The organism is Saccharothrix lopnurensis (assembly GCF_042658445.1).
Lineage (GTDB): Bacteria > Actinomycetota > Actinomycetes > Mycobacteriales > Pseudonocardiaceae > Actinosynnema > Actinosynnema lopnurensis.
This window is the reverse complement of the sequence record NZ_JBHSQO010000012.1, coordinates 1-55,711: the sequence shown is the minus strand read 5'-3', so window position 1 is coordinate 55,711 and position 55,711 is coordinate 1. Positions and strand designations below refer to the sequence as shown.

At 72.7% G+C, this 55,711-nt stretch carries 55 protein-coding genes, 1 tRNA gene, 1 pseudogene and 1 riboswitch (1 of these 58 cut by a window edge); of the genes and pseudogenes, 33 read left to right on the top strand and 24 right to left on the bottom strand.

The genetic code is table 11. The features are described from left to right. The 3 genes from ACFP3R_RS14040 to ACFP3R_RS14030 all read right to left on the bottom strand — a co-directional run. On the bottom strand, positions 1 to 985 hold the 5' portion of the coding sequence (locus tag ACFP3R_RS14040) for a hypothetical protein (protein WP_380636235.1). Its footprint begins 293 nt before the window's first position; 985 of the gene's 1,278 nt are visible here — the first part of the coding sequence; its start codon is at positions 983 to 985; the stop codon falls past the left edge of the window. A 62-nt stretch (positions 986 to 1,047) separates the two neighbouring features. Next, the gene (locus ACFP3R_RS14035; protein ID WP_380636233.1) at positions 1,048 to 2,088 is read right to left on the bottom strand and encodes a C40 family peptidase; all 1,041 of its coding nucleotides are present in this window, start codon (positions 2,086 to 2,088) and stop codon (positions 1,048 to 1,050) included. A 296-nt stretch (positions 2,089 to 2,384) separates the two neighbouring features. Continuing rightward, positions 2,385 to 3,734 (bottom strand): NYN domain-containing protein, encoded by a 1,350-nt coding sequence (locus ACFP3R_RS14030; protein ID WP_380636231.1) that lies wholly within the window; start codon positions 3,732 to 3,734, stop codon positions 2,385 to 2,387. Positions 3,735 to 3,944: 210 nt separating this feature from the next. Between ACFP3R_RS14030 and ACFP3R_RS14025 the strand changes: the two genes are divergently transcribed. Further along, a complete protein-coding gene (locus ACFP3R_RS14025) occupies positions 3,945 to 5,648 on the top strand; it encodes a DEDD exonuclease domain-containing protein (RefSeq protein ID WP_380636230.1) in 1,704 nt (567 codons plus the stop codon). A gap of 39 nt (positions 5,649 to 5,687) precedes the next feature. Further along, on the top strand, positions 5,688 to 5,972 hold the full coding sequence (locus tag ACFP3R_RS14020) for an Lrp/AsnC family transcriptional regulator (protein ID WP_380636229.1): 285 nt from the start codon (positions 5,688 to 5,690) through the stop codon (positions 5,970 to 5,972). Positions 5,973 to 6,305: 333 nt separating this feature from the next. On the opposite strand, the gene qcrB is transcribed toward ACFP3R_RS14020, so the two are convergent. From qcrB to ctaE, 4 genes are read right to left on the bottom strand one after another with little or no spacing between them, the layout of a single operon-like run. Beyond that, positions 6,306 to 7,979, bottom strand: a complete 1,674-nt coding sequence (gene qcrB / locus ACFP3R_RS14015; protein WP_380636228.1) for a cytochrome bc1 complex cytochrome b subunit — start codon at positions 7,977 to 7,979, stop codon at positions 6,306 to 6,308. Then, entirely contained in the window at positions 7,976 to 9,100 is a 1,125-nt protein-coding gene (gene qcrA, locus ACFP3R_RS14010; RefSeq protein ID WP_380636227.1) for a cytochrome bc1 complex Rieske iron-sulfur subunit, read from the bottom strand. Before qcrA ends, qcrB begins: the two co-directional genes overlap by 4 nt. Then, on the bottom strand, positions 9,097 to 9,906 hold the full coding sequence (gene qcrC, locus ACFP3R_RS14005; protein ID WP_380636225.1) for a cytochrome bc1 complex diheme cytochrome c subunit: 810 nt from the start codon (positions 9,904 to 9,906) through the stop codon (positions 9,097 to 9,099). Before qcrC ends, qcrA begins: the two co-directional genes overlap by 4 nt. Positions 9,907 to 9,950: 44 nt before the next feature. Further along, the gene (gene ctaE, locus ACFP3R_RS14000) at positions 9,951 to 10,559 is read right to left on the bottom strand and encodes an aa3-type cytochrome oxidase subunit III (protein ID WP_380636223.1); all 609 of its coding nucleotides are present in this window, start codon (positions 10,557 to 10,559) and stop codon (positions 9,951 to 9,953) included. Between the two features lie 82 nt (positions 10,560 to 10,641). On the opposite strand from ctaE, the gene ACFP3R_RS13995 reads away from it, so the two are divergent. The 4 genes from ACFP3R_RS13995 (at position 10,642) to ACFP3R_RS13980 (ending at position 13,437) form a co-directional block, all read left to right on the top strand. After that, positions 10,642 to 11,049: a hypothetical protein gene (locus tag ACFP3R_RS13995; RefSeq protein ID WP_380636221.1), complete on the top strand. Its 408-nt coding sequence runs from the start codon at positions 10,642 to 10,644 to the stop codon at positions 11,047 to 11,049. Positions 11,050 to 11,083: 34 nt separating this feature from the next. Then, a complete protein-coding gene (locus ACFP3R_RS13990) occupies positions 11,084 to 11,494 on the top strand; it encodes a hypothetical protein (protein ID WP_380636219.1) in 411 nt (136 codons plus the stop codon). Further along, on the top strand, positions 11,491 to 12,546 hold the full coding sequence (trpD, locus tag ACFP3R_RS13985) for an anthranilate phosphoribosyltransferase (protein ID WP_380636218.1): 1,056 nt from the start codon (positions 11,491 to 11,493) through the stop codon (positions 12,544 to 12,546). Before ACFP3R_RS13990 ends, trpD begins: the two co-directional genes overlap by 4 nt. A gap of 225 nt (positions 12,547 to 12,771) precedes the next feature. Further along, positions 12,772 to 13,437, top strand: a complete 666-nt coding sequence (locus ACFP3R_RS13980; RefSeq protein WP_380636216.1) for a lysophospholipid acyltransferase family protein — start codon at positions 12,772 to 12,774, stop codon at positions 13,435 to 13,437. A 75-nt stretch (positions 13,438 to 13,512) separates the two neighbouring features. Here the strand turns inward: ACFP3R_RS13980 and ACFP3R_RS13975 are convergent, their stop codons facing one another. Beyond that, a complete protein-coding gene (locus tag ACFP3R_RS13975) occupies positions 13,513 to 13,929 on the bottom strand; it encodes a cytochrome c oxidase subunit 4 (RefSeq protein ID WP_380636215.1) in 417 nt (138 codons plus the stop codon). 12 nt (positions 13,930 to 13,941) lie between these two features. Continuing rightward, positions 13,942 to 14,877, bottom strand: coding sequence for an aa3-type cytochrome oxidase subunit II (ctaC, locus tag ACFP3R_RS13970; protein ID WP_380636213.1), 936 nt, complete (start codon positions 14,875 to 14,877; stop codon positions 13,942 to 13,944). A 193-nt stretch (positions 14,878 to 15,070) separates the two neighbouring features. Between ctaC and asnB the strand changes: the two genes are divergently transcribed. Both asnB and ACFP3R_RS13960 read left to right on the top strand, forming a co-directional pair. Then, positions 15,071 to 16,999 (top strand): asparagine synthase (glutamine-hydrolyzing), encoded by a 1,929-nt coding sequence (gene asnB, locus ACFP3R_RS13965; RefSeq protein ID WP_380636211.1) that lies wholly within the window; start codon positions 15,071 to 15,073, stop codon positions 16,997 to 16,999. Positions 17,000 to 17,116: 117 nt separating this feature from the next. Further along, a complete protein-coding gene (locus tag ACFP3R_RS13960) occupies positions 17,117 to 17,287 on the top strand; it encodes a hypothetical protein (protein WP_380636209.1) in 171 nt (56 codons plus the stop codon). An 85-nt stretch (positions 17,288 to 17,372) separates the two neighbouring features. On the opposite strand, the gene ACFP3R_RS13955 is transcribed toward ACFP3R_RS13960, so the two are convergent. Both ACFP3R_RS13955 and ACFP3R_RS13950 read right to left on the bottom strand, forming a co-directional pair. Further along, positions 17,373 to 17,744 carry a HesB/IscA family protein gene (locus ACFP3R_RS13955; protein WP_380636206.1) on the bottom strand — a complete coding sequence of 124 codons (372 nt, stop codon included), beginning with the start codon at positions 17,742 to 17,744 and terminating at the stop codon, positions 17,373 to 17,375. Positions 17,745 to 17,813: 69 nt separating this feature from the next. After that, on the bottom strand, positions 17,814 to 18,848 hold the full coding sequence (locus tag ACFP3R_RS13950) for a glycerate kinase family protein (protein WP_380636204.1): 1,035 nt from the start codon (positions 18,846 to 18,848) through the stop codon (positions 17,814 to 17,816). A 42-nt stretch (positions 18,849 to 18,890) separates the two neighbouring features. Between ACFP3R_RS13950 and ACFP3R_RS13945 the strand changes: the two genes are divergently transcribed. The 3 genes from ACFP3R_RS13945 to cutA all read left to right on the top strand — a co-directional run bounded on the left by ACFP3R_RS13945 (position 18,891) and on the right by cutA (position 21,157). Next, positions 18,891 to 19,532: a DUF3043 domain-containing protein gene (locus ACFP3R_RS13945; protein ID WP_380636201.1), complete on the top strand. Its 642-nt coding sequence runs from the start codon at positions 18,891 to 18,893 to the stop codon at positions 19,530 to 19,532. A 211-nt stretch (positions 19,533 to 19,743) separates the two neighbouring features. Then, positions 19,744 to 20,730 (top strand): aldo/keto reductase family protein, encoded by a 987-nt coding sequence (locus ACFP3R_RS13940; RefSeq protein WP_380636199.1) that lies wholly within the window; start codon positions 19,744 to 19,746, stop codon positions 20,728 to 20,730. A gap of 103 nt (positions 20,731 to 20,833) precedes the next feature. Then, positions 20,834 to 21,157 carry a divalent-cation tolerance protein CutA gene (gene cutA, locus ACFP3R_RS13935; RefSeq protein ID WP_380636198.1) on the top strand — a complete coding sequence of 108 codons (324 nt, stop codon included), beginning with the start codon at positions 20,834 to 20,836 and terminating at the stop codon, positions 21,155 to 21,157. A gap of 40 nt (positions 21,158 to 21,197) precedes the next feature. On the opposite strand, the gene ACFP3R_RS13930 is transcribed toward cutA, so the two are convergent. Next, a complete protein-coding gene (locus ACFP3R_RS13930) occupies positions 21,198 to 21,719 on the bottom strand; it encodes an XRE family transcriptional regulator (RefSeq protein WP_380636480.1) in 522 nt (173 codons plus the stop codon). A 12-nt stretch (positions 21,720 to 21,731) separates the two neighbouring features. Further along, positions 21,732 to 21,935, bottom strand: a pseudogene (locus tag ACFP3R_RS13925) (helix-turn-helix domain-containing protein); the annotation flags it as partial. 221 nt (positions 21,936 to 22,156) lie between these two features. Here ACFP3R_RS13925 and ACFP3R_RS13920 point away from each other — a divergent pair. Then, the gene (locus ACFP3R_RS13920) at positions 22,157 to 22,372 is read left to right on the top strand and encodes a hypothetical protein (RefSeq protein ID WP_380636197.1); all 216 of its coding nucleotides are present in this window, start codon (positions 22,157 to 22,159) and stop codon (positions 22,370 to 22,372) included. Positions 22,373 to 22,425: 53 nt separating this feature from the next. Beyond that, positions 22,426 to 23,079 carry a hypothetical protein gene (locus ACFP3R_RS13915; protein ID WP_380636196.1) on the top strand — a complete coding sequence of 218 codons (654 nt, stop codon included), beginning with the start codon at positions 22,426 to 22,428 and terminating at the stop codon, positions 23,077 to 23,079. Here ACFP3R_RS13915 and ACFP3R_RS13910 read toward each other — a convergent pair. Next, positions 23,046 to 23,246: a hypothetical protein gene (locus ACFP3R_RS13910; RefSeq protein ID WP_380636194.1), complete on the bottom strand. Its 201-nt coding sequence runs from the start codon at positions 23,244 to 23,246 to the stop codon at positions 23,046 to 23,048. The genes ACFP3R_RS13915 and ACFP3R_RS13910 overlap by 34 nt on opposite strands. A 77-nt stretch (positions 23,247 to 23,323) precedes the next feature. Between ACFP3R_RS13910 and cobU the strand changes: the two genes are divergently transcribed. The 3 genes from cobU to ACFP3R_RS13895 all read left to right on the top strand — a co-directional run bounded on the left by cobU (position 23,324) and on the right by ACFP3R_RS13895 (position 25,696). Next, complete coding sequence (cobU, locus tag ACFP3R_RS13905) at positions 23,324 to 23,881, top strand: bifunctional adenosylcobinamide kinase/adenosylcobinamide-phosphate guanylyltransferase (protein ID WP_380636193.1); 558 nt, start codon at positions 23,324 to 23,326, stop codon at positions 23,879 to 23,881. Then, positions 23,878 to 24,915 carry a nicotinate-nucleotide--dimethylbenzimidazole phosphoribosyltransferase gene (gene cobT, locus ACFP3R_RS13900; protein WP_380636191.1) on the top strand — a complete coding sequence of 346 codons (1,038 nt, stop codon included), beginning with the start codon at positions 23,878 to 23,880 and terminating at the stop codon, positions 24,913 to 24,915. The genes cobU and cobT overlap by 4 nt, the downstream gene beginning before the upstream one ends. Before the next feature lie 70 nt (positions 24,916 to 24,985). Continuing rightward, entirely contained in the window at positions 24,986 to 25,696 is a 711-nt protein-coding gene (locus tag ACFP3R_RS13895; protein WP_380636189.1) for an adenosylcobinamide-GDP ribazoletransferase, read from the top strand. Here the strand turns inward: ACFP3R_RS13895 and ACFP3R_RS13890 are convergent. Together ACFP3R_RS13890 and ACFP3R_RS13885 are read right to left on the bottom strand one after the other, a co-directional pair. Continuing rightward, positions 25,689 to 26,792 (bottom strand): branched-chain amino acid aminotransferase, encoded by a 1,104-nt coding sequence (locus ACFP3R_RS13890; RefSeq protein ID WP_380636188.1) that lies wholly within the window; start codon positions 26,790 to 26,792, stop codon positions 25,689 to 25,691. The two genes, ACFP3R_RS13895 and ACFP3R_RS13890, sit on opposite strands and share 8 nt — an antisense overlap. Before the next feature lie 75 nt (positions 26,793 to 26,867). Then, entirely contained in the window at positions 26,868 to 28,073 is a 1,206-nt protein-coding gene (locus ACFP3R_RS13885; RefSeq protein ID WP_380636187.1) for an APC family permease, read from the bottom strand. Between the two features lie 194 nt (positions 28,074 to 28,267). Here ACFP3R_RS13885 and ACFP3R_RS13880 point away from each other — a divergent pair, with 194 nt between their 5' ends. Beyond that, a complete protein-coding gene (locus ACFP3R_RS13880; RefSeq protein WP_380636186.1) occupies positions 28,268 to 29,764 on the top strand; it encodes a leucyl aminopeptidase in 1,497 nt (498 codons plus the stop codon). Positions 29,765 to 29,806: 42 nt separating this feature from the next. Here the strand turns inward: ACFP3R_RS13880 and ACFP3R_RS13875 are convergent, their stop codons facing one another. Beyond that, on the bottom strand, positions 29,807 to 30,127 hold the full coding sequence (locus ACFP3R_RS13875; protein WP_380636185.1) for an oxidoreductase: 321 nt from the start codon (positions 30,125 to 30,127) through the stop codon (positions 29,807 to 29,809). A 175-nt stretch (positions 30,128 to 30,302) separates the two neighbouring features. Between ACFP3R_RS13875 and lpdA the strand changes: the two genes are divergently transcribed. The 7 genes from lpdA (at position 30,303) to ACFP3R_RS13840 (ending at position 38,103) form a co-directional block, all read left to right on the top strand. Continuing rightward, a complete protein-coding gene (gene lpdA / locus ACFP3R_RS13870; protein ID WP_380636183.1) occupies positions 30,303 to 31,673 on the top strand; it encodes a dihydrolipoyl dehydrogenase in 1,371 nt (456 codons plus the stop codon). Positions 31,674 to 31,727: 54 nt separating this feature from the next. Further along, complete coding sequence (gene sucB / locus ACFP3R_RS13865; protein WP_380636181.1) at positions 31,728 to 33,473, top strand: 2-oxoglutarate dehydrogenase, E2 component, dihydrolipoamide succinyltransferase; 1,746 nt, start codon at positions 31,728 to 31,730, stop codon at positions 33,471 to 33,473. A 544-nt stretch (positions 33,474 to 34,017) separates the two neighbouring features. Continuing rightward, the gene (locus ACFP3R_RS13860; protein ID WP_380636179.1) at positions 34,018 to 34,914 is read left to right on the top strand and encodes a TIGR01777 family oxidoreductase; all 897 of its coding nucleotides are present in this window, start codon (positions 34,018 to 34,020) and stop codon (positions 34,912 to 34,914) included. A gap of 79 nt (positions 34,915 to 34,993) precedes the next feature. Next, on the top strand, positions 34,994 to 35,653 hold the full coding sequence (locus tag ACFP3R_RS13855) for a phosphatase PAP2 family protein (protein WP_380636177.1): 660 nt from the start codon (positions 34,994 to 34,996) through the stop codon (positions 35,651 to 35,653). Then, positions 35,650 to 36,393: a lipoyl(octanoyl) transferase LipB gene (gene lipB, locus ACFP3R_RS13850; protein ID WP_380636176.1), complete on the top strand. Its 744-nt coding sequence runs from the start codon at positions 35,650 to 35,652 to the stop codon at positions 36,391 to 36,393. Before ACFP3R_RS13855 ends, lipB begins: the two co-directional genes overlap by 4 nt. 161 nt (positions 36,394 to 36,554) lie before the next feature. After that, positions 36,555 to 37,574: a serine hydrolase gene (locus ACFP3R_RS13845; protein ID WP_380636175.1), complete on the top strand. Its 1,020-nt coding sequence runs from the start codon at positions 36,555 to 36,557 to the stop codon at positions 37,572 to 37,574. 1 nt (position 37,575) lies between these two features. Further along, on the top strand, positions 37,576 to 38,103 hold the full coding sequence (locus tag ACFP3R_RS13840; protein WP_380636174.1) for an ArsR/SmtB family transcription factor: 528 nt from the start codon (positions 37,576 to 37,578) through the stop codon (positions 38,101 to 38,103). 78 nt (positions 38,104 to 38,181) lie between these two features. On the opposite strand, the gene ACFP3R_RS13835 is transcribed toward ACFP3R_RS13840, so the two are convergent. Both ACFP3R_RS13835 and ACFP3R_RS13830 read right to left on the bottom strand, forming a co-directional pair. Next, positions 38,182 to 39,114 carry an LLM class F420-dependent oxidoreductase gene (locus ACFP3R_RS13835; protein ID WP_380636173.1) on the bottom strand — a complete coding sequence of 311 codons (933 nt, stop codon included), beginning with the start codon at positions 39,112 to 39,114 and terminating at the stop codon, positions 38,182 to 38,184. Positions 39,115 to 39,226: 112 nt separating this feature from the next. Next, the gene (locus tag ACFP3R_RS13830; RefSeq protein WP_380636475.1) at positions 39,227 to 39,922 is read right to left on the bottom strand and encodes a TetR/AcrR family transcriptional regulator; all 696 of its coding nucleotides are present in this window, start codon (positions 39,920 to 39,922) and stop codon (positions 39,227 to 39,229) included. A gap of 131 nt (positions 39,923 to 40,053) precedes the next feature. Between ACFP3R_RS13830 and ACFP3R_RS13825 the strand changes: the two genes are divergently transcribed. The 3 genes from ACFP3R_RS13825 to lipA are packed head-to-tail and all read left to right on the top strand — an operon-like array spanning position 40,054 to position 42,510. Beyond that, entirely contained in the window at positions 40,054 to 40,545 is a 492-nt protein-coding gene (locus ACFP3R_RS13825; protein WP_380636171.1) for a hypothetical protein, read from the top strand. An 18-nt stretch (positions 40,546 to 40,563) separates the two neighbouring features. Further along, positions 40,564 to 41,490: an oxidoreductase gene (locus ACFP3R_RS13820; RefSeq protein ID WP_380636169.1), complete on the top strand. Its 927-nt coding sequence runs from the start codon at positions 40,564 to 40,566 to the stop codon at positions 41,488 to 41,490. Between the two features lie 15 nt (positions 41,491 to 41,505). Then, on the top strand, positions 41,506 to 42,510 hold the full coding sequence (gene lipA / locus ACFP3R_RS13815; protein WP_380636167.1) for a lipoyl synthase: 1,005 nt from the start codon (positions 41,506 to 41,508) through the stop codon (positions 42,508 to 42,510). Between the two features lie 56 nt (positions 42,511 to 42,566). Here lipA and ACFP3R_RS13810 read toward each other — a convergent pair whose 3' ends face one another. Further along, on the bottom strand, positions 42,567 to 43,598 hold the full coding sequence (locus ACFP3R_RS13810; protein ID WP_380636165.1) for a saccharopine dehydrogenase family protein: 1,032 nt from the start codon (positions 43,596 to 43,598) through the stop codon (positions 42,567 to 42,569). Between the two features lie 1,138 nt (positions 43,599 to 44,736). Here ACFP3R_RS13810 and ACFP3R_RS13805 point away from each other — a divergent pair. After that, positions 44,737 to 44,871 (top strand): hypothetical protein, encoded by a 135-nt coding sequence (locus tag ACFP3R_RS13805; protein ID WP_380636164.1) that lies wholly within the window; start codon positions 44,737 to 44,739, stop codon positions 44,869 to 44,871. Between the two features lie 108 nt (positions 44,872 to 44,979). Further along, entirely contained in the window at positions 44,980 to 46,626 is a 1,647-nt protein-coding gene (locus ACFP3R_RS13800; protein ID WP_380636162.1) for a TIGR04141 family sporadically distributed protein, read from the top strand. A 344-nt stretch (positions 46,627 to 46,970) separates the two neighbouring features. Here the strand turns inward: ACFP3R_RS13800 and ACFP3R_RS13795 are convergent. The 3 genes from ACFP3R_RS13795 to ACFP3R_RS13785 all read right to left on the bottom strand — a co-directional run bounded on the left by ACFP3R_RS13795 (position 46,971) and on the right by ACFP3R_RS13785 (position 48,036). Further along, a tRNA-Val gene (locus tag ACFP3R_RS13795) sits at positions 46,971 to 47,042 on the bottom strand. Positions 47,043 to 47,058: 16 nt separating this feature from the next. Continuing rightward, positions 47,059 to 47,535 (bottom strand): peroxiredoxin, encoded by a 477-nt coding sequence (locus ACFP3R_RS13790; protein ID WP_380636160.1) that lies wholly within the window; start codon positions 47,533 to 47,535, stop codon positions 47,059 to 47,061. A gap of 69 nt (positions 47,536 to 47,604) precedes the next feature. Further along, positions 47,605 to 48,036: a DUF3052 domain-containing protein gene (locus ACFP3R_RS13785; RefSeq protein ID WP_380636158.1), complete on the bottom strand. Its 432-nt coding sequence runs from the start codon at positions 48,034 to 48,036 to the stop codon at positions 47,605 to 47,607. 261 nt (positions 48,037 to 48,297) lie between these two features. On the opposite strand from ACFP3R_RS13785, the gene aceE reads away from it, so the two are divergent. The 3 genes from aceE (at position 48,298) to ACFP3R_RS13770 (ending at position 54,482) form a co-directional block, all read left to right on the top strand. Next, entirely contained in the window at positions 48,298 to 51,084 is a 2,787-nt protein-coding gene (gene aceE, locus ACFP3R_RS13780; RefSeq protein ID WP_380636156.1) for a pyruvate dehydrogenase (acetyl-transferring), homodimeric type, read from the top strand. 159 nt (positions 51,085 to 51,243) lie between these two features. Next, the gene (locus ACFP3R_RS13775) at positions 51,244 to 53,247 is read left to right on the top strand and encodes a substrate-binding domain-containing protein (protein ID WP_380636155.1); all 2,004 of its coding nucleotides are present in this window, start codon (positions 51,244 to 51,246) and stop codon (positions 53,245 to 53,247) included. Beyond that, complete coding sequence (locus ACFP3R_RS13770; RefSeq protein ID WP_380636153.1) at positions 53,244 to 54,482, top strand: extracellular solute-binding protein; 1,239 nt, start codon at positions 53,244 to 53,246, stop codon at positions 54,480 to 54,482. Before ACFP3R_RS13775 ends, ACFP3R_RS13770 begins: the two co-directional genes overlap by 4 nt. Here ACFP3R_RS13770 and pnuC read toward each other — a convergent pair. Continuing rightward, positions 54,479 to 55,108 (bottom strand): nicotinamide riboside transporter PnuC, encoded by a 630-nt coding sequence (pnuC, locus tag ACFP3R_RS13765; RefSeq protein ID WP_380636151.1) that lies wholly within the window; start codon positions 55,106 to 55,108, stop codon positions 54,479 to 54,481. The genes ACFP3R_RS13770 and pnuC overlap by 4 nt on opposite strands. A 50-nt stretch (positions 55,109 to 55,158) precedes the next feature. After that, positions 55,159 to 55,282: riboswitch (FMN riboswitch) on the bottom strand. 110 nt (positions 55,283 to 55,392) lie between these two features. On the opposite strand from pnuC, the gene ACFP3R_RS13760 reads away from it, so the two are divergent. After that, a partial coding sequence (locus ACFP3R_RS13760) for a phytase (protein ID WP_380636149.1) occupies positions 55,393 to 55,711 on the top strand: 319 nt, incomplete at its 3' end.

Genomic DNA, 55,711 nt, shown 5'->3' with positions numbered 1-55,711 from the left:
GTGGCACGTCGCTGTTCCGGTAGCCCACGTAGTCCGCGAACCCCTCCAGCAGCCACATCGGCGCGCCGTCCACGGTCTCGCCGCGCACCGCGACGTGGGTGATCTCGTGCCGCAGCAGCACCCGCAGCGCGATCGGCGACAGCGCGCCCGCGCTGTCCGGGTTGAGCACGACCCGCTGGCCGCGCGCGGTGCGCGTGGCGGGGTCCACCCGGTCGGCCACCGCGACGCCCGCGATCGCCCCGGTGGCGAACCCGGGTCCGACCAGCGCGCGCATCTCCTCGACGCCGGAGGGCACCAGCACGGCCACCTGCCGCGCCCACGCCTGCCCCCACACCTCGGTGACCGCGCGCACCGCGCCGTCCAGCTCGGCCAGCGCCCGCCGCGCCAGCACCTCGCCGCCGGGATGGCTGAGCACGAACCCGCCCGGCCCGCGGTGCACCACGCAGGGCCCGAAGTCCCACGGCCCGCGCCAGGTGCGCCTGCCCAGCGGTTCCAGCGCGGTGTCGGAGTTGAGGTACCAGCGGTCGCCGCGGCGGGTGAACAGGTAGGCCATGCCCTGGTCGCTGGGCTCGACGTCCACGCCGCGCAGCCGGTAGGACAGCCGCACGCCCGGCGCCCACGCCTCGTCGGCGGGCGGGGTCGGTTCGGCGGGCGGGGTCGGTTCGGCGGGCGGGGTCGGCGAGGACAGGTCCGTGCCGTCGTCCCCCAGCCGGTACCCCCACTCGGCCAGCGGCACGGCGGCGAGGTTGTGGAACAGGTCGCGCTGCCGCTGCCGGAACCCGGCGTCGGCCAGGGGGTCGAGGTCGGCGGTGAACGCCGCCTCGTCGCGGGCCAGCAGCGCCGCGGCCCGCCGGTCGAGCAGCGACCGGACCTCCGCCGCGCGCGCGGGCGCGGTCTCGGGCTCGTCCGGCACCGCGGCCGCGGTCAGCCCGCCCAGGAAGGTCAGGACGACGAGCAGGGCCAGCGGCGTCCGGTAGCGGCTCATGGGCCGGGAGGAGGTGTCGGCGGGACCATCGACGTCCAGGATGGCCCCGCCGGACCCGTCTGTCAGCCCGCGATGCGGCGCATCGCGTAGATCTGGCCGGGGTTGTTCAGCGGCACGACCTTCACCGGCACGCCGTCGGTGGAGGCGTGCACGACGTTGGCGTTGTCCACCGCCATGCCGACGTGCATGCCGCCGTTGTAGATGATCAGGTCGCCGGCGCGGACCTCGGCGCGGCTGACCGCGCGGCCCGCGCCCGCCTGGCCCTGGCTCGTGCGCGGGATGCTGACGCCCGCCGCAGCGTAGGACTTCATGGTCAGGCCGGAGCAGTCCCACACGCTGGGGCCGGTCGCGCCGTACTGGTACATGTCGCCGATTTGCTGGAGGGCGAACTGGAGGGCGGCGCCCGCCGAGCCCGCGGGCACGGTCACGTTCGGCACGCTGCCCACCGACTGGAGCGTGGTGCGCTCCTGCGCGGTCAGCCGGTCGAGCTGGACCTTGACCTCGGACTTCTGCTTGTCCAGGTCGTTCTTGCGCGCCTTGATCTCGTCGGCGATGCGGATCGCCTCGTCGGTCGCGGCCTGCGCGTCGGTCTGGGCCTGGGAGGCTTCCTCGCGGGCGTTCTCGGCGGCGTCGACGGCGCCGGAGAGCCTGCTGAGCGCCTCCTCGTTGTCGGAGGCCAGCACGCCCAGCGCGGACATGCGGTTGAGGAAGTCCTGCTGGGACTCCGCGACCAGCAGCGCCGACAGCTGGCTGAACCGCGCGCCCTCGAAGGACGCCTCGGTCAGCTTGTCGACCTGGCCGCGGAACTCCTCCTCCGCGGCCTTGGCCCGCGCACCCTCGTCGGTGGCCTGGGCCAGGTCCTGGTTGGCCTGGTCGAGCTTGCCCTGGTTGAGGTCGCGCTGCTCCTCGGCGCGCAACAGCTCCTCGTTGAGCTTCGTGGCCTGCTCGGCCAGCTCGTTGTACTTCTTCAGCGCCTCGGAGGCGTTCGCTGGGGTGTTCGGCTGAGCTCCGGCCGGTACGGGCAGAGCGCCCACCGCCGCAGCGGCCACCGCCGTGGCCGCCATCGCCCCGCGCAGTCCGCGCTTGAGTCGTTGCGACGCCACAGTCGCGTGTGTCTCCTTCGTGATGAACCGCCTACCGGTCCGGGCACGTGCGCGTGCCCGACAGCTCAGCTCCACGTTTCCGGCACGGCTCCCCGACAGGCCGATGCGGCGGTGAACTCGCGCCACCGTCCAGGATGGTCGGCGGTCTGCCACGAGGTCTCGGCTAGGTTACGAAAAGTGAGTCCAGTCGTCCACTAGCGGGGGGTGTAAAACGGCAAGAGTTCACGTCCGGTCGCAAATTGCCGCCCTCTGACCTCTTAGTGTGACCCCCGGTGGTGTTAAAAACACGATCTGTGTCATACCCGGACCAGACGCGCCAGGAGCACCGCGGAGGGCACCGGGTGGGCGCCCCGCCGCCGGACGGAGTCCGCGACGGCCCGGTCGGAGGTGACCACGACCACCGGACGGCCCTCCGGCTCGGCGGTCACCAGCGCCCGGATCACGTCGTCGGCCAGCACACCGGGATCGCTGAACAGCACCCGCACCCCGCGCGGCGCGGCCGCCGGCACGGCCACCACGCCCGCGCCGTCGAACACCAGCGTCACCTCCGCGCCGGTGCGCGCCCCCAGCACGGCCAGCTGGTGCACCAGGCGGTCGCGCTGGTCGGACAGCGACAGCTCCGGGTAGCCCGTCTTGGTCACGTTGTAGCCGTCGACGATGAGGTGGACCGCGGGCAGCGCGAGCAGCCGGTCCAGCGCCGCCGGGTCCTCCACCCGGCCGACCACGCCCTGCGCCGCGCTGGCGCCCCGGACGAGGTCCGCCGGGCGCGGTCCCGCACCGCCCAGGGCCAGTTCGCGGCGCAGGCCGTTCACCGCGCCGTCCAGGGTGTCCACCAGCAGCGCCAGGCGCACCTCGTCGGCCTGGCGCGCCTCCTTGGCGGACTGGCGCGCCACCTCGGCGTCGGCCACGGCCCGCTGCGCCTTGGCGCGCTCGGTCTCGGCGCGCTCGCGCTCCCGGTCGCGCTCGGCGGACAGCCTGCGCACCTCGGCCCCGGCCTCCGCGCGCACCCGCTCCACCTCGACCGCCGCCGACTCGGCCCGGTCCTTGGCCTCGCGCAGCCGCACGCCCTGTTCCCGCAAGCGCTTGCGCAACCGCTCCAGCTCGACGTCGGCGCCCTGGCGGACCTGGTCCACCGCGCCGTCCAGCTCGGCCCGCTCGGTCCGCAGCCGCTCCAGCTCGTGCTCCAGGCGCTCGACGCGCTGCGCGGCGGCGTCCCGCTCGGCCCGCAGCGCCGCGTCCGCCCCGCGCCGGGCGACCAGCTCGACGAAGTGGTGCGCGACCTCCTCGCCCTGGAGCACCGCCGCCGCGCCCGCCGCCACCGGGTCCGGCGAGGTGACCTCCAGCGAGGCCGGCCGGTTGCGCTGGAGCCACTCCACCACGGCCGCGCGGAAGTTCGCCGACGACCGCAGCCCGGCGATGAGCGCCCCGCTGCCGAGCCGGGCGCGCTTGGTGGGCGCGAACCGCGCCACCGCCCGCAGCGACTGCGGGACGTCGACCTTCGCCAGCCCGCCCAGGGCGTCGGCGCTCAGCTCCGACAGCCGCGCGCGCAGCGGTTCGGGCAGCGCACTCCAGTCCACAGTGGACTCGACGGGCTCGGCCGGGTCACCGGTCTCCGGCTCGTCCAGGGGCGCGGTCGGGTCTTGCACCCGTACAGGCTACGGCCCACCCCACCCATTCACCGATCCGGTAACACGAGGGATCACCCTTGACTCCCAGTACCGATCCACCGCCGGTCGGCTCCCACGATCGGGGAGTCCCCGACACCGGCCGCCCCCGCACGCCACCACCCGTGATTCCCCCTCCTCCCCCGCCCCGTTCCCCCGGTTGTCGGTGGTGGCGGCTACCGTGCCGAGCTGATGACCAGTCAACTCACGTTCGACGAACTGGGCACCCCGCTCCGCGAGATCACGTTCGTCGTGTTCGACCTGGAGACCACGGGTGGTCGGGCGGGCGAGGACGCGATCACCGAGATCGGCGCGGTCAAGGTGCGCGGCGGGCGGGTGATCGGGGAGTTCGCCACCCTGGTCGACCCCGAGCGGGGCATCCCGCCGCAGGTCAGCGCCCTGACCGGGATCACGCAGCTGATGGTCACCGGTGCGCCGCGGCTGACCACCGTGCTGCCCGCGTTCCTGGAGTTCGCCGCCGGCGCGGTGCTGGTCGCCCACAACTCGGGCTTCGACGTGGGCTTCATGAAGGCCGCCTGCGAGCGCCACGGCTACGCCTGGCCCAAGGCCACCGTGGTCTGCACGGTGCGCCTGGCCCGCCGCGTGCTGACCCGCGACGAGGCGCCCAGCTGCCGGCTGTCGGCGCTGGCCGCGCTGTTCGGCGTGGCCGAGCAGCCGAACCACCGGGCGCTCACCGACGCCCGCGCCACCGTCGAGGTGCTGCACCGCCTGCTGGAGCGGGTGGGCTCGGTGGGCGTCCACTCGCTGGAGGAGCTGCTCGCCTACCTGCCCGAGGTGACCGCGGCGCAGCGGCGCAAGCGCACCCTGGCCACGGACCTGCCCTCGACCCCGGGCGTGTACCTGTTCCGGGGCCCGTCGGAGGAGGTGCTGTACATCGGCACGGCCTCCGACCTGCGAAGACGCGTTCGGCAGTACTTCACCGCCAGTGAGGGCCGCAAGCGGCTGCGGGAGATGGTCGCGCTGGCCACGCGGGTGGACACGGTCGAGTGCGCCCACCCGCTGGAGGCCGAGGTGCGGGAGCTGCGGCTCATCACCGCGCACAAGCCCGCCTACAACCGGCGCTCCAAGAACTCCAAGGGCGTGTGGTGGCTCGTGCTGACCGACGAGGCGTTCCCGCGCCTGTCCGCGGTCCGCGCGCCGCGCGACGGCGCGTTCGGCCCGTTCCGGTCGCGTCGACTGGCCGAGGCGACCGCGGAGGTCCTGCTGGAGGCCGTGCCGCTGCGGGCGTGCGCCCAGCGCATCCCGGCGCGCAACCCGTCGGGCACGCCGTGCGCGCTCTACGAGCTGGGCCGCTGCAAGGCGCCGTGCGCGGGCCGGCAGTCGGTGACCGGGTACGGCCCGGCCGCCGACGCGTTCCGCCGGCTCGTCGCGGGCGTCGACACGGAGCCCCTGGCCGTCCTGGCGGCCCAGCTGGACGCCCTGGCCGAGGCGCACCGCTTCGAGGACGCCGCCCAGCGCCGCGACCGGGTGTCGTCCCTGGTGCGGGCGCTGGACCGGGCGCAGCGCCTGGCCGGCCTCGCCGCCCTGCCCGAGCTGGTGGCCGCCCGGCCCGACGGCTCGGGCGGCTGGGAGTTCGCCGTCGTCCGGCACGGGCGGCTGGCCTCGGCCGGGGTGGCGCGGCGCGGCGTGCGGCCGATGCCGGTGGTGGACGCCCTGGTGGCCGGGGCGGAGACCGTGGTGCCGGGCGCCGGGCCCCTGCTCGGGGCGCCGGCCGAGGAGGTGGGCGTGGTGCTGCGCTGGCTGGACCGCCCCGGCACGCGCCTGGTGCGCTGCGACACCCCGTGGGCCTCGCCGGCGGGCGCCGCCGGCTCGTGGCGCGGCTGGGTCACCCTCGCCGACGCCGGTCGCGACCAGTACCGGGACGCGGGCCACTAGCATGTGGACGGTCGAGACCCCCGACCGAGGAGGACCGCTGTGATCACCGCGATCGTGCTGATCCAGGCCGCCGCCGACACCATCCCGGACGCGGCGCAGGCGATCGCCGACATCGAGGGCGTCACCGAGGTCTACTCGTGCGCGGGTGACGTCGACCTGATCGCCCTGGTCAAGGTGGCCCGGCACGAGGACCTGGCCGACCTGGTGCCCGGCCGCATCTCCAAGGTGCCCGGCGTGCTGAACACGGACACCCACATCTCGTTCCGCTCGTACTCGCGCCGCGACACCGACGCCGCCTTCTCCATCGGCCTGGAAGACGCCTGACCAATCGCGAGTCGTACGCCCAGACCCCGCGTGTCGTACGTCCAGACCCCCCGAGTTACACGTTCAGCCCGCGCGAGTCGTACGCCCAGACCGCGCGAGTCGTACGTTCACGACCACCGTGTCGAACACTCAGGACCCCCGAGTTCAACATTCAGACCCGCGCCGCGGTTACCGGCGAGTAACCGCTGACCAGGCACGGAGCGACCTGAATGTTGAACTCGGGGGTCCTGAACGTACGACACGGTGGGCCTGGGCGTACGACTCGCGGTGGGTTGACCTAGGGCCCGGCGGCCCCCTGGGTGAGGGGGGCGCCGGGCCCTCGGTGGTGCGTGGTCAGTCCTCGGGCTGGGCCGGCTTGCCGGCCAGTTCGCCCGCGGCCTTGTTCTCGCCGCTCAGCGCGTCGTTCGAGGAGACGCCCCGCTCGGCCCGCGCACGGGCCAGCGCCGCGGTCTCCTCCGGCGCGTCCGGGGTCAGGAAGCTGCCCGGCACCGGGTGCCCGGCCGACCCCAGCTTGTTCATCTTCTTCGGCACCGGCGCGGCCTGGTACTCCAGCGGCAGCGGGTGGCCGTGGCCGTCCACCGGGCCCAGCGGCTGGTGGACCTCGATGAACTCACCGTGCGGCAGGCGCTTGATGATGCCGGTCTCCACGCCGTGCTCCAGCACCTCGCGGTCGGCCCGCTGGAGACCGATGCAGAGCCGGTAGGTGAGGAAGTACGCCAGCGGCGGCAGGAGCAGCAGCCCGATGCGGCCCATCCACGTCGTCGCGTTCAACGAGACGTCGAACTTGTACGCGAAGATGTCGTTCGCGCCCATGACCAGCAGCACCATGAAGTACGTGATCGCCATGGCGCCGAGCGAGGTCCGGACCGGCACGTCGCGCGGGCGCTGGAGCAGGTTGTGGTGCGCGTAGTCCTTGGTCAGCTTCCGCTCGATCCACGGGTAGGCCGCCGCGATGCCGGTCAGCAGCGGCAGGCCCAGCATGAACGGCAGGAACGGCTCCGGCACCGTGTAGTTGCCCAGGTAGAGCTCCCACGCGGGCCAGATGCGGACCAGGCCGTCGGTCCAGCCCATGTACCAGTCGGGCTGCGAACCGGCCGAGATCTGCGCGGCGTTGTACGGACCGAGGTTCCAGATCGGGTTGATCTGGAACACGCCGCCCATGATCGCCGTGACGCCCACGACGATGGCGAAGAAGCCACCGCCCTTGGCCGCGAACACCGGCATGATGCGCACGCCGACGACGTTGGTCTCCTTGCGGCCCACGCCCGGGAACTGCGTGTGCTTCTGGTACCAGACCAGCGCCAGGTGCGCCGCCACCAGCGCCAGGATGATGGCCGGGATGACCAGGATGTGCAGCGTGTAGAACCGCGGGATGATCTCGGTGCCCGGGAACTCGCCGCCGAAGGCCAGCCAGTTCAGCCAGGTGCCGATGACCGGGATCGACAGCAGCAGCGCCGCCATCACCCGCAGGCCGGTGCCGGACAGCAGGTCGTCGGGCAGCGAGTAGCCGAGGAAGCCCTCGATCGCGCCGAGCATGAACAGCACGATGCCGATGACCCAGTTGATCTCGCGCGGGCGGCGGAACGCGCCCGTGAAGAAGATCCGGAACATGTGGACGACGATCGCGCCCATGAACAGCAGCGCCGCCCAGTGGTGGACCTGCCGCACGAACAGGCCGCCGCGCACGTCGAACGAGATCTCCAGCGTCGACTCGTACGCGCGGGACATCGGGATGCCCTGGAGGTTCTGGAACGTCCCGTCGTAGATGATCTCCTCCATGGAGGGATCGAAGAACAACGCCAGGTACGTGCCGGACAGCAGCAGGATGATGAAGCTGTAGAGGGCGATCTCGCCCAGCAGGAACGACCAGTGGGTCGGGAAGACCTTGTTCAGCTGCTTCCGCATGCCCGAGGCCATGTGGAACCGGTCGTCGGCCCACTTCGCGGCACCGCCCGCGACCCGGCCGGCCGCCCCTTGCCGCTTGGTCGGCGTGGTGATGCCGCTCATGACTTACGCTCCCAGAACGCCGGACCCACAGCCTCGATGAAATCGCTGCGGGCAATCAAGTATCCATCCTCGTCCACCGTGATCGGAAGCTGAGGAAGGGCGCGGGTCGCCGGGCCGAAGCGCGGCTTGCCGTAGTGGAAGACGTCGAACTGCGACTGGTGGCACGGGCACAGCAGCAGACCGGTCTGCTGCTCGTACAGCGACGCCGGGCAGCCCAGGTGCGTGCAGATCTTCGAGAAGGCGTACAGGTCGCCGTAGTTGAAGTCCTCCTGGCCGGCCCGCTTGACGATCGCCTGACCGGGGCGGAAGCGCAGCAGCAGGACCGGGTTGTCCACCCGCTTGGTCGCGATGATGAGGGCGTGCTCGTCCTCGCGCTCGCTCTCCCGGAACGGGAAGACGGTCATGTAGCCGCCCGCGTCCAGGTCCTCGGGGCGGACCAGCTGCACCTCGTGCGGGTCACCCGTGTAGTTGCGCAGGTAGACCTTCTCGCCGTTCTCCGACTTCCAGCCGGTGTGCCACAGCGAGTCCTTGTTGTCGCTGTCCTTCCACGGGTCGCGGATCAGGCTGCCCAGGGGCAGCGCCGCCACGCCGATGCCGAACACGCCCGCGCCCAGGCCCGCGGTGCGCTTGATGAGCGACCGGCGGGCGATGGTGCTGCGGTCGCCCGCGTCGGCCAGCTCGGCCAGCACGGTCGCCTTGTCCACCTCGGTGGAGCCGCCGTCGTGGCGCTGCTGGACGGACAGCTCCTCGGGGATGAACTTCTTCGTGTAGAGCAGCGCGCCCACGCCCAGCGCCGTGACCGCCAGGCCCAGGGTGAGGCCGATGATCGGCGTGTACAGGCTGTACAGGAAGTGCGCGTCCGTGCGCGGGGTCTCGTACTTCCACGGCCACCAGATGAAGGCGACCAGGAAGGCGATGCCGGCGAGCGCGGAGATCAGGAACCAGAGGGCGACCAGGCGCTCGGCGCGCTTCTCGGCGCGCGTGCCCTTGACCGGCCACCGCTCCTCGTAGTGGACGATCTCCACGCCGTCCATGGTGGTGCCGAGCTTGACCAGCTCGTCCCTGCTCATCGCGGCCAGCTCGGCCTCGCTGGGCAGGTTGGTCGGCTTCTCGCCGCTCATGCCTTGGCTCCGATCCAGAGGGTCACGCCGATCAGGGCGGCGATACCCACGATGAACGCGATCAGACCCTCCGATACCGGCCCGAGGCCGCCGAGGGGGGCGCCGCCGGGGTTGTTGTTCCCGTCGGACACCGACTTGATGTAAGCGATGACGTCCTGCTTCTCCTCCGGCGTGAGCTGCCGGTCGGAGAACTTCGGCATGTTCTGCGGACCCGAGAGCATCGCGGTGTAGATCTGCTCCTCGGTGACGCCCTCCAGCTCGGGTGCGAACTTGCCGGACGACAGCGCCCCGCCGCGACCGGTGAAGTTGTGGCACGCCGCGCAGTTCAGCCGGAACAGCTCGCCACCGCGGGCCGGGTCCTCGCCGCGCAGGTCGGCGCCGGTCTCCTCGGGGGACACCGGGCCGCCGCCGCGGGACTGGATGAACGCGCCGAGCGCGTCGACCTGCTCGGGGGTGAACTTGGCGGGCTTGCGCAGGCCCTGGGCCTCCTGCCGCGCGAGCGGCATCCGGCCGGAGGAGACCTGGAAGTACACCGACGCCTCGCCCACGCCGATCAGGCTCGGGCCGCGGCCCTCGACGCCGTCGAGGTTCTTGCCGTGGCAGCTGATGCAGGTGTTGTTGTAGAGCTGCTCGCCCAGCCGCACCTGCGCCGGGTCGTCCTGCGCCTGCGCGGTCTGCGGCTGCGGCGCCAGGGCGCTGAACAGGAAGCCCGCGGACAACAGCGCGAAGCCCAGCGCGAGCAGGCCCGAGATCCGCCGGCGCAGCTTGGTGCCGCGCTTCCGGGCCCGTGTGGTGTTGGTGGTCATGTGTGCGGCAACCCTTGCTGGTGTGAGTTCGGGGTTCTTGCTGGTCAGGGCACGATGTAGATGACGGCGAACAGACCGATCCAGACGACGTCGACGAAGTGCCAGTAGTACGACACGACGATCGCGGAGGTCGCCTGCGCCGGCGTGAACTTGCTCAGCTTCGTGCGGACCAGCAGGTAGCCGAACGCGATCAGACCGCCGATCACGTGCAGGCCGTGGAAGCCGGTCGTCAGGTAGAAGACCGTGCCGTAAGCGGACGACGGGATGGTCGTGCCGTGCTCGACCAGCTCCATGTACTCGTACGCCTGGCCGCCCACGAAGATCGCGCCCATGATCAGCGTCAGGAGGTACCAGCGGCGCAGGCCGAAGACGTCACCCCGCTCGGCCGCGAACACGCCCCACTGGCAGGTGAACGACGACGCCACCAGGATGGTGGTGAACACCAGGGCGTAGGGCACGTTCAGGTGGGTGGGCGCCGGGGGCCACGGGCCCTCGTTCTGGGCCTTCACCGTGAAGAACATGGCGAAGAGCCCCGCGAAGAACATGAGCTCACTGGACAGCCACACGATCGTGCCGACGCTGACCATGTTCGGGCGGTTCAGCGAGTGCACGCGCTGGCCGATTGAGGGCGCTGCCGTTGTCACACGACGCATTATTGCTTGCAGGTTTTCGCCCCGCCCATCGGGTCCGGGCGGGTGCGCTGGTCATCTGGGTCACACGGGCGGTGGAGCGGTCATGGGGTTGTTGAGCCGGTTGCGGGACCGACTGCGCGGCGGGGGTGAACCGGCCCTGCGGATCGATTCACCGGGACTGGTGGTGGTCGTCGAGGCGTTCGACCTCGCGGAGGCCGACTCGGCGGCGCTGGCGCGGTCGCCGGGGTGGCGCGCCGAGGAGCCCGCAGTGCTGCGCCACCACCTCGAACTGCCCCCTGACCAGGTCGAACGGGCCCGGGAGCTGCTCACGCCGGACGGCTGGGAGCTGCGCGTGGGCGAGCGCGTGCACGCCCTGCGGGTGCAGCGGCTGGACGCGCTGCACTGCGCCCAGGAGCGGGCCCGGATGGCGGGGCTGGCGCAGCGGCTGGGCGGCGACTGGATCGGGTGGGATGCGCTTCAGGTCACAGCGGGTCAGCCGGATAGCATCTGAGCCACCTGCACCCGACCCGCCGGAGGACGCGCAGATGAGCACGCAGAAGACCCGGATCCTGGTGTTCAGCCACCGCCCCGAGGTGCGTGAGACGATCGTCACCGCGGTGGGCCGCCGTCCCGCGCCGGACCTGGGCCGCGTCGAGTACGTCGAGGCGGGGGCGGTGGCCGACGTCCTGTACGAGATGGACAACGGCGGGATCGACCTCGCCATCCTCGACGGCGAGGCGCAGCCGACCGGCGGCATGGGGCTGTCGCGCCAGCTCAAGGACGAGATCACGGACTGTCCCCCGATCGTGGTGGCGGTCCGACGCAAGGACGACCGCTGGCTGGCGACGTGGTCGCAGGCGGACGCGGTGCTGGTGCACCCGCTCGACCCGCTGGCGGCCGCCGAGACCGTGGCCGAGGTGCTGCGCTCGACGGCGTTGCCGGCAGTGCGCGGTTGACCACCGTGGAGCGCACCTGGCCGTTGCTGCTGAACCAGCTCCTCGCCGGGGCCGACCTGTCCGAGGAGGACACGTCCTGGGCGATGGACCAGGTCATGACCGGGGCCGCGACCCCGGCGCAGGTGGCGGGCTTCGCGGTGGCGCTGCGCGCGAAGGGCGAGACGCCCGAGGAGGTCGACGGCCTCGCCAAGATGATGCTGCACCACGCCCGCCGGTTCGAGGTGCCCGGCCGGGCGGCGGACATCGTCGGCACGGGCGGTGACCACTCCGGCTCGGTGAACATCTCGACGATGGCGACGCTGGTCGCCGCCTCCGCCGGGGTGCCCGTGGTCAAGCACGGCAACCGCGCGGCGTCGTCCCAGTGCGGGACGGCGGACGTGCTGGAGGCGCTGGGCGTGGCCATCGACCTGCCGCCGCTCGGCGTGCAGCGGACCGTGACCGAGCTGGGCATCGGGTTCTGCTTCGCGCCGGTGTTCCACCCCGGCTTCCGGTACGCGGGCGCGCCCCGCCGGGAGATCGGCATCCCGACGGTGTTCAACCTGCTCGGACCGCTGACGAACCCGGCGCAGCCCCGCGTGGGCCTGATCGGGTGCGCGCGGGAGAACGCGGCGCCGCTGATCGCGGGCGTCATGGCGCGCCGGGGCAACACCGCGCTGGTCGTGCGCGGCGACGACGGCCTGGACGAGATCACCACCACGACCACGACCGCGGTCTGGGTGGTCGACGGCGGCGAGGTGCGGCGGGACCGGATCGACCCGTCGCGGCTGGGTGTCGCGCCGGCGCTGCCCGAGGACCTCAGGGGCGGGGACGCCTCGGTGAACGCCGAGGTCGTGCGCGAGCTGGTGGGTGGGAAGCCGGGCGCGGTGCGCGACGCGGTGGTGCTCAACGCGGCCGGCGCGATCGCGGCGCACGGCGGGCTGTCCGGCGACCTGGAGGCGGACCTGCTGGCGGCGCTGGGGCGCGCCGCTGCGGCGATCGACTCCGGCGCGGCGGCGGACCTGCTGCGGCGGTGGGCGGCCCGGTCGACGGAGCTGAAGGCGACGCTGGGCTAGGGCCGGCCGGCGGACGACCCGTCACCCCCCGGCCCGCGGGCCCCGAACGGCGGGATCTCGACGCCCGGCAACGTGCCCGAGTGGCGAACTCGGTGCACCCGAGTGTTCGACACGGTGCCCCTGAGTGTTCGACACGGTGCGCACGAGTGTTCGACACGCGGCGGGCGGCCGAGACGCGGAACACCTTTCGACCACGCCGCACGGGGCTGGGTCCATGCTTGGACCATGCTCTACACGGTGATGAAGCGCGTGGTGGCGCCCACGGCACGCCTGGTCTACCGACCCTCGGTCGAGGGGCTGGAGAACCTGCCCGCGACCGGCCCCGTGATCCTGGCGCCGAACCACCTCTCGTTCATCGACAGCGTGGTCATCCCCATGGTGGTCCCGCGCCGCGTCTCCTTCCTCGCCAAGGCCGAGTACTTCGACGGCAAGGGCGTCAAGGGCGCCCTGTCCCGCTACTTCTTCGGCTCCCTCGGCCACGTCCCCGTGCGCCGGGGGGCCGGCCGGGCCGCCAGGGCCTCCCTGGACACCGCCAGGGCCGTGCTGGACGCCGGCGGCGCGTTCGCCATCTACCCGGAGGGCACGCGGTCGCTGGACGGCCGCCTGCACCGCGGGCGCACGGGCGTGGCGCGCCTGGCCCTGGAGTCCGGCGCGCCGGTCGTCCCGGTGGGGCTCGTCGGCACCGACGAGGTGCAGCCGGTGGACGCGCGGCTGCCCCGGGTCCGGCCGGTGACCATCCGGTTCGGCGAGCCGCTGCGCTTCGAGCGCTACGCGGGTCTCCAGGACTCGCTGCCGGTGCTCCGCGCGGTCACCGACGAGATCGTCTACCGGATCCTGGAGCTGTCCGGGCAGGAGTACGTGGACCGGTACCAGAACACCGCCGCGGCCTGACACCCCGCAAGCAGCCCGAACGCGAAGAGGGCCGCCACCCGGACGGGTGGCGGCCCTCTTCGCGTTCGGGGGACCTCAGTCGTGGCTCGGGCCCGTGTGGTACTCGAACACCAGGCCGCCGACCGCGATCAGGACCAGCACGATCGCGATCACCAGCAGCCAGATGTGCCAGAACGCCAGCGCCAGGCCGGCCAGCGCCGCGGCGGCCGCCAGGCCGATCGGCCAGTAGCTGCCGGGGCTGAAGAAGCCCAGCTCACCGGCGCCATCGCTGACCTCGGCGTCCGCGTTGTCCTCCGGCCGCACCTCGATGCGGCGGGCGACGAAGCGGAAGTACGTGCCCACGATCAGGGCCAGGCCGCCGGTCAGCGCGAGCGCCACCGTGCCGGTCGGCTCGACGTAGTCGGTGTCGGCCCAGGTCCAGTAGCCGTACACGACGGCCATCAGGAACGAGAACGCCATCACCAAGTCGAAAATGCGTGCTTCGACCTTCATCGCGGCGTCCTCCTAGTTCCCGCCGCCGGACGCCTGACGCGCGTCCCGGTCGGTGTCGAAGGGCTTGGTGGTCACGGCGTACGGGGTGCACAGCTCGCCGCAGTCCAGCTCGGTCAGCGCCTCGGCCGCCGTGTACGGCTGGCCGGTCGCCTCGTTGGTCTGCTTGCGCAGGTCCATGTACCGGTCGAAGTCACCCTGCTCCAGCGCCCTGACCTCGAAGTTCATCACCGCGTGGTAGGTGCCGCACAGCTCGGCGCAGCGGCCGACGAACGAGCCCGTCCGGTCGATCCGCTCGATCTCGAACGAGTTGTCCTGGTTGTTCTTCTTCGGCTCCGGGAACACGTCCCGCTTGAAGTGGAACTCGGGCACGAAGAACGAGTGGATGACGTCCGTCGACTCCAGGTTGAACCGGATCGAGCGACCCTGCGGCAGCACCAGCAGCGGGATCTCGCCCGGCGTGCCGACGGTGCTCACCGGCAGCTCGGCGTTGTCCTCCAGCTTGTGGTCCGGGTAGCGGAACTCCCAGTTCCACTGGAAGCCGATCACGTCGACCGTGACGTCGGGGTCGTCGGTCTCCCGGATGACGTAGTTCTGCGTCACCGCGGTGAAGTAGAACAGCACGGCGACGATGATCGTCGGCACGACGACCAGGACGATCTCCAGCGGCAGGTTGTAGGCGACCTGGCGCGGCAGTTCCTCGCTCTTCTTGCGGTGGAACGCCACCGACCAGAGGATCAGGCCCCACACGATGACGCCGACCGCGAGCGCGGCGACGACGGACCACGTCCACAGCTCGCGCATCGCCTCGGCCTGGGGGGTGACCCCAACCGGCCAGCCGAAGCGCATCACCTCTTCCGTGGAGCAACCCGTGGCCCCGACGCCGACCAGGCCGACCAGCCCCCCGACCTTCGCCGGCCGGGCTGCCCTGGTGCCCTCCTTCAGGCCCACTGCTCGCCGCCTCCTCGCTACTTCCACTGCTCGCGGGCAAGGGGAAATCGCCCTTGCCGGATCATGCGGGAGCGTAACCCAGCACTACGGGGCACACCCCTCGGGGGCCGCACCCGTGCAGTGCAGTTTCGGTCACACGGAGCGGCCCCGGCATACTGGGTTCTTCTCCACACGACTCGAAAGGTGTTACGGCGTGTGCGGCCTGGTAGGACTGGTTTGCCCTGGCGAAGACGAGGCACAGCGAGCGCGCTCGGCGGTGGCGGGGGCATTGCGCTGCATGCGGCACCGCGGCCCCGACGAGAGCGGCACCTGGCAGGGCGGTGAGGTCGTCTTCGGCTTCAACCGCCTGTCCATCATCGACATCGAGCACTCGCACCAGCCGCTGCACTGGGGACCCCCCGAGGCGCAGGGCCGGTACGCGATCCTGTTCAACGGAGAGATCTACAACTACCTGGAGCTGCGGGCGGAGCTGACCAAGCAGTTCGGCGCGCAGTTCAACACCGACGGCGACACCGAGACCATCGTGGCGGCCTACCACTACTGGGGCCCGTCGGCGGTGGCGAAGCTGCGCGGCATGTTCGCCTTCCTGATCTGGGACAAGGCGCGGCGCGTGGTCTTCGGCGCGCGCGACCCGTTCGGCATCAAGCCGCTGTACTACGCCGCCGGGCCCGGCGGGGTGGCGTTCTCCAGCGAGAAGAAGTCCGTGCTGGAGCTCGCGCCGGCCATCGGCATCCGGCCGGAGGTCGACAAGAAGGCCCTCCAGCACTACTTCATCCTCCAGTACGTGCCCGAGCCGGAGTCCCTCCACACCCGGGTTCACCGCATCGAGTCAGGCACCTCGTTCACGGTCACGCCGGGTGGCGAGCCGGTGGTCGAGCGGTACTTCCCGGCCACGTTCCGGCCCCGCGCGGTGCGCGGCCAGGCCGACGAGGACCGCCTGTACGACGAGATCACCGAGGCGCTGCGGGACTCGGTGGCCAAGCACATGCGCGCGGACGTGACGGTCGGCTCGTTCCTGTCCGGCGGCATCGACTCGACGGTGGTCGCGGCACTGGCCAAGGAGCACAACCCGGACCTGATCACCTTCACCACCGGCTTCCAGCGGCAGGGCTACTCGGAGATCGACGTGGCCGCCGAGTCGGCCGCCGCGATCGGCGTGAAGCACGTGGTCCGGGCGGTGACGGCACAGGAGATGATGGACGCGCTGCCGCTCATCACCTGGTACCTGGACGACCCGGTGGCCGACCCGGCGCTGGTGCCGCTGTGGTTCATCGCGAGCGAGGCGCGGAAGCACGTGAAGGTCGTGCTGTCGGGCGAGGGCGCGGACGAGCTGTTCGGCGGCTACACGATCTACCGCGAGCCGCTGTCGCTGGCGCCGTTCGACAAGGTGCCGGACGCGCTGCGCAAGGCCATGGGCAAGGTGTCCACGAAGATCCCGCAGGGCGTGCGCGGCAAGGACCTGCTGCGGCGGGGCGCGCTGACCCTGGAGGAGCGCTACTACGGCAACGCCCGCATCTTCATGGACGACCAGCTGCGGCAGGTGCTGCGCACCTACGACCCGGCCGTGTCGCACCGGGACGTGACCGCCCAGCCGTACCGCGAGTCGGCGGACTGGGACCCGGTGACGCGGATGCAGCACGTCGACCTGTTCACCTGGCTGCGCGGCGACATCCTGGTCAAGGCCGACAAGGTGACCATGGCGAACTCGCTGGAGCTGCGGGTGCCGTTCCTGGACAACGAGGTGTTCCGGATCGCCTCGCAGGTGCCCTCGGAGCTCAAGCTCACCCGGGAGACCACCAAGCACGCGCTGCGCCGGGCGATCCGCGACATCGTGCCCGCGCACGTGCTCAACCGGCGCAAGCTGGGCTTCCCGGTGCCGATCCGGCACTGGCTGAAGGACGAGATGCACGACTGGGCGGTGGACCACGTGCGCCAGTCGCAGACCGACCAGTACCTCGACAAGGACGCGGTGCTGCGGGTCATCGAGGAGCACCGGTCGGGCGTGGCGGACAACAGCCGCCGGATCTGGGCGCTGCTGATGTTCATGATCTGGCACGGGATCTTCGTCGAGGGCCGGATCCGCCCGGCCGTGCCGGAGCCGCACTACCCGGTCAAGCTCTGACCCGTTCCGGTGAGGGCCCCGTCGCCGCCGGGGGCTCTCACCGGCAACAGGGCCCGACGGGGGACTACCGCCCAGTAGGGCTGTTGTCAAGCGTTTTTCACGAATACGGTCGTTCGGGTGAGCATCCCTGAGGCGAACACCCTGGCCGAGCTGATCGACGACTGCACCGCGCTCCCGGAGGAGCTGACGGGGACCGGGACGACGACGCCCGAGCCGGGCGCCGCGGCCCCCTGGCGGGTGGACGAGTCGAACTACGCGCAGGTCGTCGACCTGGACGCCTACGTCTGACGGACCCCGGGGGCGTCTGAGCGGGCCCCCTGGACGAACGGAAGGCCCCCGCCGAGGCGGGGGCCTTCTCGCGTCCGGCGACGGATCAGTGGAACGAGTCGCCGCAGGCGCAGGAGCCGCCCGCGTTCGGGTTGTCGATGGTGAAACCCTGCTTCTCGATCGTGTCCACGAAGTCGATCACCGCACCCTCGACGTACGGGGCGCTCATGCGGTCGACGGCGACCTTGAGGCCGCCGAAGTCGCGCAGGGCGTCGCCGTCCAGCGCGCGCTCGTCGAAGAACAGCTGGTAACGCAGCCCCGCACAGCCACCGGGCTGGACGGCGATGCGCAGGTGCATGTCGTCGCGCCCCTCCTGGTCGAGCAGCGCCTTGGCCTTGGCGGCCGCCGAGTCGGTCAGCGTCACACCGTGGGTCGGCGGGGCGTCCGGAGTCGTGGTTGCGTCCTGAGCGGTCGACATGGCTCTCCCTCAGAGGTCCTTTGCGGGCATCTCTACCCGGGCAACACGGGCAGCACCCGCTTTGTTCCGCTACCCATGGTCCCACAGCTGGGTGGAGCGGCGGTGTGACCACTGCCTCGCGACGTGGGCGGCCAGGTCGGCGAGGGTGCCCGCCGGGTCGGCCAGGCTGCGCTCGACCGACCCGGCGTGCTCGGCGACCGCGTGGGCGTCCTGGACGCCGGCCGCCGCCGCCTCCCGCCGGCCGACCGACACCTGCCCGGCGAGCACCACGCACGGCAGCCCGCGCTCGGCCGCGCCCCGGGCCACGGCGGTGACGAGCTTGCCGCGCAGCGACTGCCAGTCGAAGCTCCCCTCCCCCGTGACCACCAGGTCGGCGTGCTCCAGCGCCGCGTCGAGCCTGGTCAGCTCGCGGACCAGGCCCGCGCCGGACACGGTGGTCGCGCCCAGCGCCATCAGCGCCGCGCCGAGGCCGCCGGCGGCGCCCGCGCCGGGCCGGTCGCGCACGTCCGCCAGCTCCGCCATGGCCGCGAGCCGGGCCTCCAGGCGCTTCACCGCCTCGGGTGACGCGCCCTTCTGCGGACCGAACGCGCGCGCCGCGCCGTGCGGGCCGAGCAGCGGGTTCTCCACGTCCGAGGCGGCCACCAGCCGGGCGGTGACGGGGCCGGCGGCGGCGCGCATCCCCTCACCGCCGTCCGTGGTGCCCGAGCCGCCGAGGCCGACCACGACGGTGCGGGCCTCCCGCGCGGCGTTGAGCAGCTCGCCGACGCCCCGGGTGGTGGCGGTCTCGGCGCCGCCCGGTCGCCGGTCGGGCGGGATGAGGTGCAGGCCGCACGCCTGGGCGGACTCCAGGTAGGCGGTGTCCCCGTGCTCCAGCCACCGGGCCTCCACGGGGTCGCCCAGCGGGCCGGTGACGGTGGTCACGCGCATGACGCCGCCGAGCGCGGTGTGCAGCACGTCCACGAAGCCGGGGCCGCCGTCGGCCAGCGGCCGCAGGTGCAGCTCGTCGTCGGGCGCGGTGCGGCGCCAGCCCGCGGCCACGGCGTCGGCGACCTGGCGGGCGGTCAGCGTGCCGCCGAAGCAGTCGGGCGCAATCACAACTCGCACCTCGCGAACAGTACTGATCCGGGCATCTCCTACTCTGGTGAGGTGAGGTTCCTGCGCCGCAACGCCGACGAAGCCGCTGAGACCGCCACCACCGAGGACATCGCCCCGGAGGTGACCGCCGCGGACCCCGGGCGCACGCCCGGGAAGGGTCGGCCCACGCCCAAGCGCCGCGAGGCCGAGGGCAAGCGGCGCGGCCCGGTGCCGCCGCCGCCCCGCACGCAGCGCGAGGCGTTCAAGCGGTCGCGCGGGAGCGGGAGCAAGGTGTCGAAGGAGGAGCGCCGCGCCGCCGCCGTCGAGCGCCGCCAGCGCATGATGGCCGGCGAGGACAAGTACCTCCTGCCGCGCGACCGCGGCCCGGTGAAGGCGTACATCCGGGACGTGGTCGACTCGCGCCGCAACCTCATGGGCCTGTTCATGCCGCTGGCGATCCTGGTGTTCGTCGCGCTGCTCGTGCCGTCACCCGCGATCCAGCAGTACGCCACGCTGCTGACCACGTTCATGCTGCTCGCGATGGTCGTGGAGGGCTTCGTGCTGGGCCGGCTGGTCACCCGGCGGGTGAGGCTGAGGTTCCCGACCGACACCTCGCGCGGCCTGTCGATCGGCTGGTACTCGTTCATCCGGGCCAGCCAGCTCCGCCGCCTCCGCGTGCCGAAGCCGCGCGTGAGGCCGGGCGACAAGGTCTGAGGTCTTCACGGCGGTCGGGGCGGGCATCACCTCCGACACCCGGACGTGTGCAGTCCGTGCCGTGCTCGCCTCCTACCTCGCGAGTGGTGGGCGGGTTCCACCGGGTCAGCCCGAGTTCCGGTTCGTCGGGGCTTGAGGAGGGCGCGGCCGGCCGCGGTGATCCCCAACAGTTAATTAGCTTGCCGAACGAATCCTCATTAGACTTGTCGGCATGGAGTTCCGACGCCTCGGCCGCAGTGGCCTGAACATCAGCGAGATCTCGTACGGCAACTGGCTCACCCACGGTTCCCAGGTCGAGGAGGAGCAGGCCACCGCCTGCGTGCACGCCGCGCTCGACGCGGGCATCACCACCTTCGACACCGCGGACGTCTACGCCAACACCAAGGCCGAGTCCGTGCTGGGCCGCGCGCTGGCCGGGCAGCGCCGCGAGTCGTTGGAGATCTTCACGAAGGTCTTCTGGCCCACGGGCCCCGGCGGCCTCAACGACAAGGGCCTGGGGCGCAAGCACATCGCCGAGTCCATCAACGGCTCGCTCAAGCGGCTCCAGACCGACTACGTCGACCTCTACCAGGCGCACCGGTTCGACCGGACCGTGCCGCTGGAGGAGACCATGCTCGCCTTCGCCGACCTGGTGCGGCAGGGCAAGGTGCTCTACATCGGCGTCTCCGAGTGGAACGCGGAGCAGATCGCCCGGGGCGCGGCGCTGGCCCGTGAGCTGAAGATCCCGTTCATCTCCAACCAGCCGCAGTACTCGATGCTGTGGCGCATCATCGAGTCCCAGGTGGTGCCGACCTCGGAGCGCGAGGGCATCAGCCAGATCGTGTGGTCGCCCATCGCGCAGGGCGTGCTGACCGGCAAGTACCTGCCGGGGCAGCAGCCGCCGCAGGGCTCGCGCGCGACCGACGAGACCGGCTCGAAGTTCATCGCGCGCTTCATGAAGGACGACGTGCTGGAGAAGGTGCAGAAGCTCAAGCCGCTCGCCGACGAGGCCGGGCTGTCGCCGGCCCAGCTCGCGGTGGCCTGGGTGCTCCAGAACCCGAACGTGGCGTCCGCGATCATCGGCGCGTCCCGGCCGGAGCAGGTGCACGAGAACGTGAAGGCCGCCGGTGTGAAGCTGGAGGACGAGCTGCTGGCGAAGATCGACGAGGTGCTGGGCGACTCCGTCGAGACCGACCCGCGCCTGACCATCACGCCGTGACCAGGGGCTAGGACGACGAACGGGCACCCCGCGGGCGAAGGGGGTGCCCGTTCGTCGTCGCTGCTGGTCAGGACCCTGTCGGCGAGGGCTAGCCTGATCGACCATGGCCGACTTCCTCCAGGTGACCACGACCGCCGCCGACCGCGAGGTGGCGGCCCGCCTCGCCCGCTCCGCCGTGGCCGGCCGCCTGGCGGCGAGCGCACAGGTGTCCGGCCCGGTGACGTCGTTCTTCTGGCACCTGGGCGCGCGGGGCGAAGGTGAGGAGTGGCAGGTGACGCTGAAGACCACCGCCGAGCGCTACCCCGCGCTGGAGGCGCACCTGCGGCACGAGCACCCCTGGGACAACCCCGAGGTGACGGCCGTGCCGCTGGCCGCCGCGTCCGAGGACTACCTCGCCTGGCTGCGCGGGACGGTCAGCCCCGAGTAGCGGCCGACAGGGTCGCACAAGCACCGGGGCCGCCGAGGCGTCAGCTGCCCGACCCCAGGACCGGCGCCAGGCGTTGGAGCAGGTAGCCCGCGCACCAGCGCGACTCGGTGTCCTTCGGGTCGACGGCCTCCTTGGCGAGCTTGGCGGCGAGCCTCCTGGGTTCCGGCGCGGTGGTGGGGTCGTCCGCGACCGCCAGGGCGACGTCCCAGGCGCACCGGGTCAGCCGGGAGACCTCTGAAGCCAGGCACAACCGCCGCACCACGGCGTCGGTGTCCAGCACCCGGACGACGACGTCCGCGTTCTCCCGGCCCGGCAGGAACCCCAGGATGCTCACCGCGTTGGCCCTCAGCGTCGAGGTCTCCCCGCTGACGGCCCACCGCCGGAAGTTCTCGACGGCTTTCGACCCCACGACCGGAGCCACGGCCGCGTCGATGGAACTGGACGTAGGTCCCTGCGCGAAGATGTCCGGATCTCCGGCCTCCACCGCCGCCCGGATGTGCCGCAGGTGTTCGGGACCTTCGATCTTCTTCAACCTCGGGTGGTTGATGTCCGGTCGGTACACGCCGACCCCTAGTGCTCGTTCATAAGCCGCCACCACCTCAAGGGTAACCGGGTTCACCCCGGTTTCGACCAGTCCCAGATACGACTTCGAGTAGTTGGTCGCCTGCGCCAATCGGGTGAGCGAGTACCCAGCGTACTCCCTGGCGGCCCTCAGCCGCGCGCCATCCACTTCGAGAACTTGTGGCACAACTCGCTCCTTCTGCCTGCATCCACCCATACCAGACTGCAACACACCTCATACCAGACAGCCCTATGGTCGCACGACCGGATGCCACAGCAGGCCGACCAGACCACACCAGACCCATGACCAGACGCCACCAGCCGGGTCGATCAACTCGACCACCGACTGCAAACCGGTAGGAACAGGATCGGGCCAGCCGTGCTCAGGCATACGGCGGTGGCGCGGATTTAGTGCACCCAAGGAAGGGCTACCGATACATGGTGATGCAGGCGGAAAACGGGGTCGAGCACAGCTCGCGCATTCGGATATACGGCGACGCCGTGTTCAGTTCGCAGATCAACGCCGGCGGCGAGTTCGAAGCGACCTTCGACGACGTGGTGACCCTGACCTTGACGCTCGACGCCGCGGAAAGACTCCATGCCCGACTCGACGGGGCCCTTCCCGACCTGCGCCGGTTCAGCGAAAACACGTAACGAACTCTCGACACCAACCAACCACCGCCATGAGGCAAGCGAAGGTGATATCGATGCCATCAACACGAACAGCGCTCACGACGGAAAAGAACAAGGTCCCCTACATCGCGATGTGGAGCGGGGAAACGGCGGAGGACCCGCGACTGGTCGAACTCCCCGGCGGGGCGGGCATCGCCTACGCGGACGAGATCCTCGGCGACCGCGACAGCCGGGGCGTCCTGTGGGACCGCGCGACGGTCAACCCCGGCCAAGGCACACCCCGGTTCGCGCAGATCCACGTCCACCGCCAACGCCGCGCCATGCGCAAACTCCTGTGCCAGGTCTGCGCCGGACCGGCCGACCAGGACGACCACGGCGTCCTCTGGCTCATCCCCGACCGCACCCGCCACTGGCCGGACTGGCCCGAGGGGATGCTCGTCGCCGAACCACCGATCTGCCGACCCTGCCTGAGCCTGTCGGTCCGCGTCTGCCCCGCCCTGCGCGCGGAGGGCCACCTCGTCATCCGCGCCCGCGAACACCCGACCTACGGCGTCGAGGGCTTCCGCTACCGAACCGGCCCCACCCCCGTCGACCACGGCACCACGTCGTTCACCGACCCGGCCATCCGCCGGACCCCGGCCTCGAAACTGGTCCGCACCCTCCGGCACTGCACCGTCGAAGAACCCCGGGGGCCCTACTCCGCCGGCGCCAGGGACATCGGCCCGTAGACCTCCGACTCGGCCCGCAGCAGCGTCACCTGCGCCACGCCGGCCTCCCGCAACTCCTGCCACACCTCGCCGAACCACTCCTCGGCCTCGCCCTGGTCGGCGAACGCCGCGACCGGGCCGTCGACCTCCCGGCCCTCCACGTCCTGGTACCGCCACCGGTACTCCACAACGACCTCCTCCCCGGATGCCCTGCGGGTAACGTTCCCGGTCAGGCTATGGCCTCGCCGAGCGGATGGGGTGTGGTGTGACGCGTCGGACACTGGTCCTGGGCGGTGCGCGGTCGGGCAAGTCGGCCCACGCCGAGGGGCTGCTCACCGACGCGGTGGTGACCTACGTCGCCACCGCCCGCCGCTACCCCGACGACGCCGACTGGGAGGAGCGGATCGCCCGGCACGTCGCCCGCAGACCGCTCACCTGGACCACGGTGGAGGCGCCCGCGCCCGGCGACCTGCCCGCGCTGCTCACCGCCACCACCCCGGACGACCCGCCGATCCTGGTCGACGACCTGGCCACCTGGCTCACCGGCGTGCTGGACGACGCCGACGCGTGGGAGGGCCGCGGCCTGGCGCGGGCCGAGGCGGGGTGCGACGAGCTGGTACGCGCGGTCGGGCGCACGCGCAGCCGGCTGGTCCTCGTCTCCGCCGAGGTCGGCCTCGGCGTCGTGCCCGGGACCCGCTCTGGCAGGCTCTTCCGCGATCAGCTCGGCTCGCTCAACGCGCGGCTGGCCGAGGTGTGCGACGAGGTGCTGCTGGTCGTCGCCGGGATCCCCCTGCACTTGCGCGAAGCCGGAGGTAGTCGGTGACCATCGAGTTCCCGCCCGTCGAGCCGCCCAGCGGAAACGCGCGCCGCCAGGCGGTGAGCCGCCACGCGGTGCTGACCAAGCCCGTGGGCTCGCTGGGCAGGCTGGAGGAGCTGGGCGCCTGGGTGGCGGCCTGCCAGGGCGAGTGCCCGCCGCGGCCGTTCACCCGGCCCCGCGTGGTGGTGTTCGCCGGTGACCACGGGGTGGCGCGGCACGGCGTGTCCGCCTACCCGAGCGAGGTCACCGGGCAGATGGTGGCCAACTTCCTGGCCGGCGGCGCGGCGGTGAACGTGCTGGCCAACGTGGCGGGCGCGACCGTGCGCGTGGTCGACGTGGCGGTGGACTCCGACACCGCCGTCGGCGACGAGAAGGTGCGGCGCGGCTCCGGGTCGATCGACCGCGAGGACGCGCTGACCCCCGAGGAGGCCGAACGCGCGGTCGAGGTCGGCCGCAAGCTGGTGGACGACGAGGTCGACGGCGGCGCGGACCTGCTCATCGCCGGTGACATGGGCATCGGCAACACGACGCCGGCGGCGGTGCTGATCGCCGCGCTGACCGGGTCGGAGCCGGTGGCCGTGGTCGGCCGGGGCACCGGGGTCGACGACCGGGGCTGGATGCGCAAGACCGCCGCGATCCGGGACGCGCTGCGCCGCGCCCGGCCGGTGATCAACGACCCGGTGGCGCTGCTGGGCCGGTCCTCGGGCGCGGACATCGCCGCGATGGCGGGCTTCCTGGCCCAGGCGGCGGTGCGGAAGACGCCCGTGGTGCTGGACGGCGTGGTGACCGGCGCGGCGGCCGTGGTCGCGGAGGAGCTGGCGCCGGGGGCCCGCGAGTGGTGGGTGGCCGGGCACCTGTCGGCGGAGCCCGCGCACGCGCTGGCGCTCAACCACCTGGGCCTGGAACCGCTGCTGGAGTTCGACATGCGGCTGGGCGAGGGTTCGGGCGCGGTGGCCGCGCTGCCGCTGGTGGTGATGGCCACCCGGGTGCTGGCCGAGATGGCGACCTTCGACAGCGCGGGCATCTCCGGGCCGGCGTGACGAACAGGACGGGCACGACGAGCACGACGCGCGGCACGAGCGCGGCGGCACCCACCCCGAGGCCGGCCTGATGCGCCTGGCGCTGTCGCTGCTCACCGTGCTGCCCGTCCGCGTCGTCGGCGAGGTCGACGCGCGGGCCGCCCGCCGGGCCATCGCCCTCGCCCCCCTGGTGGGCCTCCTGCTCGGCGCGGTCGCCGCGGGCCTGCTGGCCGTGCTGCCGGGCCTGCTCGGCGGCTTCCTCGTGGTCGGCTTCCTCGCGCTGGCCACCCGCGGGATGCACCTCGACGGGCTCGCGGACACCGCCGACGGGCTGGGCTGCTACGGGCCGCCCGAGCGGGCGCTGGCCGTCATGCGCGACGGCGGCGCGGGGCCGTTCGCCGTGGTCGCGCTGGTCGTGGTGCTGGGCGCGGAGGCCGCCGCCCTGCCGGTGGTCGGGTGGGGCGCGGTGGTGCTCGCGGTGACCGCCGGGCGGGCCGCCTTCGCGCTGTGCTGCCTGCGCGGTGTCCCGGCGGCCCGGCCCGAGGGGCTGGGCGCGCTGGTGGCCGGCTCCCAGCCGTGGTGGGTGGCCGCCGGGTGGTGGGTCGCGCTGGCGGTGGGCGGGTTCCTCGTCCACCCGTGGCGCGGCCCGGCCGCGGTCGTGCTCGCGGCCGGGCTCGTGCTGCTGCTGATCGGGCACACGCGCAGGCGCTTCGGCGGGATCACCGGCGACGTGCTCGGCGCGGCCTGCGAGACCGCCACGCTGGTGGTGCTGGCGGTCTGCGCCCTCCAGCCGCTCAGTTGATCTTCGTCATCCAGCCGTGCGGGTCCTCGACCAGGCCCTGCTGGATGCCGGTCAGGTGCCGGCGCAGCTTCATCGACACCTCGCCGGTGCGGCCGCCGGAGATCGAGAACTCGCCGTCCGCGTGCTTGACGTGCCCGACCGGCGTGATCACCGCGGCCGTGCCGCAGGCGAACACCTCGGTCAGCTCGCCGGACTCCGCCTTCTTCTCCCACTCCTCGGTGGAGATCCGGCGCTCCTCGACGCCGTGGCCGAAGTCCCGCGCGAGCCGGAGCAGCGAGTCGCGGGTGATGCCCGGCAGCAGCGAGCCGGTCAGCTCCGGCGTCACCACGCGCGCGTCGTCACCGGAGCCGAGGACGAAGAACAGGTTCATCCCGCCCATCTCCTCGACCCACCGGCGCTCCACCGCGTCCAGCCACACGACCTGGTCGCAGCCCTCCGAGGCGGCCTGCGCCTGCGCCACCAGGGACGCCGCGTAGTTGCCCGCGAACTTGGCCGCGCCGGTGCCGCCGGGGGCCGCGCGGACGTACTCGGTCGAGAGCCACACCGTGACCGGCTTCAGGCCGCCGGTGAAGTACGAGCCGGCGGGCGAGGCGATGAGCACGTAGAGGTACTCCCCCGACGGCCGCACGCCCAGGCCCTTCTCCGTGGCGAACAGGTAGGGCCGCAGGTACAGCGACTCCTCGCCGCCGGACGCGGGCACCCAGCGCTCGTCCGCGGCCAGCAGTTCCCGGAGCGAGCCGAGGAACAGCTCGTCGGGCAGTTCGGGCATCGCCATGCGGCGGGCCGAGGCGCGGAAGCGCTCGGCGTTCGCCCGGGGGCGGAAGGAGGCGACCGAGCCGTCGGGCCGGCGGTACGCCTTGAGCCCTTCGAAGATCGCCTGGCCGTAGTGCAGCACCATGGCCGCCGGGTCCAGCTCCAGCGAGTGGTAGGGCTCGACCGCAGCGTCGTGCCAGCCCTGTTCGCGGTTCCAGCGGATCGTCACCATGTGGTCGGTGAAGTGCTGCCCGAAGCCCGGCTTCGCGAGTACCTCCGCCACGCGTTCCGGGGTCGCCGGCTGCGGGTTGGGGGTCCGGGTAAAAGGCAACGCTGTCGTCATGGCAGCACAGTAGCCGCCCCGTGGACATCGGAAAATCGCCGTCCCGACGCTCGGACGTCCGACCATCCGGTCTGGCTATCGGACGGTCTGCCGGACCCGACCCAGCGCGATCGCGCCGGTACCCAGCGCGAGGGCCGCGCCGGTGATGAACAGCGCCTCGGTCGGCGCGCTCATCGCCAGCAGTACCGACAGCCCGAGACCCAGGCACGCGGTGCGCATGGGCCACGTCCGGTCCTCCTGGAGCAGCACGCGCGCCGAGGCGTTCGTGAAGCCGTAGTAGAACGCCGTGCCGCACGCGCCGACCGCGAGCGCGGTGGCCGGCGTCAGCGCGACCACGCCGAGCGCGGCCGACGCCACGCCCACCACCTCCAGCGGCCAGCTCGCGCGCACCGGGGGCAGGTCGCCGGTCTCGACCAGGCCGACGAGCGTGCGGCGGGCCGAGCCGAGCACGAAGAACAGCGAGGACACCGCGGCCACGGTGGCCCCCACGGCGAGCACGGGCAGCAGCGCGCGGCCGTCGGCGGCGACCAGGGCGTCCCGCAGCGGCGCGGGCGAGAGCGCCAGGCGCGCCGGGCCGAGCTGGCGCAGCAGCGCCGCGCCCACGGCGACGGACACCACCAGCACGACCACCACCAGCGCCGGGATGGCGAAGCGCAGCACGCGGTCGGTGAACACCCGGTCGCCAGGCAGCGGCGCGGTGATCCGCTCGAACCCGGTGAACAGCACGAACAGCAGGGACCCGGCGCTCATCAGGCCCTCGAACCCCGGGCCGCCGGCGGTCCAGACCGGGTTCGCCGGCGGGGCGACCGCGAAGCACACCAGGACCACCAGCGCGAGCGTGCCGAGCACCACCGCGGCGGCGGCCACGCTCGGGCCGGTGCGCCAGCGGAAGCCCGACGCGCCGAGCGCCGCGGTCACCACGAGCAGGCCGACCGCCGCGGCGACCCGGTGGTCGGGGACGACGTAGGCGCCGAACGCGCCGGCCAGCGCGGCGGCCACCCCGGCCCGGCCGACCAGGTGGGCGCTCGCGCCGATGCGCGCGGGCCACGGGCCGAGCTGGTTGCGGATGTAGGCGTAGCCGCCGGGGGCGTCCGGGTAGGCGCGGTACTGGTCGGCGGTGGAGAACGCGCAGCACAGCGCGGTCACCGCGGCGAGGACCAGTGCCACGGGGAACCAGGGGCCCGCCGCGGCCGCGGCGGGGGCGAACCCCGCGAGCACGCCGACCCCCAGGGTCGCGCCGAGGGCGAGCACCACGGCCCCGGCACGGGGCGTGATTGTCACCGGTACACGGTGACATACGGATCAGGTGACGGCTAACCCTCATGCGGTTTACCCCCGAACGTGTTAATTGTTACTCGTTGCTGTCGAAGGTGCGGCCGCCACGTGCAGGAACGAGCCCCCTAGCATTCGACTCGATCTATTCCGCATCCCGACGCACGACCAGGAAGTGCCGGGAGGACCGTCGAGGAGCCGCAGTGACCGCCCCCAAACTCGTCATCACCGACAGTGACCTGAACACCACCGACGTCGACGCCGTCGTGGTGGGCACCATCCAGGGCCCCGAGGGGCTCGTCCTGGCCGGCGGTGCGGAGGCGGTCGACGCCGCGTTCGACGGCGGCGTGCTCGGCGTGCTGGTCGCCCTGGGCGCGACCGGCAGGCAGGACGAGGTCGTGACGCTGCCGACGCTCGGCCGGATCGCCGCACCCGTCGTGGTCGCGGCGGGGCTGGGCAAGCCGGCCGCCGACGGCTCCGTCACCGAGGACCAGGTGCGCCGCGCGTCCGGCGCGGCGGCGCGGGCCCTGGCCGGCAAGAAGCGCGCCGTGACCGCGCTGTCCGCGCTGCACCTCGGCCCGGCCGTCGAGGGCACCGTGCTCGGCGCGTACTCGTTCACCGCCTACAAGTCCGACAAGGGCGACGCCCCGGTCGCGCGGGTGGACCTCGTCGCGCCGGCCCAGGGCCCCGTCCGGGCGCACCGGGCGACGGTCAAGGCGTCCACCGCGATCGCCGAGGCCGTGACCGCCACCCGCGACCTGGTCAACACCCCGCCGAACGACCTGTTCCCGGCCTCGTTCGCCGAGCGCGCCGCCGCGCTGGCCCGGACCGAGGGCCTGGAGGTCGAGGTGCTGGACGAGAAGGCGCTGCGCAAGCAGGGCTTCGGCGGCATCCTCGGCGTCGGCGGCGGGTCGAGCCGCCCGCCGCGCCTGGTCCGCGTCACCTACCGCGGCCCGAAGGCGACCAAGAAGGTCGCGCTGGTCGGCAAGGGCATCACCTTCGACACCGGCGGCATCTCGATCAAGCCCGCGCCGGGCATGGACGAGATGACCTCGGACATGGGCGGCGCGGCGGCCGTGATCGCCACCGTGGTGCTGGCCGCGAAGCTGAAGTTCCCGCTGGAGGTCACCGCGTGGGCGCCGATGGCGGAGAACATGCCGTCCGGCACCGCCTACCGGCCCGGTGACGTGCTGACCATGTACGGCGGCAAGACCGTCGAGGTGCTCAACACCGACGCCGAGGGCAGGCTCATCCTGTCCGACGCGATCGCGCGGGCCTGCGAGGAGGGGCCGGACTACCTGATCGAGACCTCCACGCTGACCGGCGCCCAGGTCGTGTCGCTGGGCAAGCGCACCGCGGGCGTGATGGGCACCGAGGAGTTCCGCGACCGGGTGGCCGCGCTGGGCCGCGCGGTGGGCGAGCAGGCGTGGGCCATGCCGCTGCCGGAGGAGCTGCGCGCCGACCTGGAGTCGCGGGTGGCCGACCTGGCGAACGTGGCCGGGCACCGGTTCGGCGGGATGCTGACCGCCGGGATCTTCCTGCGCGAGTTCGTGGCCGAGGGCGTGACCTGGGCGCACATCGACGTGGCCGGGCCGTCGTTCCACACCGGCGGCCCGTACGGCTACACCACCAAGGGCGGCACGGGCGTGCCGGTGCGCACCCTCGCCGCGGTGCTGGCGGACATCGCCGCGAACGGCTGACCGACCGCGACCGGCCGGCTACCGACCGCCGGCCGGTCGCGCTCAGCCCCGGTTCTCCTTGCGCCGCGAGTACTCGCGCATCCGCTTGGGGTAGCCGACGATGCCCGCGTCGTAGATCGGGATCTTCAGCTTCTTCGCCAACCGCCGCGCGCCGTCCTCGCCGTCGATGCGCCGGCGCGTCCACTCGCCGTCGTGGGCCACCAGCACTACCGTGGTCTCGGTCACGGTCGTCTTCGGCTCGACGTACGCCTCCACCCCCCGGCGTGACGAAGCCCACTGCTCCATGTGGGTGGTGTCGGTGGACGTGGCTGCCCGCAGCACGCCAGGACGCTGCTTCCTGCGAAAACGGTCGAAAAGACCCACCCGGCCACCTCCTGACGGCGTTCCCTCCCACCATCGTGCCGGCGCGGAGGTGAAGCCGGGGGCAAGTCCTCCGAACAGGACACCGCGTCGCCGTTGTCGGCACCGTAGTGACAAGATGGCCAGCACACGCGCGCACCCGCGCGGAGTAAGGCATCAAGCTCTCCAGGGAGATCCCGTGACCGACACCTCCGCCGACCTCGTGATCCTCGGTGGCGGCTCGGGCGGCTACGCCTGCGCGTTCCGCGCCGCGGAGCTCGGCCTGTCCGTCATCCTGGTCGAGAAGGACAAGCTGGGGGGCACCTGCCTGCACCGCGGCTGCATCCCGACCAAGGCGCTGCTGCACGCGGCGGAGGTCGCGGACAACGCCCGCGAGGGTGACCAGTTCGGGGTGAAGTCCTCGCTGGAGGGCATCGACGTCGCGGGCGTGAACTCCTACAAGGACGGTGTGGTCAGCCGTCTCTACAAGGGTCTCCAGGGCCTGGCCAAGGCCAACAAGGTCACCCTGGTCGAGGGCGCCGGCACGTTCGTCGGAGACCGGACCGTCGAGGTCGACGGCAAGCGCTACACGGGCAAGAACGTCGTGCTGGCGACCGGGTCCTACGCCCGCAGCCTGCCCGGCCTGGAGATCGGCGGCCGGGTCATCACGAGTGACCAGGCCCTGAACCTCGACTTCGTGCCCGAGAAGGTCGTGGTGCTCGGCGGCGGCGTCATCGGCGTCGAGTTCGCCAGCGTGTGGTCCTCCTTCGGCGCCGACGTCACCATCGTCGAGGCGCTGCCCCGCCTGGTCCCGGCCGAGGACGAGTACGCGTCCAAGCAGCTGGAGCGCGCGTTCCGCCGCCGCGGCATCAAGTTCAAGACCGGCGTGAAGTTCACCGGCGCCACCCAGAACGACTCGGGTGTGTCGGTCACCCTGGAGTCCGGCGACGTGCTGGAGGCGGACCTGCTGCTGGTCGCCGTCGGCCGCGGCCCCAACACCGCGGGCCACGGCTACGAGGAGGCCGGCGTCGCGATCGAGCGCGGCTTCGTCGTCACCGACGAGCGCCTGAAGACCAGCCTGGACGGCGTCTACGCGGTCGGCGACATCGTGCGCGGCCTCCAGCTCGCGCACCGCGGCTTCCAGCAGGGCATCTTCGTCGCCGAGGAGATCGCCGGGCAGAACCCCAAGGTCATCGACGAGGCGGGCATCCCGCGCGTCACCTACTGCAAGCCCGAGGTCGCCTCGGTGGGCCTGACCGAGGCCGCCGCCAAGGAGAAGTACGGCTCCGCGGAGACGTTCGTCTACGACCTCGCGGGCAACGGCAAGAGCCAGATCCTGAAGACCGCCGGTGGCGTCAAGCTCGTGAAGGCGCCCGATGGCCCGGTGGTCGGTGTCACCATGGTCGGCGAGCGGGTCGGCGAGCTGATCGGTGAAGCCCAGCTGATCTACAGCTGGGAGGCGTACCCCGAGGACGTGGCGCCGTTGATCCACGCCCACCCGACCCAGACTGAAGCCCTCGGCGAAGCCTTCCTCGCCTTGGCCGGCAAGCCGCTGCACGTGCACGGCTGACCGTCGCACCCCAGTCAGCCGAACTTCGACCCACGCACGAGGAGTCAGCGAACGATGGCCTTCTCCGTCCAAATGCCCGCACTCGGCGAGAGCGTCACCGAGGGCACGGTCACCCGCTGGTTGAAGCAGGAGGGTGACCGCGTCGAGGTCGACGAGCCGTTGCTGGAGGTGTCCACCGACAAGGTCGACACCGAGATCCCCTCCCCGGCGGCGGGCGTGCTCCAGAAGATCGTCGCCCAGGAGGACGAGACCGTCGAGGTCGGCGCCGAGCTCGCCGTCATCGGCGACGGCTCGGACGCCGGTTCCGACGACTCGACCTCCGGCGGCGGCGCCGCGCCCGCCGAGGAGGCCCAGCCGGAGCCGCAGTCCACCCCGGACCCCGAGCCGGAAGAGGCCCCCCGGCAGGAGGAGGCCCCGAAGCAGTCCGGCGGTTCCTCCGACGGCACCCCGGTGACCATGCCCGCCCTGGGCGAGAGCGTCACCGAGGGCACCGTGACCCGCTGGCTGAAGTCCGTCGGCGACTCCGTCGAGATCGACGAGCCGCTGCTGGAGGTGTCCACCGACAAGGTCGACACCGAGATCCCCTCCCCGGTGGCCGGCACCCTGCTGGAGATCAGCGCCGGCGAGGACGAGACCGTCGAGGTCGGCGGGCAGCTCGCGGTGATCGGCTCGGGCTCCCCCGCCGCCGAGACCCCCGAGCCCGAGCCGAAGCGGGAGGAGCCGAAGCAGCAGGAGGCGGCTCCCCAGCAGCAGGCGGCTCCCCAGCAGCAGGCCCCCCAGCCCCCCGCCCCCCGGCAGGAGCAGGAGAAGGCCCCCGCCCAGCAGGAGCCGAAGCAGGAGGAGTCGGCCAACGGCGCCCCGTACGTGACGCCGCTGGTGCGCAAGCTGGCCTCGGAGCACGACATCGACCTGGCCTCGCTGAAGGGCACCGGCGTCGGCGGCCGCATCCGCAAGCAGGACGTGCTGGCCGCCGTCGAGGCCAAGAAGGCCCCCGAGCCCGCCCCCCAGAAGGCCCAGGCACCGGCCGCCTCCGCCCCGGCGCAGCGCGTCGCCACCCCGGCCCCCGACACCAGCGGCAAGCGCGGCACCGTGCAGAAGCTGCCCCGCCTGCGGCAGATCGTGGCCCAGCGCACCCGCGAGTCGCTCCAGGTCTCGGCGCAGCTCACCCAGGTGTTCGAGGTGGACGTCACCAAGATCGCCCGGCTGCGCAACCGGGCCAAGGCCGCGTTCGAGCAGCGCGAGGGCGCCAAGCTCACGTTCCTGCCGTTCTTCGCCAAGGCGGCGGTGGAGGCGCTCAAGCAGCACCCGGTGCTGAACGCCTCCATCGACGAGGAGAAGAAGGAGGTCGTCTACCACGGCGCCGAGCACCTGGGCATCGCGATCGACACCGAGCGGGGCCTGCTGAACGCGGTCATCGCCAACGCGGGCGACCTCAACCTGGCGGGCCTGTCGCACAAGATCGGCGACTTGGCCTCGCGGGCGCGCGCGAACAAGTTGACGCCGGACGAGCTGACCGGCGGCACCTTCTCGCTGACCAACCTGGGCAGCAACGGCGCCCTGTTCGACACCCCGATCATCCAGCAGCCGCAGGTCGGCATCCTGGGCGTCGGCGTGGTGAAGAAGCGCCCCGTCGTGATCACCGACGAGAGCGGCGACGACACCATCGCCATCCGCTCCATGACCTACCTGGCGCTGACCTACGACCACCGCCTGGTGGACGGAGCCGACGCCGGCCGCTTCCTCACCACCGTCAAGAACCGCCTGGAAGAAGGCGCCTTCGAGGCCGACCTCGGCCTCTGACACCACACACGCCCAGAGGCCGCCCCCCACACCAGGGGGGCGGCCTCGCCTTTTCACCACCCCCGCGCCAGCGCACACCCTCCCTGAGCTCGTGTCCTCCCGTATGGCCTGGGCGCAGCCCTACCGCGCTTGTCAAGGGGTCCGCACGCCCTTCGCGGACCCCTTGACAAGCGCGGTTGCCTCAGGCAGGCCATACGGGAGGACACGAGCGGACGCCCTTCCCCCGGCGGCCTGCCCAGCGGCGAGCGACCGCTCTTGCCCTTCCGCTCTTGCCCTTCCGCTCTTGCCCTTCCGCTCTTGCCCCTTCGCCCGTGAACCACGCGAACGCAGAACTCACCAGCCCTGAACGTTCGACACGGTGGTCCCGAACGCGCGACTCGCGGACCTGAACGTGCAACTCGGGGGTCCTGAACGTACGACACGCCCGACCTGGACGTACGACTCGCGGGTGGGAGCGCTCCCGGAATTGGGGGGCGGGCGGGCGTGGCGCGGGTGACACCCGACCCGCTGTGCAACCGGGCGGGCACTGAGAGACGATCAACCCATGCGTGTCGTGGTGGCGGGTTCCTCGGGTCTGATCGGCACCAGCCTGGTGGCCGCCTTGCGCGGCGCCGGGCACGAGGTGCTGCGGCTGGTCCGCCGACCTCCCGCGGCCCCGGACGAGCGCGGCTGGGACCCGCCCGCCGGGCGCATCGACCCGGGCACCTTCGACGGCGTCGACGCGGTGGTCAACCTGTGCGGCGCGGGCGTGGCCGACAAGCGCTGGAACGACGCCCGCAAGCAGGTCCTCCTGGACAGCCGCACCGTGCCCACCGAGGTCCTGGCCGCCGCCGTGGCCGAGCACGGCGTCCCCGCCCTCGTGAACTCCAGCGCCGTGGGCTACTACGGCGACACCGGGGACGAGCTGGTCGACGAGACGACCCCCTCCGGCACCGGCTTCCTCGCCGACCTGTGCCGCCGCTGGGAGGCCGCCACCGCACCGGCCGAGAACGCCGCCCGCGTCGCCACCCTCCGCACCGGCCTGGTGATCAGCCCCTCCGGCGGCCTGTTCGGCCGCATCAGGCCGCTGTTCTCCCTCTTCCTGGGCGGTCGCCTGGGCAACGGCCGCCAGTACATGCCGTGGATCTCGCTGGACGACGCGATCGCGGGGATCAGGTTCGTGGTGGAGCACGACGTCCGGGGCCCGGTGAACCTCACCGCGCCCAGCCCCGTCACCAACGCCGAGTTCACCCGCACCCTCGGGCACGCGCTGAACCGCCCCACCCCCTGGGTGGCCCCGCCGTTCGCGCTCAAGCTCGCCCTCGGCCAACTCGCCGAGGAGGGCCTCCTGGCCGGCCAGCGCGCCGTGCCCCGCGTCCTGGAACAGCACGGCTTCCAGTTCCTGCACCCCGCCCTGGGTGGCGCCGTGGCAACGGCCGCCCACCGGCAGGTGGGCAACTAGGCGGACAGCACAGCCGCACAGCACAGCCGCACAAACACGCAGCACAGCAGCACCGCAGCACATGACGCACAGCAGGCAGGTGGACGAATCCGATGACCGAACGCACCGGCACCCGGCCGTGATCGCGGTCCTGATCGGTCTCGCGCTGGCCCTGGCCTCGCTGGTCCTGGGCCTGTCGGTGCGCCGCGAGGTGCCCGCGCTGGACCGGGACCTGCACCAGGCGGCCGCCGACCTGGGCCCGGCCTTCACCCACGCCGCCACCGTGATCAGCTTCGTGCTCAGCCCCGGCCTGGCGACGATCGCGGTCGCCTCCCTGGCCCTGCGCGCCCTCCTGGCCCGGGACGGGCTCGTGCTGCGCGCCGCCGTGCTGCTGGCCGTGTCCTGGTCGACCGTCCTCGCCCGCCACGGCTACGAGCGCGTCCGCCCGATCGAGTACCCGAAGTGGGCCTACCCGAGCGGGCACGTCACCGCCGTCACCGCGGTCGCCTTCACCGGCGTGGTGCTGGTGGGCAGGCTCGCCCGCCGCCACCTCCGGCACGCGGTCGCGCTCGCCGCCACGGCGGTGGCGCTGACCGCCGCCAGCCGGGTGGTGCTGGAGATGCACTGGTTCACCGACACCGCGGGCGCGGTGCTCGCCGTGGTCGGGACGGGGCTGGTCACGGCCCACGTGCTGCGGCTGCTGCCCCCACCTCCGGCCGGTGCCGCCGCGACCGCCGCTGGGCGTAGGGTCGAGACGTGAGCAGTCCTGACCCCTCCTGCCGCGCCTCCTCCGACCAGGTCGAGGTGCGCAAGCTGGGCACCATCGACTACCTGGCCGCCTGGGACCTGCAACGCGAGCTCGCCGAGGCGCGCGCCGCCGGCACCACCGGCGACACGCTGCTGCTGCTGGAGCACCCGTCCGTCTACACCTGCGGGCGGCGCACCGAGCCCGAGGAGCGCCCCACGGGCGGCGACGTCCCGGTCATCGACGTCGACCGCGGCGGCAAGATCACCTGGCACGGCCCCGGCCAGCTGGTCGGCTACCCGATCATCGGCCTGGCCGAGCCGCTGGACGTCGTGCAGTACGTGCGCCGCCTGGAGCAGGCCCTGATCCACGTCTGCGACCAGCTGGGCGTGCGCACGGGCCGCGTGGAGGGCCGCAGCGGCGTGTGGCTGCCCGCCGACGACCGGGGCGGCGAGCGCAAGGTCGCGGCCATCGGCATCCGGGTGCAGCGCGGCGTGACCCTGCACGGGTTCGAGATCAACTGCAACGCCGACCTGGCCGCGTTCGCCGACATCATCCCGTGCGGCATCCGCGACGCCGGCGTGGCCTCGCTGTCGCACGAGCTGGACCGGGACGTCACGGTGGCCGAGGTGCTGCCGCTGGCCCGGCGGGCCGTGGTCGACGCACTGAACGGCGACCTGCCGCTGACCGACCGCACGCTGACGCGCCGCGACCCGGTGGCCGCCGGCGTCACCTTCGCGGTCCGCACCAGCTGAAACAACCCACGCGAGGCCGCCCCCGGCGCCACCCTCCCCGCCGCCCGCCGAACGGGTCGGCGAACAGCTCAACGAGCCACCGCCGAAACCCGACAGCTGACACGACGCACCCCTCCCCTCTAGTATTCCGGAATTACGGACCAACAGAGGGGAGAATCGTCGTGCTCCTGACCCGACGACACCTGCTCTGCGCGTGCGGCGTGGCAGGCGCCACCGCGCTCCTGCCCACCGCCCCCGCCCGGGCGCAGGCCCGACCGGACGACTGGCTGTCCTGGTTCCGCGCCCACCGCCGCCACGTCGCCGTCGCCGTGGACGACGGTCGGGGCGGCCGGGTCGCGCACCGGGCGTTCGAACCCCAACCGCTGGCCTCCGCCGTGAAGGTGGTGCACCTGGCCGGGTACGCGAAGGCCGTGGCGACCGGCGCGGTGAACCCGGACGACCGGGTCCGCGTCGGCGACTGGGAGCAGTACCACCTCGGCCTCGACGGCGGTGCCCACCAGGCGTCCCTGCGCGCCCTGGGCATCCCGTCCTCCAACGGCGCCACCGCCGACGACCCGCAGCACCGCGTCACGCTGGACGACCTGGTCACGTCGATGATCCGGTACAGCGACAACGCCGCCACCGACCTCCTGCGGTACCGGCTGGGCGAGCGCGTGCTGCGCTCGGCGGCCGCCCGGCACGGCTGGCCGGGCGCCCCGGTGCCCGAGCTCCTGGGCGACGTGCTGCGGCTGGTCCTGGGCCGCCCGGTGAGCGTCGAGCGGTACCTGCGGGACCCGCAGCTCCAGCTGGAGGTGATCGGCAGGTTCCCCGACCTGCCCGCCACCTACGAGGGCCAGCGGCCGTGGGCCCGGACGACGTGGGCGGGCACGGCCGCCGGGCTGCGCCGGGCGCACCGGTCGCTGTCCGACGTCGACCTGGCCCGGGGGTACCTGGAGCAGGCCCTGGGCGGCGACCTGCCGCCGGGCGTGGCCGGGATCGGCTTCAAGGGCGGGTCGCTGCCCGGCATCGTCACCGTGGGCATGAGCGTGCGCTGGGAGGACGGGCGGGTCGGCAGCGCGGCGGTGCTGACCGAGGAGGTCGACGAGCAGGAGTTCGCCCGTGCGGCCGACCTGGTGCACCTGGTCCGACGGGCCCTGCTGGAGCCCGGCGCGCTGCGGGAATTCCAGGCGGCCCTCTCCTAGGATGGCAGCGGTGGACCTGGTGCAGCGGCTGGCGGAGCTGGAGCGGCGCGTAGCCGCCCTGGAGGGCGACGAGCGCGCCCCCGCCGAGCCGCCCGCACCCCACGGCGGCACCCGCGGCGGCACCACCACCGACGACGGCACCACCGACGACGGCGGCGCGTTCGGCTACGGCGGTCAGGTGGCGCTCGGCGACGGCCAGGTGTCCTGGCGGATCGACGTGACGCCCGAGCACGCGCTGTCGCTGGCCGACCGCCCCCGCGTCGAGGTGCTGTCCGCGCTGGCCCACCCGGCCCGCGTGGAGATCGTGCGCACCCTGCTCGGGCAGGGCGCCCAACCGGCCGCCGCGCTCCAGGAGGCGGCCCGGCTCGGGTCGACCGGCCAGCTGTACCACCACCTCAAGGCGCTGACCGGGTCCGGCGTGGTGGAGCAGGACAAGCGCGGGAGCTACCGCCTGCGGCCCTCGGCCACGATCCCCGTGCTCGTCCTGCTCACCGCCGCCGCCGACGTGGCCGGTCAGCTGCGCGGCTGACCCCCCGGCCGCAAGCCCGGCCGGAACCCCGGACGCGACCTCGCCCGGAACCCCGGCCGCAATCCCACCCGCGACACCTCAGCCGCGCAGCGCGGGCGCCACCTCGGCCGCGATGAACTCGACGTGGTCGAGGTCGGCCAGGTCCAGCACCTGGAGGTAGGCGCGGGTGATCCCGGTCCGCTCCCGCCACGTGCCCAGCCTGTCCACGACCTCGGCGGGCGTGCCGGCCAGGCCGTTCTCCCGCAGCTCGTCGACCTCGCGGCCGATGGCGGCCGCCCGGCGCGCCACCTCGGCGTCGTCGCGGCCCACGCACACCACCAGCGCGGCGGAGCGGGTGATCTCCGCCGGGTCCCGCCCGATGGCCGCGCACGCGGCCTCGACGCGCCCGAACTGCTCGACCGCCTTGTCCGCGTCGACGAACGGCAGGTTGAACTCGTCGGCGTACTTCGCCGCCAGCGCGGGCGTGCGCTTGGGCCCCGTGCCGCCGATGAGCACCGGGATGCGACCCGCGGGCTTGGGCAGCGCCGGCGAGTCGGTGAGCCGGTAGTGCTCGCCCTGGAACGAGTAGGTCTCCCCCACCGGCGTGCGCCACAGGCCGGTGATGACCTCCAGCTGCTCGGCGTACCGGTCGAAGCGCTCGCCGGTGGACGGGAACGGCAGGCCGTAGGCGGTGTGCTCCTCCTCGTACCAGCCCGCGCCCAGGCCGAACTCGACCCGGCCGCCCGACATCCGGTCGACCTGCGCCACGCTGATGGCCAGCGGGCCGGGGTGGCGGAAGGTGGCGGCGGTCATCAGCGTGCCCAGCCGGATGGACGAGGTGTCCCGGGCGAGGCCGGCGAGGGTGATCCAGGCGTCGGTCGGGCCGGGCAGGCCGTCGCCGTCACCCATCTTCAGGTAGTGGTCGGAGCGGAAGAACGCGTCGTAGCCGGCGGCCTCGGCGGTGCGCGCCACGGCCAGCAGGTCGTCGTAGGAAGCCCCCTGCTGGGGCTCGGTGAAGATGCGGAGTTCCACCGCTCTTACGCTAATCGGCACAGCGGCGCGTCCGCGATCCGGCCGCCCCGGTCGGCGCCGGCGAACGCGGCCCACCACCCGGGCCACACCGGTCGGCCCCGGTCGGCCCCGGTCAGCGCCGCCGCGAGCGCTTCCCCTCACGCCGGGAAGACCCCTCCCGGGCACCCTCCCCGTCCCGCGTGCCGTCCCGCGAGCCGTCCCGCTCCCGCGGCAGGTCCTCGCGCACCCGCAGCCCCTCCACCACCCGGACGATGGTCCGCTCGACCTCCGCGCCGGCCTTGCGCGGATCGGCCGCGCCCGCGATCGTGCTCGCGCCCGCCGACAGCGCGCCGAACAGCAGCCGGGTCATGGTCTCCACCGGCAACTGCTCCAGCTCCCCGGACTCCACCAGCACCTCGATCGTGGAGCGCAGCAACCCGTAGCTGAAGTGCTCCTCGGCCTCGCGCCACCGCTCCCAGCCCATCACCACCGGCGCCTCGTGGATGACGATCCGCTGGTAGCGGGGCTCCAGGCACACCCGGACGTACGCGCGCAGGCCCGCGATGGCGGTGTCCCACGGCTCGCCGGGCGCGCTGACGATCTCGGTGAGCTTGAGCATGAAGTCGTTCTCGACCGCGTCGAAGGCGGCCTCGAACAGGGCCTGCTTGCCGCTGAAGTGGTGGTAGAGCGCGCCCTTGGTCAGCCGCGCCCGCTTGGTCACCTCGTCCAGCGAGGTGCCCGCGTAACCGCGCTTGGTGAACAGCTCCACCGCGGAGTCCACGAGCGCCTGCCTCGTCGACTCCGAGTACTCCAACCGCCTCGACCGCACTGTCACCACGTTCACAACCGTACGACATACCGACGGTACGTACCCGTGGTATGTTCAACGCATCGGGCATACCGGCGGTATGTGGAAGACCCCAGGTATGACCGCGATCACCACGAGCGAGGAGGCGTGAGATGAGCTGGACCGACTTCTACCGACGCCGCGACGCCCTGGACGCCGTGCTCCGCGAGGCCGCCGACGACCCCTCGGCGCCCCTGACCCCCGACCGCGGGCTGTTCGCCGACGAGGGCGAACTGCTCCTGGCCCTGCACTACCGGTGGATGCGGGCGCTCACCGGCCGCCTCGGGGTGGCCCTGGAGAGCGAGACCGACGACCGGGTGGAGATCGTCACCCGCACGTGGCGCGCGCTGGCCGCCGAGCAGCCGGTGCTGCGCGCCGTGCTCGACGCCCACCTGTCCTCCGCCGCGGCCGCCGGATCCGTCGAGGCCACCGAGGCCGTCGAGCGCGAGCACCGCGTGGTGGCGCTGACCGCGGGCCTGGCCGAGCTGTCCGAGGCGGCCGACGAGATCGCCCGCGTCGGCGCGGCGTTCACCCGGCTGATCCGCTCCGCGCCCCCGACCGCCGTCACCCCCGGCCGCTCCCGCCGGTTCGCCAAGAGCGCCTGACACGGGTAGGTGTTACGCATGGCGAAGTGGACCGAAGCGGACATCCCCGACCAGACCGGTCGCACCGTCCTGGTGACCGGCGCGAACTCGGGCCTGGGCCTGCGCACGGCCGAGGTGCTCGGCGCGCGGGGCGCGCGGGTGCTGCTCGCCTGCCGGTCACCCGAACGCGGGCAGCGCGCCCTGGAGCGGGTGCTCGCGGCGGGCGCCAAGGCCGAGCTGGTGCGGCTGGACCTGGCCGACCTGTCGTCGGTGCGCGAGGCCGCCGCGTCGGTGCGCGAGCGCACCGACGACGCGCTGGACGTGCTGGTCAACAACGCGGGCGTGATGGCGGTGCCGCTGGGCCGCACCGCGGACGGCTTCGAGCGCCAGTTCGGCACCAACCACCTGGGCCACGCCGCGCTGACGTGGCTGCTGATGCCCGCGCTGCGCACGCGGCCGGGCGCGCGGGTCGTGACCGTGTCCAGCCTCGCCCACCAGACCGGCTCGATCGACTTCGCCGACCCCGACTACGAGGTCCGCCGCTACTCGGCGTGGGGCGCGTACGGGCAGTCCAAGCTGGCGAACCTGCTGTTCAGCCGGGAGCTGGCCCGCCGCGCCGCGCTCGCCCGCCTGGACGTGACGTCCGTCGCCGCCCACCCCGGCATCACCGCCACCGAGCTGAGCGCGAACACCGCCCGCTCGCGCGGCAACGCGCTGTTCGGGCTGGGCGCGAAGGTGTTCAACCTGGTCTCCCAGTCAACCGATCAGGGGACGTTGCCGCAGCTCTACGCGGCGACCGCGCCCGACGTCGAACCGGGCGGCTACTACGGCCCCGACGGGTTCCGCGGCCTACGCGGGCACCCGGCCCCGTCCGGGTCCACCGCGGCGGCCCGCGACGAGCTCGCGGCGAGCCGGTTGTGGGACCTGACGGCCGAGCTCACGGGCGTCGAGCCCGACCCGGCGTGACGTAAGGTCGATGTCGTGACCGTCGTACCTGAAGGTCGGAAGCTGCTGCGGCTGGAAGTCCGCAACAGCCAAACGCCCATCGAGAAGAAGCCCTCGTGGATCAAGACCAAGGCGAAGATGGGCCCCGAGTACCGGGAGCTCAAGGGCCTGGTCAAGCGCGAGGGCCTGCACACGGTGTGCGAGGAAGCCGGTTGTCCCAACATCTACGAGTGCTGGGAAGACCGCGAGGCCACGTTCCTGATCGGTGGCGAGCAGTGCACGAGGCGCTGCGACTTCTGCCAGATCGACACGGGCAAGCCCGTCGACCTGGACCGCGACGAACCGCGGCGGGTGGCGGAGTCGGTGCAGGCCATGGGCCTGCGGTACTCGACCGTGACGGGCGTCGCGCGCGACGACCTGCCCGACGGCGGCGCGTGGCTGTACGCGGAGACCGTCCGGCAGATCCACGAGCTGAACCCGGGCACCGGCGTCGAGCTGCTGATCCCGGACTTCAACGCGGTGCCGGAGCAGCTGGCCGAGGTCTTCGCCTCGCGCCCCGAGGTGCTGGCGCACAACCTGGAGACCGTGCCGCGGATCTTCAAGCGCATCCGCCCGGCGTTCCGCTACGAGCGGTCGCTGGAGGTCATCACCGCCGCCCGAGAGGCGGGGCTGGTGACGAAGTCCAACCTGATCCTGGGCATGGGCGAGACGCCGGACGAGGTGACCGAGGCGCTGTCGGACCTGTACGACGCGGGCTGCGAGATCATCACCATCACGCAGTACCTGCGGCCCTCGCCCCGCCACCACCCGGTGGAGCGGTGGGTCAAGCCGGAGGAGTTCGTGACGCACAAGGAGACCGCCGAGTCGATCGGCTTCTCCGGCGTCATGGCCGGTCCCCTGGTGCGCTCGTCCTACCGGGCCGGCCGGCTGTACGCGCAGGCCGTGCAGAAGCGCGGCGACGTGCTGCCGGAGGGGCTGCGCCACCTGCTGGAGGCGGGCGGCGCGGCGCAGGAGATCACCTCGCTGCTGTCGAACCGCTGAGGGCCCCCGGCTGAACCGACCCCGGTCCAGCCGACCGGACCTCACCCCACCTCGGGTCACCCCACCTCGGTGGGCCCGCTGACCACCACGCCGTCCAGCGCCCGGACGTAGTCGCTCCCGAACGCGCTGGACGGCGTGTGCGCGCCCGGCGGCACCGCGGGCAGCCGGTGGACCGCCTTGACCACCGAGTCGGCGGTGAGGTCGTAGGCGTTGGGCCCGGTGAGCGCGGCCCGGACCCGCCGCCCCTCGCCGTCCCACGCCTCCCCGAACACCTCGCTGCGCGTGCCGCGCCGCGTGTGCTCGTCGGGCCCGCCGATCCTCCTGGCCAGCGCCTTGCCGACGCGCTGGGCCAGCGGCGTGCGCAGCAGGGGCGCGGCCAGCGGTTGCAGCGCGCCCAGCCCTAGGGGCACGGTGGTGAACGTGGTGACGTTCGGGATGCCGGTGGACCGGTAGGCCGTGCTGACGTCGCCCCACGGGATGGCGCCGACACCGCGGGCCCGGTCGCGGAAGTGGGCGACCCGGCGCCGGTGGGCCAGCGGCACGTCCCGGATCTCCCCGCCGACCCTGGCCCGCCCGCCGAACGCGGACCCCTCCACGGCGGTCTGCGCGGTCCCCGCACTGGCGCCGCCCTGGACGACGAAGGCGAGGTCGAGGTGCGTGGCGGTCGGCAGGGCGCGCTTCAGCATCGCCGCGACGCAGTCGGTGGGCACCACGTCGAAGCCGATGCCGGGCAGCAACACCACTCCCGCCTCCACCGCCTCCTCGTGCCGCCGGCCGATGCCCTCGAAGACGTCGATCTCCCCGGTGATGTCGAGGTAGTGCGCGCCGGTCCTGAGGCAGGCGTCCACCATCGGCCGCGAGGTGGCCGAGAACGGTCCGGCGCAGTGGGCGACGGCGTCGATGCCCTCCAGCCCGCGCTCGGCCTCCTGGAGCCCGAAGACGCGGTGCTCCAGCCCCAGTCGCTCGGCGAGCGGCCGCACCTTCTCCGCGGACCGCCCGGCCAGCACCGGCCGTTCCCCGCGCTCGACCGCGAGCCGGGCGACGAGCGCCCCCGTGAAGCCGCTGACCCCGTAGACCATCCACCTCATACGGGGAACCTACCAACGGGTAACAACCAGCGCGACCTCAGGCCGAAGACCGCCGCCGGGCCCACCGCGCTCCCCACCCCGAGCAGCACCCCCGCACCACGACCGGCACGGGCCAGGCCAACCGCTCCGCGCGCAGCCGGTCGCAGATCCGACGAACGTGGCCCCCCGCCCCGACCGCGAACTCGTCGTGCCCAGGACCGAATGCTCGACCGAGCGCGCGGGTGCCCGAGCCACCACCCCGAGAGCCGCGGCGATCGTCCGCACGCGCACGACCCGAACAAAGCAGGGGTCCAAGCGGCCGATCATGATCACAAAGGACACCGGCGCGCGGTCGAATCACAGGTCCATTACGTGAACCTTTTTCCGGCCAGACGAGAGGCACGCCCGGAAACGCGGACCACTCGCGCCGATGGCCAACCGTCGGACGGAACGCCCTGCGGATCGACAGACAAGACCGACCACCTCGCACCACCCTGCGTCACAGGCGCGTCTCATTTGGAGCAAGAAGGGAGGAACGTGACAAAACCTCACCCACCTGGGACAACAGGCCCGCACTTTTGCGGCAAGAACACCTTGACATGCACAGAACCACCCAGAGCCGAACGGTCCACCTAGCACGCCGAGCGGTACCACCGGTCTTGAAGACCTTCGGCCAACCCTCTTCCGGCCGATCAAAATGATCACGCAGAGTAAAGATCAAAATTGAGTTCCACCCCACCGAGTTAGCCTGACACGATCGAGTGACACCTCTACCCACCGTCGGTACTGAACCGCTCAGTACGGTGCCGAAGGGGTCGCGACAGCCCGCTGACGGGCGTATCAGCACTTCTTATCGGTCACGGGGAGAAGTTGGCCGCTGGCCTCATCCAACGTGCCGCTCGTCGACCCAGGGAGCCCAAAGGGCGATTTCACTCAATGGTGGCCCCTTATAGTCACAGGACCGAAGGGCTCCACAGTAGAACGCGATCTCCTGCTGGAACAGGAGACCGCGTGATGTCCCGTCCCGGTTGCCAGGTATGCCACCAAGCCAACGATTTCGGAGGAACAACTGTTGAGTGTAGAGCTGTCCACGTACGCGCGGCCAGCGTCCGTGCCCCCACGACCGGGTGATACCGCCCGTACAGGGGTTCGACGAGGGGTGTTCGCCGTCTTCGCCCACCCGCGCTCCCCCGAGGTCCGGCAGCAGACGAGAAGTGCGCTCCTGCACCTCCGGGCCCGCCTTCTCCTCGGGCTCGCCCGGTTCGGCGCCCACCCGGTCACCGGGCTCGCCTGACCGGCCGCCACGCATCCACCACTCCACTCAACACACGCGCGACGAGGCCCGTGCGGGCCTGTCCCCGCCCGAACCGGGCCTCGTCGCGCCCGGAAGACGAGGATCGACTTGAGTCGCCAACCCCTCCCGACCAGCCCGATGTCGCTCTACCGCTTCCGCGGCGGCCTCCCGCTCCGGGACTACGTGACGCGGTGCGCCGGCGTCACCGTGGAGCACGACGGGCCCCTGACGATCAACGGCGCGCGGGCGCACCTCCTGGCCGGCACGCGCGTCGTGGCCGCGCCGGCGTGGAGCGCACAGGTCACCGGCCTGAGTGGGGTACCGCTCCCTCTGACCAGGAGCGCGCCCTTCGCCATCGTCCTCGTGCAGCTGGGCGACTGGGTCGTGGCCGCCACGTGGGGTGGTGGCCGGCACCTGCTCGACGACGTGCGCATGGACGAGGACTTCGGCCTCCTGTTCGGCATCCGCCGCCTGGACCCGACCAGGCTGCGCGCGGTCGGCAGCAGCCTGCTCGACGTCTCGGCACGGACGGTCCAGACGTCCTACCCCTCGGGCAGCACGGTGCCCGGTTTCCGCCTCGACCCCGCCGGCGAACTGGTCACCCACCTCTCCGGGATGGCGGACATGACCGGTACCACCTACCACCGGGCCACCGGCGGCAGGCAGTACCGCGTGCGCGCGGGCAGTTCCCTCGGCATCCAGGTCGGGCACTCCCCCAAGGCGTTCCTGTCCGATCTGGAGACCATCTGCCGGGTCATCGACCAGAGCGACGAGAACTCGCCCCTGCGGTTCCTCAGCCGGGTGCGACCGCTCCGGGCGGACGACGTGCGGCTGCCGCTGCTGGAGTTGCGCCTCGCCGAGGCGCTCGGCGGCGACGCGCCGCACAGCCGCCTCGCGATGTGCTGGCCCGCGGCGGCCGCCGCCCACGTGGAGGCGACGAACTCCTTCCGGGTGGAGGACCGCGGCGTGCCCCGGCCGCTGGACCTCGGCGCCGACCTCGACGTCGACGCCGTCACCACGCGGTTCACCCGGGTCCCGGTGTTCGCCCGGGTGAACGAGTTGAAGCGCGTCCGGGTGGTCCCCTGCTCCGACGAGCACGGCGAGGAGCCTCTGACCCGCCCGATCTCGCTGGACCGGTGGCTGGTGTTCGAGACGGGGATCGGGGACCGGACCATGTGCCTGCACCAGGGGCGCTGGTACGAGATCGGGCAGGACGCGGTCCAGCTCGTCCGGGACCGGGTGGCCGAGCTGGTCTCGAACAAGAGCGGCCTGTCGTTCCCGGTCTGGGTGCCGACCGGGAAGCAGGACGACGAGCACCGGTACTGCGCGCTGGTCGCCGAGCAGCCCGGTTACCTCTGCCTCGACCGCGACTTCGGCCGCACCCCCATGCACCCGAGGTTCGAGTTCGCCGACGTGCTGGGCCCGAACGACGAGCTGGTCCACGTCAAGTGGCTGGGCCGGGCCACCGCGGCGAGCCACCTGTTCACCCAGGCGCGGGTCTCGGTGTGGGCGCAGCGCCTCGAACCGGACGCCGTGCGGCAGCTCGACGCCAAGGTCAACCGGCTCGACACCGGTCGCCGCGTGCCCGAACGCCCGCGCACGGTCGTCCTGGCGGCCGCGGGGCGGCGGTGGACCGTCGACGAGCTGTTCACGCTGTCGCAGGTGGAGTTGCTCCGCCTGAACGAGGACCTGCACCAGCACGGTGTCGAACTCCGGTTCGCCGACATCCCGTTCGTCCCCAAGGCGAAAGCGTGACGCCCGGCCGCACGACGACCGGCACCCACCACCAACAGGGAGGAACCCCGTGACATCGTGGCTGGACCTCGCCACGGCGACCATGCAGGTCGCGGGTGCGGCCCTGACCGTGGCCCTGGCGGTCCTGCGGTCGCGCCGATCACGACCCCGTGAAGAGGAGTAGCGAGGAACCGCCGCTGTCGACCGGCGCGCCGGGGGGTGGACCAGACCGTGGCGGCACGTCCGCGGCGGACACGTCGCGGCTCGGGGCGGGGACGATCCGCTTGCCCGGCCCGACCACGCGTCCTCGTCGCCGGACCGAACCGACCCCGCGGAAATCCGGGGTCGTCCCCCAGGGGGCACAGTGGGCGCGGCAGGGTTCGAACCTGCGACCGCTCGGGTGTAAACCGAGTGCTCTTCCGCTGAGCTACGCGCCCCGGACGGGAACCGGGTTCAGGCCGGGGACGAGGGCTGGGACAGCGCCGCCACGGCCCTCTGCCACGCCCCCTGGTCCCGGGGCTCCCCCGGCCCGTTCACTTCGGTGTACCGCAAGACCCCCGCCCGGTCCACCAGGAAAGTACCCCGGTTCGCCATCCCGGACTTCTCGTTGAACACGCCGTACGCCCGCGCCACCGCCCCGTGCGGCCAGAAGTCCGACAGGAGCGGGAACCGGTAGTCCTGCTCCCTCGCCCACGCCTTGAGGCTGAACGGTGTGTCCACCGACACACCGAGCACCTGCACGCCCTCCTGCTCGTACACCGCCAGCTCGTCCCGCAGCCGGCACAGCTCGCCGGTGCAGATGCCGCTGAACGCGAACGGGTAGAAGACCACCAGGACGTGCCGGTCACCCCGGAACGACGACAGGGTCACCGGTTGCTTGTCGTAGTCGTCGAGCGTGAAGTCCGGGGCCAGGGCGCCGATCTCGACCATGAACCAGCCTCCAGTGGGCACGACTCGGGAACGGGCCCCACCGCAGGGGAGCCCGCCGACGAGCCTAGCTCAGCGCTTGCTCTTGGCCGACTTCGGCGACACCAGCCTCGTCGCGGACCAGTCGCCGCTCATGTTGATGTTGGAGGTCTGGGCGAGCCCCGCCGTGGACACGGCCTCGGCGATGTCGCTGGGCTCCACGTGCCCGGGCCGCCCGGTCTTGGGCGTCAGCACCCAGATCGTGCCCTCGTCGGCCAGCGGCGTGGTGGCGTTGATCAGGGCGTCTGCCAGGTCACCGTCCTCGTCCCGCCACCACATCAGGACCACGTCCACGACCTCGTCGTCGTCCTCGTCGAGCAGTTCGCTCCCGATCCGCTCCTCGACCGCGGCGCGGAGGTCGTCGTCGACGTCCTCGTCCCAGCCGATCTCCTGGACAACGGCGCCCGGTTCGATCCCGAGCCTGTCGGCGACACCGATCTTGCCGGCGTCTTCCGCGGCGACCACGGCTTCCACTCCTCCAAGTACACAAGAGCGGCAGCCGGGGTACGACTGCCGCGCGATGTCACTACCAGTCGCGGCTAGGGAACACCGTCAGCACCGCCACGCGCAACCGTAAGTGCCAAGACACGCCGCATCGGGTACCCCGGGATGCGGTGCCCGGGAGCCATGAGGCACGCTCTGCACACCTCCTATTCGCGCGCGCGAGGGACACGATCCAGAACTACTCACCGGTAGCGGTGTCGGGGACGTGACCACAAGGCAACGATGGGAGCCGAGAAGACCCCGGAACGAGGAGATCCCTTGGCCCCGCAGAACCCCCCAGAGCGGGTACGCGTCATCCGTGACGGCTTGGCCGCCCACCTCCCCGACATCGACCCGGAGGAGACCGCGGAGTGGCTGGAGTCGTTCGACGCAGCGCTCAAGGGCGGCGGGCAGCAGCGCGCCCGTTACCTGATGCTGCGGCTGCTCCAGCGGGCCAGGGAGAGCCAGGTCGGCGTACCTTCGCTGACCAGCACGGACTACGTCAACACCATCCCCACCGAGCGCGAGCCGTGGTTCCCCGGTGACGAGGAGGTCGAGCGCCGGTACCGGGCGTGGGTCCGGTGGAACGCGGCGATGCTGGTGCACCGCGCCCAGCGCCCCGGCGTGGGTGTCGGTGGTCACATCTCGACCTACGCCTCCTCCGCGAGCCTCTACGAGGTCGGTTTCAACCACTTCTTCCGCGGCAAGGACCACCCCGGCGGCGGCGACCACGTGTTCATCCAGGGCCACGCCTCCCCCGGCGTGTACGCCCGCGCGTTCCTGGAGGGCCGGCTCTCGACCCACCAGCTCGACGGCTTCCGCCAGGAGCTGTCGCACGCGGGTCCGGGCGGCGGCCTGCCGTCGTACCCGCACCCGCGGCTGATGCCGGACTTCTGGGAGTTCCCGACCGTCTCCATGGGTCTGGGCCCGATGAACGCGATCTACCAGGCGCGGTTCAACCGCTACCTGCGCGACCGCGGTTTCAAGGACACCTCCGACCAGCACGTCTGGGCGTTCCTCGGCGACGGCGAGATGGACGAGCCGGAGTCGCGCGGCCTGCTCCAGATCGCCGCGAACGAGCAGCTGGACAACCTGACCTTCGTGGTCAACTGCAACCTCCAGCGCCTGGACGGCCCGGTCCGCGGCAACGGCAAGATCATCCAGGAGCTGGAGGCGTTCTTCCGCGGCGCGGGCTGGAACGTCATCAAGGTCATCTGGGGCCGCGAGTGGGACTCGCTGCTGCACGCCGACCGCGACGGCGCCCTGGTCAACCTGATGAACACCACGCCGGACGGCGACTACCAGACCTACAAGGCCAACGACGGCGCGTACGTCCGGGAGCACTTCTTCGGCCGCGACCCGCGGACGAAGGACCTGGTCACGCCCATGTCCGACGACGAGGTGTGGAACCTCAAGCGCGGCGGCCACGACTACCGCAAGGTCTACGCGGCGTACAAGGCGGCGGTGGACCACCACGGCCAGCCGACGGTCATCCTCGCCAAGACCATCAAGGGCTACGGCCTGGGCCCGCACTTCGCGGCGCGCAACGCCACGCACCAGATGAAGAAGATGACCCACGAGGACCTCAAGCTCTTCCGGGACAGCCTGCGCATCCCGATCGAGGACAAGGACCTCGACCCGTACCTGCCGCCGTACTACCACCCCGGCCAGGACTCCCCGGAGATCCAGTACCTGCTGGAGCGCCGCAAGCAGCTCGGCGGGTTCGTGCCGGAGCGGCGCGGCCGGGCCAAGCCGCTGGTGCTGCCGGGCGACAAGGTCTACGACGTGGTGCGCAGGGGCTCGGGCAAGCAGGAGGTCGCCACCACGATGGCGTTCGTCCGGCTGGTCCGCGACCTGGCCAAGGACCCGGAGATCGGCAACCGGATCGTGCCGATCATCCCGGACGAGGCGCGCACGTTCGGCATGGACTCGATGTTCCCGGCGCAGAAGATCTACAACCCGAACGGCCAGCTCTACACCTCCGTGGACGCCCAGCTGATGCTGGCCTACAAGGAGAGCGAGCAGGGCCAGATCCTGCACGAGGGCATCAACGAGGCGGGCTCCACCGCGTCGTTCACGGCCGCCGGCACGTCCTACGCCACGCACGGCGAGCCGATGATCCCGATCTACATCTTCTACTCGATGTTCGGGTTCCAGCGGACCGGCGACGGCCTGTGGGCGGCCGCCGACCAGATGGCGCGCGGCTTCGTGCTGGGCGCCACGGCCGGCCGCACCACGCTGACCGGCGAGGGCCTCCAGCACGCGGACGGCCACTCGCTGCTGCTGGCGCACACCAACCCGGCGGTGGTGGCCTACGACCCGGCGTGGTCGTTCGAGGTCGCGCACATCGTCAAGGACGGCCTGCGGCGGATGTACGGCGAGGACGCCGAGAACGTCTTCTACTACATGACCGTCTACAACGAGCCCTACCAGCAGCCGGCCGAGCCCGAGGGCCTGGACGTGGACGGCCTGCTCAAGGGCCTGTACCGGTACCGGGCGGCCGAGGTGTCGGGCGGGCCGCGGGCCCAGCTCCTGTCCTCCGGCGTGGCCGGGCCGTGGGCGGTCGAGGCCCAGCGGGTGCTGGCCGAGGAGTGGGGCGTGCACGCCGACGTGTGGTCGGCGACGTCGTACTCGGAGCTGCGCCGCGACGCGGTGGAGGCCGACCGGCACAACCTGCTGCACCCCGACCGGGAGCCGCGCGTGCCGTACGTGACGCGGGCGCTGGCCGGTTCGGAGGGCCCCGTGGTGGCGGTGTCGGACTGGATGACCGCGGTGCCGGACCTGATCCGCCCGTACGTGCCGACCGACATGACCACGCTGGGCACCGACGGGTTCGGCTTCTCCGACACCCGCCCGGCGACGCGGCGGCACTTCCTGGTCGACACCGAGTCGATCGTGGTGGCCACCCTGGCGGCGCTGGCGCGGCGCGGCGAGGTCGACCGGTCGGTGGTGGTCGAGGCGGCCCGGAAGTACCGCATCGACGACGTCACCGCGGCCGGCCCGTCCACGCAGGACGCCGGCCTGGCCTGAGCGGTACCCGCCGAAGGGGGTGGTCCGAACGGGCCACCCCCTTCGGCTTGTCCGCACTACTGCGGGTCCGACCAGCGCAAACCTCGTGTCGTGCCGGGCGGCGGGAAGAGCCGGCCCCCTAGACTGGGCCGCACAGCCCAGGGTCCAACGAGGGGTCGGATGGGGACGCCGCAGCACGCCCTGCACCGCACGGTCCTGGTCGTCGACGTGTCCGGTTTCAGCCGGCGGAGCCGCAACCGCCAGGAGGAGGTCCGCCGGGGCCTGTACGAGGCGCTGGAGACCGCGTTCGACGAGTGCGGCCTGGACTGGTCGGCCACCCACCACGAGGACCGCGGCGACGGCGTGCTGGTGCTGATCCCGCCGAGCGTGCCCAAGAGCCGGGTGGTCCGCACCCTGCCGCACGCGCTGGCGGGCGAGCTGCGCCGGCACAACGCCTCCCGCGCCGAGGACGCCCGCATCCGGCTGCGGGTCGCGGTGACCGCGGGCGAGGTGCGGCACGACGCGCACGGCGTGGTGGGCGACGAGGTGAACCTCGCGTTCCGGCTGCTGGAGTCGGCGCCGCTGCGGGAGGCGCTGGACCGCACGCCCGGCGTGGTGGCGCTGATGGTGTCGCGCCGGTTCTTCGAGGACGTCGTCCGCGACGACCCGGCCACCGACCCGGACGCCTACCGGCGGGTCGAGGTGGTGGTCAAGGAGTTCCGCGGCGCCGCGTGGCTGACCGCGCCCGGCGGCGGCGCACCCGCGCCGCGCCCGCGCCCGCGCAGGCGCACCAGCCACCGCCGCAAGCGCGGCAGGCCGAAGCGGGCGGTGCCGGCCCTGGTCGTGCTGGTGCTCGCGCTCACCACCACCGACGCGTTCGCCGCCGGGCCGGTCGAGGTGCCGCCGTGCCCCGCGCCGGTGCAGCTCAACGTGCTCACCTCGGCGGAGAAGGAGCAGGTGATCACGAGCCTGGCGGTGGACTTCGAGAAGGGCTCGCGGGAGTTCACCCCGCACGGCTGCAAGGGCGTGGGCGTGCAGGTGACCACGGGCACCTCGGCGCGCGAGGCGGCCGACGCGCTCAGCCGGGGCTGGCAGGACGGGGACCACGTCGGGCAGGGCACCGAGCCGCACGTCTGGCTGCCGGACGCCTCCTTCGAGGTCGACGACGTGGACCGCGCCCTGGACCCGGGCGCCCGGGTGGCGCTGGACCGGCGCGCGTCGGTCGCCCGGTCCCCCGTGGTGCTGGGCGCGTCCGCGGCGCTGGCCGAGCGGATCGAGGAGGACGACCGGGAGTTCCGGTGGCAGGGCGTCGCGCAGGTGGCGCTGGCCGCGCCGGACACCTCGTCCGGGGCGGGCCTGGCCGCCGCGGCGGCGCTGGCGCACGCCGAGCTGGGCACGCTGCGGCTGGACGCGGGCGACGTGCCGCTGCGGCTGCGCGGGACGACGCGGCGGGTGACGGACGCGCCGCCGTGCGCGGGCGACGTGGCCCTGGTGGCGTCGGAGAAGACCGTGGCGGACGACGAGGACTGCCGGCTGCTGTACCCGCGCGGCGCGGGCGTGGCCCTGGACCACCCGTTCGTGGTGGTGGAGCGCACCGACCTGCCGACCAACGAACGCCGGCGGCGCGTCGTGCGGCGGTTCGAGGAGCACCTGCGGTCCGACGGGGCGCAGGCCGCGATGCGGCGGGCGGGCTTCCGCGACGCGGACGGCACGCCGGGGCTGGTGGGCGACCCCCGGTCCAGGCCGCCCGCCGAGGTGGTCGGGGTGCCGGACGGGCAGGCCCTGCGCCGGGCCTGGGAGGCGGCGGCGCGGCCGGCGGTGGTCGCGCTGGCCGCGGACGAGGCGGGGGCGGGGCTGGCCGCCTCGCTGGAGGGCCTGCTGACGCCCCGGGACCGGCTGGTGCGGCTGCCGCTGACGACCGGGGTGCTGGAGGAGGCCGTGCGCGCGGGGGCGCGGGTGGCGGTGCTGGCGGCGGCGGGGCCGGTCCCCCCGGCGGAGCGCGGCACGAGCGGGCCGCTGCGGGTGGTGGCGGTCGGGTTGGCCGAGGGCGCCTGCGCGCCCGCCACGGCGCTGGCCGGGGCCGCTCGGGCGCACGGGAGCCCCTGCGAGGAGGCCGCGGGGCGGGAGGGCCCGCAGATCGCCCTGGAGGGCGTCGCGCGGGGCATCTGGGGAGGACAGGCGTGATCCGGTTGTTCGCGGCCCTGGTGCTGCTCCTGACGGCCTGTACGGGCGTCTCCGCCGACACGACCGACGACGAGGGGGCGATCACCTTCGTCGACGGCCTGGACACCTCGTCGGGGCGGCAGGTCCACCGGCTGGTGGAGCTCTGGAACGAGGCGAACCCGCTGGAGGAGGTGACGTTCGTGGAGATGTCGCAGTCCACCGACGTCCACCGGGCCCAGCTGATGACCCGGGCGCAGGACCTGGCCGGCGAGCGCGGGGGCTACGAGAGCCGGTGCTACGACGTGATGAACCTGGACACGGTGTGGACGCCGGCGTTCGCCGAGTCCGGCTACCTGGAGCCCCTGCCCGTCGCCGAGTTCGACGCCGACCGGATGCTGCCCCAGGCGGTGGGGCAGCTCCGGGTCGGGCCCGACGGGCAACGGCTGTGGGCGGTGCCGTGGCGGGTGGACGCCGGGTTCCTGTTCTACCGCCGGGACGTGCTCGACGCCGAGGGCGAGCGGCCGCCGCGCACCTGGGCGGAGCTGCGGCGGCTCGCGGTCGAGGTGGCGCCCCGGCACGACCTGGTCGGGTACGTCGGGCAGTTCGCCGACTACGAGGGTCTCGTGGTCAACGCCATGGAGGCGATCTGGGCCAACGGGGGCGACCCGCTGCTGCCCGACCGGCCGGAGGCCAAGGCCGGGGTGGAGTTCCTGGCGCGCGGCTTCGAGGAGGGGTGGATTCCCCGGGAGGCGACGGGGTACCGGGAGGAGGACAGCCGCGAGGTGTTCCAGGCCGGGAAAGCGCTGTTCATGCGGAACTGGCCCTACGTGCGGCCCAGGCTGGAGGGGCCGGGCTCGGCGGTGGCGGGCCGGTGGGGCGCGGTGCGGCTGCCCGGACCGAGCGCGCTGGGCGGGTGGAACCTCGCGGTGTCGCGGTGCTCGACCAACCAGCGGACCGCGCGCGAGTTCATCGGGTTCCTCACCCGCGAGCAGACCCAGCGGGAGCTGTTCGAGCTGGCGGGCTGGGCCCCGAGCCGCGCCGGGCTGTACGCCGGGGACGGCGCGGCCCGCCCCTGGGAGGCCGTGCTCGGGGAGTCGCTCCGCACCGCCCTGCCGCGCCCCACCTCCGCCTACTACGACGAGCTGGCCAGCGTCATGCGGGCACGGCTGCGACTGGCGCTGGCCCAGCCGTCCAGCATCGACAGCCTGATGGACGACCTCGCCGAACAGGTCCAGGAGGTGCGCAAGGGGCGTTAGGCGGCCTTCGCGACCTCGGCCGCGGACCGGTTGGCCTCCCGGTTCCAGTCGATCCAGCCGCGGATCACCAGCACCGCGAAGACCGTGTAGACGGCGGCGCTGAAGTACAGCCCGGACTGGAGCTGCAACGGCACGCCGATCGCGTCGACCACCAGCCAGACCAGCCAGAACTCCACCAGGCCCAGGCCCTGGAGGGTGAAGGCGAGCACGGTACCGATGAAGATCGCGGCGTCCGGCCAGGGCGCCCAGCTCGCGCCGGTGGCCTGGAGGACCAGCGCGAACGCGACCGTGCCGACCACGAACGCGCCGAGCACGGCGAGCCGCTCCCCGGTGCTGCCCCGGCGGACCACGACGCCGAACACGGGGTCGCGCCTGCGGGTCCACGCCCACCAGCCGTAGAGGGTGATCAGCGCGATCACCACCTGCCGCGCGGCCGTGCCGCCCAGGTGGGCCGACACGTAGACGACGAACAGCAGCGTCACCGACACCAGCTGCACCGGCCACGTCCACAGCGAGCGCCGCTGCGCCAGCCAGACCACGACCAGGGCGAAGACCTGCCCCGCGAACTCCGCCCAGGAGACCTTCTGGCCCAGCACCGTGAAGCCCTGATCCATCAAGACGTGCACCGCGTCCTCCCTCTGCCGACAGGCCGGTCCGGGGCAGGGCACGCCAACGGCACGCGCGCCTCCCCTCCGGACTTTCACCGTCGGCCCCGGAGTCCCACCGGGTCAACCACCCCGGCGGGCGGGTCGCGGGCTGTCACCGCCGGTTCGGACTTCCACCGAGCCCCGGAGCGCATGTCTGCTCACCGCGTCGAACACCGCTCCGCACCCTCCTGTTCCCCCGGTGACCAACGGCACAGAACCCGCGGTTCGGCTGCCGTGCACCGGGGCCGCCTACCCCGCGTCGAATGCGAATCCCGCTGGTGGTCGCCCTGGTCCCGGTGCTGCTCGCCGCCGCGCCCGCCGAGGGGGTGGTGGTGCCGGTGGCGCAGACGCGCGCCTTCGCGGACGACGCGTCCGGCGCGCCCGCGAACGCCGACGCCGACGACCCGGCCGTGTGGGTGCACCCCCGCACGCCGGGGCGCAGCGTGGTGCTCGGGACGCTGGAGGAGGGCGGGCCGGCCGCGTTCGGCCTGTCCGGGCGCACGCTCGGCCCGTACCCGGCGCCCGCCGCGCCCGCGCCCGCGCCCGGCGCCGCGCTCGGCCGGTACAACAACGTGGACGTGC

Bases quoted from the DNA above. Each gene is read 5' to 3' on its own strand.
- qcrB (WP_380636228.1), bottom strand. From the start codon at position 7,979: ATGAGCGGCATCACCACGCCGACCAAGCGGCAAGGGGCGGCCGGCCGG.
- ACFP3R_RS13790 (WP_380636160.1), bottom strand. From the start codon at position 47,535: ATGGTCGAGATCGGCGCCCTGGCCCCGGACTTCACGCTCGACGACTAC.
- ACFP3R_RS13975 (WP_380636215.1), bottom strand. From the start codon at position 13,929: ATGAAGGTCGAAGCACGCATTTTCGACTTGGTGATGGCGTTCTCGTTC.
- ACFP3R_RS13990 (WP_380636219.1), top strand. From the start codon at position 11,084: ATGAGCACGCAGAAGACCCGGATCCTGGTGTTCAGCCACCGCCCCGAG.
- ACFP3R_RS13825 (WP_380636171.1), top strand. From the start codon at position 40,054: ATGAGCTGGACCGACTTCTACCGACGCCGCGACGCCCTGGACGCCGTG.
- ACFP3R_RS13995 (WP_380636221.1), top strand. From the start codon at position 10,642: ATGGGGTTGTTGAGCCGGTTGCGGGACCGACTGCGCGGCGGGGGTGAA.
- ACFP3R_RS13890 (WP_380636188.1), bottom strand. From the start codon at position 26,792: ATGACGACAGCGTTGCCTTTTACCCGGACCCCCAACCCGCAGCCGGCG.
- qcrA (WP_380636227.1), bottom strand. From the start codon at position 9,100: ATGAGCGGCGAGAAGCCGACCAACCTGCCCAGCGAGGCCGAGCTGGCC.
- ACFP3R_RS13820 (WP_380636169.1), top strand. From the start codon at position 40,564: ATGGCGAAGTGGACCGAAGCGGACATCCCCGACCAGACCGGTCGCACC.
- ACFP3R_RS13775 (WP_380636155.1), top strand. From the start codon at position 51,244: ATGGGGACGCCGCAGCACGCCCTGCACCGCACGGTCCTGGTCGTCGAC.
- qcrC (WP_380636225.1), bottom strand. From the start codon at position 9,906: ATGACCACCAACACCACACGGGCCCGGAAGCGCGGCACCAAGCTGCGC.
- ACFP3R_RS14025 (WP_380636230.1), top strand. From the start codon at position 3,945: ATGACCAGTCAACTCACGTTCGACGAACTGGGCACCCCGCTCCGCGAG.
- cutA (WP_380636198.1), top strand. From the start codon at position 20,834: ATGGCCGACTTCCTCCAGGTGACCACGACCGCCGCCGACCGCGAGGTG.
- ctaE (WP_380636223.1), bottom strand. From the start codon at position 10,559: ATGCGTCGTGTGACAACGGCAGCGCCCTCAATCGGCCAGCGCGTGCAC.
- sucB (WP_380636181.1), top strand. From the start codon at position 31,728: ATGGCCTTCTCCGTCCAAATGCCCGCACTCGGCGAGAGCGTCACCGAG.
- ACFP3R_RS13920 (WP_380636197.1), top strand. From the start codon at position 22,157: ATGGTGATGCAGGCGGAAAACGGGGTCGAGCACAGCTCGCGCATTCGG.
- ACFP3R_RS13840 (WP_380636174.1), top strand. From the start codon at position 37,576: ATGGCAGCGGTGGACCTGGTGCAGCGGCTGGCGGAGCTGGAGCGGCGC.
- ACFP3R_RS13940 (WP_380636199.1), top strand. From the start codon at position 19,744: ATGGAGTTCCGACGCCTCGGCCGCAGTGGCCTGAACATCAGCGAGATC.
- aceE (WP_380636156.1), top strand. From the start codon at position 48,298: ATGGGAGCCGAGAAGACCCCGGAACGAGGAGATCCCTTGGCCCCGCAG.
- ACFP3R_RS13810 (WP_380636165.1), bottom strand. From the start codon at position 43,598: ATGAGGTGGATGGTCTACGGGGTCAGCGGCTTCACGGGGGCGCTCGTC.
- ACFP3R_RS13955 (WP_380636206.1), bottom strand. From the start codon at position 17,744: ATGTCGACCGCTCAGGACGCAACCACGACTCCGGACGCCCCGCCGACC.
- ACFP3R_RS13915 (WP_380636196.1), top strand. From the start codon at position 22,426: ATGCCATCAACACGAACAGCGCTCACGACGGAAAAGAACAAGGTCCCC.
- ACFP3R_RS13860 (WP_380636179.1), top strand. From the start codon at position 34,018: ATGCGTGTCGTGGTGGCGGGTTCCTCGGGTCTGATCGGCACCAGCCTG.
- ACFP3R_RS13895 (WP_380636189.1), top strand. From the start codon at position 24,986: ATGCGCCTGGCGCTGTCGCTGCTCACCGTGCTGCCCGTCCGCGTCGTC.
- ACFP3R_RS13980 (WP_380636216.1), top strand. From the start codon at position 12,772: ATGCTCTACACGGTGATGAAGCGCGTGGTGGCGCCCACGGCACGCCTG.